Origin of the sequence: Nocardioides sp. YIM B13467 (genome assembly GCF_042788075.1) — a bacterium.
GTDB lineage: Bacteria > Actinomycetota > Actinomycetes > Propionibacteriales > Nocardioidaceae > Nocardioides.
In genome coordinates, this window is sequence record NZ_JBHZPJ010000046.1 from 453808 (window position 1) to 511478 (window position 57671).

Consider the following 57671-nt stretch of genomic DNA (forward strand, 5'->3'; position numbering starts at 1 on the left):
CGTCGAGAAGCGTGTCCCGGAACCGGGCGACCTCCTCCAGGTTGTGCCGCCAGCGGGAGCGCAGCGCCGGCGTGCTGCCCTCGGTCGAGATCTCGGGACCCCTCTCGGCGCCGGCATGGAAGGCAGCCATGACCCGTGCGATCCGGCGCACCTCGTCGGTGACGTCCTGCCCTTGCCCGGCCAGGGTGGCGAGGCGCCTGTCGTCGGGCATGCGCCGCATCACGACGGCGGGCTCGGTGGAGCCGTCGGCGAGCGGCAGATCGGTCACACCGACATACACGTCGGCCGCCAGCCGGCGGTTGAGCTCCAGCTCCCGACTGCAGACCTGGCGGCGAACCGCCGGCTCACGGAAGTCCAGGAATCCGAGGTCGACCGGCTTCTTCAGCTTGTACGCGGTCTCCCCCACGAGCACCACCAGGCCCGAATGCGTCTCGCGTAGGTCTCCATATGCCACGGCACAGCCCCGTCTCATCTGGTCATGTCGAGGACCGCGACGCCCCGTACCCGGTCCTCGGCGAGGTCGGCGAGCGCCCGGTCGGCCTCGCTCATGGCGTACGGCGTGACCTCGGCGTGGATGCCCAGCCGGCCGGCGAGCCTGAACAGCTCGACCCCGTCGGCACGGGTGTTGGAGGTGACACTGGTGAGCGTGCGCTCCCGGAAGAGATGGCGCTGGTAGTCGAGCGGTGGGATGTCGGAGACGTGGATGCCTGCGACCGCACAGGTTCCGGCTGCGCCGAGATCGGCGAGGGCGTCGCGTACGACCTCACCGGCGGGCGCGAACACGATCGCCGAGTCGAGTGGCGGAAGGGTTCTGCCCGGTTCGACCGCGGAGGCAGCCCCGAGGTCGAGCGCGAGCCGGCGCGCGGACTCCCCGCGCGTGACGACGTGCACCTCCGCGCCCTGGCGGATCGCGATCTGCGCGGTCAGGTGGGCGCTCGCGCCGAACCCGTAGAGGCCCAGGCGACCTCCCGGTGGGAGCGCGGCGCGCCGCAGTGCGCGGTATCCGATGATCCCCGCGCACAGCAGCGGTGCCGCCTGGAGCGGTTCCAGCGAGTCCGGGATCCGATAGGTGTACGCGGCGGGGGCAACGGCGTACTCGGCGTAGCCACCGTCGACGTCCCATCCTGTGTAACGAGACCTCTCGCAGAGGTTCTCGGCGCCGGTTCGACACCATCGGCAGCGCCCGCAGGTCGAGCGCAGCCACGGCACACCGACCCGCGTTCCGACACTGGGACCGTCGATGTCATGGTCGAAGCGAGCCAGCACTCGGCCCACGATCTCGTGACCCGGCACGACCGGACTCCGGCGGACGGGAAGGTCGCCGTCGACGACATGGAGGTCCGTCCGGCACACGCCGCACGCCTCCACCCCGATGAGGACCTCTCCCGAGGCCGGCTCAGGCACCGCGAGCTCGCCGATCGACAGTCGACCGTCCCCTGTCGTACGCCACCCCCGCATCGTCGCCATCAGCAGTCCTCCCCCGCATCGGCCGGCGGGCGCAGGTTCCTCAGGCCGGGGTCGGGTGCCTGCGGCAGCGGGCGCAAGCGAACCTTCGCGTCGACGACCGAGACTCCGCGCTCGTGCACGATCACCGGGTTGAGGTCGATCTCGGCGACCTCCGGAACATCGTCGGCGAGGCGACCGAGGCAGACCAGGAGGCGCTCGACGGCTGCCGCGTCCACCGCCGGCGCACCACGGTAGCCGGACAGCAGCGGCGCGGTGCGCAGCTCGCTGAGCGCCGCGGCGGCATCGGCGCGGCCGAGCGGCGTTAGCCGGAAGCTGCGGTCGCCGATCAGCTCGGTGTAGGTGCCGCCGTAGCCGACCATGACCAGCGGTCCGAAGACGTCGTCCTGGGTGACGCCGGCGATCAGCTCGACACCTGCGGCGACCTGGCGCTGGACGAGCAGACCCGGGCGCTCGGCCGGAAGGCGGAGCAGCTCGTGGGCAGCGAGGCGCACCTCGTCCGCGCTGCCGAGGCCGAGGCGTACTCCACCCACATCGGTGCGGTGGATGATCTCGGGGTCGGCGACCTTGATCGCTACCGGGTAACCCAGCCATTCGGCGGCATCGACGGCATCCTCGGCGCCGTCTGCCAGCACGCTCGGCAAGACCTCGATCCCGTACGCGGCAAGCAGCTGCCGCGCGTCGGACTCCGCGAGCCGGCCTCCCTCCGGCGCCACCGCAGACGTCCTGGTGATCACGTCGCGAGCCGCCGCCCGGCTGCCGGAGGCCGCCTCGGTGACGGCTCGGCGTGGCTCGGCCCGCCACTCCGCGTAGGTGGCGATCGGACCGAGCGCACGCGCTGCGTCCTCGGGGAACGCGAAGACGGGCACATGGTGTCTCCCGGCGCTGATCGGACGGCTCGGACCCCGCTGGTCGAGCACGACGGCCACGGTGGTGACCGGTTCGCCGACGTCCCCCGGTTCACGGCGCAACGCGGTGCGCAGCGCACGGGCGAAGGATGCGTACGAGAGCGCGGGCAACGCCGTGCGCAGCACGATCAGCATGTCGACCTCACCGCTGCGGGCGATCGTCGAGACCACCTCCGAGTAGGCCTCCCCAGCGACCCCTGACCCGAGGTCGACCGGCATCTGCACCGACGACGCATCGGGCACCGTCTCGCGGATCCTGGCCATCGTCTCGGCACTCAGCGTCGTCAGCCGCAGACCGGCGCGCTCGCATGCATCTGCGGCCAGGATGGCCGGACCGCCGGCGTTGCTGACGATACCGACCCGACGGCCGCCGGGCAGCGGCTGGTTGGCCAGCACGCTCGTGGTCTGCAGCAGCTGCTCGAGGCCGTCCACGCCGATCACACCGCACTGCCGGAAGAGTGCTTCCACCCCGGACGTGGAGGTCACCGACGCCGCGGTGTGGCCGACGGCCGCCTGGCGACCGTTCCGACTGCTACCGCCGACCAGGGCGACGACCGGCTTGCGTACAGCCAGCCGCCTCGCGACCCGAGAGAACTTGCGTGGGTTGCCGAACGACTCCAGGTAGAGCGCGACCACGTCGGTGGCGTCGTCCTCGGCGGCGTACATGAGCAGGTCGTTGGCGCTGACGTCGGCCTTGTTCCCCGAAGAGATGAACGCCGACAGTCCAACACCGAGCTCGTGGGCCCGCTGCAGCGCGGCGATGCCCACCGCACCGGACTGCGCCATCATCGCCACGCGTCCATGGGCAACGCTCGTCGGCGAGAAGGTCGCGTCCAGGCGCACGTCGGGGTCCGTGTTGGCGACGCCGAGACAGTTGGGGCCGACCAGCCGCATGCCCGCTCCGCGGGCCACCGAGAGGACCTCGTCCTGGAGCCGTTGCCCCTCCGGGCCGTCTTCGGCGAAGCCGCTGGCAAGGATCACCAGGTTCCGTACGCCGCTGCGGGCACAGTCCCGGACGGCCTCCAGCACCTCGGCGGCCGGCACCGCGACGATCGCCAGATCCACCGGTCCCACCTCGCGCATCGAGGGGTGACAGCTGAGCCCGAGCAGGTAGTCACTGTGCGGGTTGACCGGGTGGATGGTGCCGGTGAACCCGGCACGCAGCAGGTTGCGCACTACCTGGTGGCCGGCGTGGTCCACACGCCGGCTCGCCCCGATCACGGCCACGGAGCTTGGTCGCAGCAACGCGCGTAGAGAATCGGCGTCGGCCCGCTGCTCGCGGGAGATCATGGCCTCCAGCACCTGATCGGTGAGCCGCACCGGGAAGCGCAGCTCGACGGTCTCCTCATGGGGGATCGAGGTGATCTCGAAACCGGAGTGCCGGATGACGTCGAACGCGGCGGCATTGTCAGCCATCACGTACGCGACGAAGTCGGTCACGCCGGAGCCGGCCGCGGCGACGGCGAGATGCTCGAGCAGCAGGGTGGCCACGCCGTGTTGGGCGTATCCCTCGGCAACGACCAGGGCCAGCTCGGCCTCCCCGTCGCGTGCCGTCTTCATGGCGGTCGCCAGCCCGACGACGTGACCGTCCACGGTCGCCAGCTTCGCGACCGCATCACCGCTGGTGAGCAGTGGCAAGAGGTCATCCACGAAGTGCTCACCGACATGGTGGCCGACGTGGAAGAACCGCTCACGGCGATCGCGCTCGGAGAGCGCATCGTGCAGCCGGACCAACCGGTCCCGGTCCCCCGCCACCGCACCGCGGACACGGGCGATCGTGCCATCGCGCAACAGCACATCCTCCCAGGCCGGTCCCTGCACACCCTGCTCGATCCGAGCGGTCATCGTGCTACCTCCTGCTGTCGGTCTCCGCACCGCGCCATGTGACGCGTCGTGCCATCGACACCAGCGAACCGTCTGCGGCCCGCGCACCGTGAGAGAAGGGAGTCCGAAGACTTGGGCCGTACGTCCTTGAGCTTCGAGGACGTTCGGCGGGCCGGATGCGCCCGCTGTCCTCACCCGGCGAGGATCCGGCGGCGGAGCGCCCACGAGCCGAGGACGAAAAGAGCTGCCGCGAACGCGGCCAGCACCCCGAGCTGGGGCAGGACGTCGAGCACCGTCCCGTCATGCCGCACCAGGCTGGCGAAGCCGTCGGCGGCCCAGGCGTGTGGCGTCAGGTGGGCGACGGTGAGCATCGTGGGTGAGAAGAACTCCAGCGGCATCATCGAGCCGCCCAGGGCAGAGATGCCCAGCCCTGCCAGGAGGCCGACCGCGGTCGACTGCTGGACGTTCGTGGCAACGGCTCCGAGCACCATGCCGGCTCCGCCTGCGACCGTCGCGAAAGCCAGCATCAGCAGGGCCGCTGCGGCCGGGTCGCCCCAGGAGACACCGAACAGCACCGCGGCGCCGAGCATGATGACCAGGCCCTGGACGACCGCGATCGCCACGCGCCCGAGGGCCTCCCCAGCCACGATGGTTGCGGCCCTGGTGGGCGTGGCGAACATCCGGCGGGCCACACCGAGCCGCCGGGTCTCGATCAGCGACGCCGCCGACGTCATGGACGTGACGAAGATGAACAGCAGCAGCTGGCTGCTCGCGCCGAGGTCGAAGCGGCCCAGATCCTCGGGGAGCGGTGCGGACCCGACCGTGGAGGTCGCGACGGCGACGTCGGCGACCTGGTCCGCGACCTCGTCCCCACGGACGAGGTTCGCGCCGAACCCGCCACCGAGCTCGTCCTGCAGGGTTCTGACCACCCGGAATCGGCCGGCCTGGTCGTCGACGACGGCTCTGACGATCATCCCGATCTGCTGCGCGCTCCGGTCGGATCTGGAGAGGTACTGCAGCGTGGTGTCGCCTCCGTTCGCGAGCCGGGCGTCGTACGTCCCCGGGATGACGACCGCCGCTTCGAGAGCACCCTCCTCGACCGCCGCGACGGCCTCGGCGCGCGTGTCGACGAGGCGTACGTCGACGCCCTCGGCGTCCTCGAGGGCGGCCACCAGATCGCCGGAGAGCGCGCCGGCAGCCGGTTGCACCACACCGAGCCGAGGCTCGGAACCACCGCCGAACGCCAGGCCGAGCACCGCGATCATCAGCAAGGGGAAGAGCACGAAGAAGAAGGCGTTGGTGCGGTCCCGCAGGAAACGGCGCAGGTTGGTCCACGCGATGGTGATCGCGCTCATGGCGCCACCACCCGCCCGGTCCGCAGCAGCGCGATCCCGATCGTGACCGCGGCCATGGCCAGCAGCACCGCGACCGAGGGGAGCGCCTGGCCGGCGCCGCCACCGCCCGCGAGGTCGCCCAGACCGCCCAGGAACCACGCGTGCGGCGTCACCAGGCTGAGGTTCGCGATCATGCCGCCGGCCTGCCGCACCGGGAAGAACGCGCCGCCGAGCAGGCCCAGCGTCACCGCGACGACAGCCTGCCAGGCCCCCGCCTGCTCAGAGGTTCGCGCCAGCGAGGCGATCACCGAGGTGATGCCGGTCCCGGCCAACACCCCGGCGACGATCAGAAGCGCCACTCCGAGCGGATCGCCCCAGTCGGCGCCGAGCATCACCGAGCTGGCCACCATCAGGACCGTGAGGCTGACGATGCCGAGCACCAGGCTGGTGATCAGCTTCCCGACCAGGATCGCCCACCGTCGTACCGGTGCCGCGAGCAACCGCGCCAGGGTGCCCTCGTCGCGCTCGTCGACCAGCGAGGAGACGCCGAACTGGACGGTGAACAGCAGGAAGAAGACCGCCATCGCGGCCGCGAAGTAGGTTTTCGTGTCCAGCACCCGTGTGGTCGCCGAGACGTCCTCGAGCGCCACCGGCGTGACGCCATGGACGGTCTCCTGCGCGACCCGCTCGATCTCGGCGGGCGTCAGGCCGGGCCGGGACGCCTGGACCGCGGCAACGCTCACCCGAGCTGCGTCCAGGCCGCGGACGTAGGACCGGGCGACCGAGCGCGCCACCACGGTCCCTGTCGGGGAGTCGGCGCTGCCCACCACCCGCAGCTCGGCGGGACGCGGGCTGGCGACGTCCGCGGCGAACCCCGACGGCAGGACGAACGCCGCGTCCAGGTCGCCGTCCCGGACGCCGGCCCGCGCCTGTTCCTCATCGAGCGCGCGCACCTCGGCGACCCCCTGCTCCTGCAACGCGCCGAGGACCTCGTCGGTGAAGGTCCGCGACACTGCGGTGCGGTCCTGGTCGACGACGGCGTACTCGAAGGCGCGCGGCGTGGAAGCGGGCCCGAACAGCAGACTGAAGATGGCGGCCAGCGCGAAGGGCACCACGATCGCGAGCAGGAAGGCGGATCGGTCGCGGACGCGCTGTCGCAGATCCTTGGCCGCGATCAGCAGACTGGCGTGCATCATCAGTCCCGCAGCTTCTTGCCGGTGAGGCGGAGGAAGACGGTCTCCAGATCCGGCTCCTCCACGGTGACCGAGCGCACCGTGCCATGGACGGCGGCCACCTCGATCACCTGCGGCAACGCCGACTCGGCGTCCTGCACGAGCACGTCGACCGCGTCGCCGGTTCCCGACACCCGACTGGCGAGAGGGAGGTCACGCAGGGCTTCGGCCACACGGGTCAGGTCGCCCTCGACGGTGAGCCGGATGTGCTCGGAGTCGCCGAGCTGCGCGGTCAGCTCCCTGGGCGTTCCTTCGGCGACCAGCCGACCGAGATCCATGATGGCGACCCGGTCGCAGAGCCGCTCGGCCTCCTCCATGTAGTGGGTCGTGTAGAGCACCCCCATACCCTCCGTGCTGAGCCGCTCGACGCTGGCCAGGATCGCGTTGCGGCTCTGCGGGTCGACGCCCACCGTGGGTTCGTCGAGCACCAGGAGGCGGGGCCGGTGGATCAGGCCGACCGCGATGTTGAGCCGGCGCTTCATGCCGCCGGAGTACTTCTGGACCCGGTCGCCCGCGCGATCGGTCAGCCCGACGATGTCGAGGACCTCAGCGACGCGGCGGCGGGCTTCGCGACGGCCGATCCGATAGAGCGAGGCGAAGAAGAGCAGATTCTCCCGACCGGTCAGGTCGGGGTAGAGGGCGACGTCTTGAGGGACGTAGCCGATGGCCGCTTTCGCCGCGAGCGCACCCGGATGCATCTCGATGCCGTCGACCAGCATCGAGCCGGAGTCGGCCTCCAGCACGCCCGAGACCATGGAGATGATGGTCGTCTTGCCGGCCCCGTTGGGGCCGAGGAGGCCGTACGTCTCACCGCTGCCGATCCGGAACGAGAAGCCGTCCACCGCCTTGACCGGCCCGAAGGACCGGTGCAGATCGGTGCACCGCAGCACCTCAGGTGTCGTCGGCGGTGCGTTCTCGGCCGCGTGCAGTGGCGAGGTCTCTACGTTCATGGCGCCTCGGGAGCGGGCGGCACCACCTCGACGGGGCAGCTGGACTCCCGCAGCAGTGCGTGCCCGGTGCCGCCCAGGCGCCGCAACGGGAACGCATGCCCACGTCGGCCGATGACCAGCAGGTCGGCCCCCTTCGACTCGTCGGCGATGACCTGGGCGGGCTGCCCCTGGCGGATCTGGATCCAGGCCTCGGTCCCGACCGCGTGCGGCGCCAGGTACCGCGCCCGGTCGAGGGTCTGCATCAGGCGGTGACGGGCATCCGCCTCCCAGGCGACCTGGTCGTGTTCCAGGGTCGTGTCGTAGAAGACCGCCGGCAACTCCCACGCATGCACGAGAACCAGCTCGCCACCACGATCGGCGGCCTCGCCCAACGCGTGGGCGACGAGCTCCGCGGAGGCATCCCGTTCCGCGACGGCGACGACGACCCGGTCGGTTTCCTGGCCGGGAGACCACACCGTCGGAACCACCACGACGGGCACCGGCGCGCGGGAGGCGACCCGGCCGGTCACCGAGCCGGTCACCAGGCGGGACAGCCCGTGGCGACGCTCGTCGCCGAGCACCACCATGCGGGCCTCGGCGGCCGCGTGAACGAGCTCGGCGACAACACCGCCGTCCAGAAGCGTCGTGGTCACGTGATCGGCACCGACGAGGTCGGCGGCCAGCTTCTCCGCCCGGTCCAGAATGGCCTTGCCGGCCTCACGCACCTGATCCGCCAGCCCCTCATAGCCGTACGGGTAGAAGACACCGGTCGCGACCGCGAGGTCGACCACGTGGACGAGCCACAGGTCGGAGCCATCTCGTCGGGCCGCGGCGTAGCGGATCGCCGCTCGGCCACCCTCTCCCCCATCGATGGCGACCAGGATCCGGTTGTGATCGGACATGTGCCCTCCTTGCGAGCTCGGCACGCGCGTCCGGCTCCCGAGTCTCCAATCTCGTCGGGGACGCCGACGTGCGTCAGGGCCTTCGGGCCGCGCGCGGAGGACCTAGGTCCGCGACACCTTCCGTCCGGCACGGCTCGCCCAGGACAGATGGCTCTGTGCCGGAGGACCTATGGACCTGCTGCGGCCCACAGCCGTCGGCGAGAGTCGAGCGCGGAGGGGCCACGAACGTGAGCCCGCGAAGGAGGAGCCCGTTGACCTCGGAGCAGACCGAGCACGACCTCCCCACCGACACGCAGATCGGACTGACCTCCGACGCAGCCGCGGTGCTGCTGGCACGGGTCGGGCCCAACGAGCTCCCACGACCTCCGCGACGCCCGTGGTGGCGGCTGTTGATCTCCCAGGTCACGCACTTCTTCGCGGTACTGCTGTGGGTGGCCGCCGCACTCGCTCTGCTGGCCGGGATGCCGACCCTGGCTGTCGCGATAGTCGTCATCGTCGTGCTCAACGGCCTGTTCGCGTACGCCCAGGAGCACCGCGCCGACCAGGCGGCCCAGAAGCTGGGCACCCTGATGCCGGTCAAGACCCGAGTCGTCCGAGACGGCCGGCTGCAGGAGGTCCCGGCGCCCGAGGTGGTCCCGGGAGATGTCGTCCTGCTCGAGGCCGGCGACCGGGTGCCCGCCGACGGCACGCTCATCCTCAGCGAGGAGGTCACCGCCGACGAGTCGATGCTCACGGGCGAGAGCGTGCCCGTCCGCAAGCCGGCGGGCGCGGTCCTCCGTGCCGCCACGTTCCTGGTCCAGGGCAGCGGACGGGTGCTGGTCACGGCCACCGGTGCGCAGACCGAGGTCGCCTCGGTCGCCGGACTCATCTCCAACGCCCATCGGCCACCGAGCCCGCTGAGCCTCGAGCTGGACCGGCTGGTCAGGATCATCGCCGTCGTCGCGCTGACGGTGGGGGTCGTGCTCGGCGTGGTCTCGCTGCTGCTCGGCGGGACTACTACGGACGCCCTGCTGTTCGCGGTCGGCGTCAGCGTCGCGCTCGTCCCCGAGGGACTGTTGCCGACGGTGACTCTGTCACTCGCCCGCGGCGCGCAGCGGATGGCGGAGAGCAACGCCCTGGTCCGACACCTCGAGGCGGTCGAGACGCTCGGGTCCACCACGTTCATCTGCACCGACAAGACCGGCACGCTCACGCGCAACGAGATGACGGTGATGGAGATCTGGACGCCGCCCGGCCGGGTCGTCCCGCGGGGCGACGGCTACGAGCCCACCGGCACCGTCTCGGGCGATCCGGCGGCCGTCCGCACGGCCGCCGAGGCTGCGGTCGCGGCACGAGCCTGCGTCACCGGGCGCGCCGTCCTCGAGGACGGGGTCTGGCAGCCGTCGGGTGATCCGATGGAGGTCGCCCTCGACGTGCTGGCCGCCCGCTTCGACACCGACGTCACCGACCCGACGATCAGGGTCCCGTTCGTCACCGAGCGGCGATTCAGCGCCGCCGTGGTCGGCGAGCAGAGCTACTTCCTCGGCGCCCCGGAGAGGATCCTGCCCGCGTGCGCGGGGCCGGGAACGGAGGCCACCTCGATCCTTGATGCCTACGCCGACCAGGGACGCCGCGTGGTCGCCGTCGCTCGAGTCGGCGCTCACCTGCCACAGCCCACCACGGCCGAGGAGCTCGCCGCGCTGCTGGACGAGCCGATGGAGCTGCTCGCGCTGCTGGCCATCGAGGACCCGCCGCGTGAGGGCGTCCGCGAGGCGCTGGAGTCCTGCCGCACCGCAGGCATCCGGGTGGCCATGATGACCGGCGACAACGCACGTACCGCCGCAGCCATCGCCACCGAGGTCGGGCTCCTCCGGCCGGGCGGTGTCGTCGTCGAGGGGGAGCGCCTGCCGGCGGACGACGCCGCGCTGGCGAACCTGCTCGACGATCCCCGGGGCGCGGTGGTCGCCCGCGTCACCCCGGCCGACAAGCTCAGGATCGCGAACGCGCTGCGCCTGCACGGCCACGTGGTCGCGATGACCGGTGACGGGGTCAACGACGCCGCGGCGCTGCGCGGCGCGGACGTCGGCGTGGCGATGGGCCTCGGCGGCAGCGACGTGGCTCGTGACGCGGCCGACCTGGTGCTGCTCGACGACCACTTCGCCACCATCGTCAAGGCGATCGAGCTGGGCCGGGCGACCTACGCCAACATCCGCCGCTTCCTGACCTTCCACCTGACCGACAACGTGGCCGAGCTCGCGCCGTTCGCTGTCTGGGCGCTCTCGGGTGGCTCGGTGCCGGCTGCGCTCAGCGTGCTCCAGATCCTCGCGCTGGACATCGGCACCGACATGCTGCCGGCTCTCGCACTCGGGTCGGAGCCGCCCAGCAGACGCACCATGGAAGGGCCGCGGGCGCGGGAGCGGGTGGCCAGCGGCTCGGTGCTGCGGCGCGCGTTCCTGGTGCTCGGGCCCATCGAGGCGGTCGCCGCCGTGACGGCCTTCGTCTGGGTCCTGACGGGCGGAGGCTGGGAGCTGGGCGAGACGCCAGGGGCTGCCTTGCTCGCACGAGCCTCGGGCACGGCGTTCGCGGTGATCGCAGTCGCCCAGGTCGCCAACGCGTTCGCCTGCCGCAGCGAGTCCCGACCCGCATGGCGCGTCGACCCACGGCGCAACCCGCTGGTGCTGATCGCCGTCGCGGTGGAGCTGGTCCTGCTCGCGGCCTTCCTGGGCCTGCCGTGGCTCGCTGACCTGCTCGGCGGCAGCTGGCCGTCCGGCGCCGGATGGCTGTGGGCGCTCGGGGCGGGCATCGCTCTGCTGCTCGGCGACAGGCTGCACAAGGCCCGGCGTGCCGCCCGCCACCGCTCGAGGGCTACCTGACCCGGCGGTGCCGGCCGAGATGCCCGATCAGCCGTCCAGCCGCGATGGCCAGCCCCGGCAGACACGCCAGAGCCAGAAGCACCAGCTGAGTCTGCGGCTCGAGGACCGCGGTCCCCAGCAGTCCCCGGAGAGGGGCGAACCACAGCGCTGCCATCTGCAGCAGCAGCGCGATGGCCACGGCGAGCTCGATGCCCCGTCCTGCCAGACTCCAGCGGCGCCGGGGCGCACGGAGGGCCAGGGCCAGGCCCAGCTGGGCCGCGCCGAGAGTGAGGAACACGGCGGACTGCACATGCCATCCCTGGTTCTGAGCCAACAGGCCGGCCGCAAGGCTGACTGCGGCGATGAGAACCCCGGAGGCGGCGATCTGGCGGACCAGGCCGCCGCCCAACACCGACCGCTCCGGCGACGGTGAGGGATGCCGCATGTCCCGCTGATCGAGCGGCTCACCGCCGAACGCGACACCGGGTACGCCGTGGGTCAGCATGTTGATCCACAGGATCTGTCCGGCGCCCAGCGGGAAGGGGATGCCGAGGAACGGGCCGAGCAGGAGGACGAGGACCTCGGCCAGCCCGCCGGAGAGGCCGTAGCGCAGGAACGTGCGGATGTTGGCGTACACGCGCCGGCCCTCTCCGACTGCCGTCACGAGCGTGCGGAGGTTGTCATCGGCCAGCACGACGTCGGCGGCCTGCCGGGCCACTTCGGTGCCGCGCTTCCCCATCGCCACACCGATGTCAGCACGACGCAGCGCCGGGCCGTCGTTGACCCCGTCGCCGGTCATCGCCACGATGTGCCCCCTTGCCTTCAGCGCCTCGATGATGTCGACCTTCTGCTCCGGCCGAGTCCGGGCATAGACACGGATCCGGTCCACCGCCTCGACGTGCTCACCGCGATCCACTCCCGCACCGTCCATGACCTCGCCGTCGGTCCCCACGGCGAGGATGCCAACCTCTCGGGCGATGGCGCCCGCGGTCGCGGGATGGTCGCCGGTGATCAGGACGGTCCGGATGCCCGCGTCCCGGCAGTCGGCCACCACGGCGGCGGCGTCCGTACGGGGTGGGTCGGCGATGCCGACAAGGCCGACGAGCACTGGAGACTCCGGCCGCTCCTGCGGTGGTCGCCACGACCGTTGGGCCACGGCCAGCACTCGAAACCCCGCTCCTGCCAGGTCCTCGGCGACCGTTGCGTCCCGGCTCCGCCCGGCATCCTCCGGGAGCATGCTCAGCACCACCTCCGGAGCGCCCTTGACCACCTCCAGCATGGTGCCGTCCTCGGCCCGGTCCACCGTCACCATGTGGCGGCTCTGGCTCTCGAACGGCACCTCGTCGACGCGAGTCCACCGATCACGCAGCTCGACCGCCTCGATCCCACGGTCCGCGGCGGCCAGCAGCAGGGCGGCCTCCATCGGCTCGCCGATCAAGGTCCGGTCGGTCTCGGTTCCGGTCAGCCGGGCGTCGTTGCACAGCACCACATCCCTGAGCAGGGTCGACTCCTCGATGACGTCCGGGGTCCAGATCCGCTGCACGCTCATGCGGCCCTCGGTGAGGGTGCCGGTCTTGTCCGAGGCGAGCACCGTCACCGACCCGAGCGTCTCGACCGCAGGCAACCAGCGCACGATGGCTGACTGCTTCGCCATCCGGTGGGCACCCAGCGCCAGCGCGACGGAGACCACGGCGGGCAGCGACTCGGGGATGGCCGCGACCGCAAGGCTGACCGCGAGGATCAACGAGTCCCCGAACGGGACGCCACGAGCCACGGACAGCGCCAGGACGAGGAATGAGATCGCGGCTGTCGCCATCACCAGCTGCCGCGAGAGCCGCCGCAGCCGAGCCTGGAGCGGTGTCTGTTCGGTTCTCGTGGCGGCGATCAGTGCCGCTATCCGGCCGAGGCCGCTCTCGGCACCCGTCCGCACCACGACGCCCCAGCCTCGCCCCTTGGTGACCACGGTCCCGGAGAGCAGCTCTTCACCGACCGTACGTCCCACGGGCACGGACTCGCCGGTCATCGACGACTCATCGACCTCGAGCCCCACCGCCTCATCAGCCACCAGGTCGGCCGGGACGACGTCGCCTGCCTCGAGGCGGACGACGTCGCCGCGCACCAGGCCCATCGCCTCGATGTCGCTCACCCGGCCGTCCCGGAGAACGTGGGCCCGCGGGGCGGCCATCCGGCCCAGTGCCGCCATGGCCTGCTCGGCCCGCCGTTCCTGCACCACCCCGATGGAGGTGTTGACCAACACCACGATCGCGATGATGCTCGCGTCCGGCACGTCCCCGAGGGCGAGCACCACGACGAACGCGGCGCCGAGCAGCAGGATCATCGGGTCCCGCAGCTGCGCGAGCACCCGGGCGACCAGGGTGGTGGGCGCAGCCGCCGGCACCGCGTTGGGACCATCGTCCGTCAGCCGGCGCAATGCCTCCGCGTCGCTCAGCCCGCCTGACTCCAACCGTGAGCCCGTCGGCACCGGCCTCATCTCCTCACCTGGGTGCCCGATGTGCCCGCGAGCACACCGTTGACCTCTTCGAGAGAGCCGATCGCCGAGCGTCGGCCGGTCCGTCGGGTGAAGGCCGAGACGGCCTCCACCTTCGGGCCCATCGATCCAGCGGGGAACCACATCGAGGACAGCTCGGCGACGCTCACCTCCCGCAGCACCTTCTCGGCGGGACCGCCGAAGTCCCGGATCACGCCCTCCACGTCGGTGAGGACGAGGAGCAGGTCGGCGCCGAGCCGCTCCGCGGCGAGAGCAGCCGCCCGGTCCTTGTCGACCACCGCGTCGATGCTCTCGTACCTTCCGTCTCGGTCCACGACCGGCACTCCCCCACCGCCGGCGAGCACGACGGTCACGCCCGCATCGAGGAGCCGCTCGGCCACGGGGAGCTCGATGATGTCACCAGGAAGCGGGGACGCGACGACGCGTCGCCAGCCACCGCTGTCGGCCTGAACGGTCCAGCCGTATCTGTCCGCGAGGCGACGTGCCGACAGCTCGTCGTAGACCTGGCCGATGAACTTGGTCGGCACCTGGAACGCCCCGTCCTCCGGGTCCACGACGGTCTGGCTGACGAGCGTCACCACCTCGCCGGCCGCCTCGGCGACGAGCGCCTGCTGGAGCCAGAGCCCGATGAGGCCCTGGGACTCCGCGACCAGGTCGGCCAGCGGATAGGGCTCCGAGAGGCTGGGGTCCGAACCGCTCTCGAGTGCCAGCAGACCGACCTGAGGGCCGTTGCCATGGACCACGACGACCTGGTGCTCGCGGGCGATACCCGCCAGCGCGGCCGCAGCCGCTGCCACGTGTCGGCGCTGAGGTGCCGCGTCCGGCCGCTCACCACGCCGTAGCAGGGCATTGCCGCCGATGGCGACGACGATCCTCATCTGATTCTCCTCCTCGGTCGGCTGGACTCAGCCGGCCAGTGTTGCGACGAGCACGGCCTTGATGGTGTGCAGACGGTTCTCCGCCTGGTCGAAGACGATCGATCGCTCCGACTCGAACACCTCCGGGGTGACCTCGAACGACGTACGACCGGTCCGGCTCGCCAGCTGATGACCGAGCTCGGTGTCGGTGCCGTGCAGGGCGGGCAGACAGTGCATGAACCTCACCTCCGGGTTGCCGGTGAGCTCGAGCAGGGCGTCGTCGACGGCGTACGGCGCCAGGAGCGCGACCCGCCGATCCCACATCTCCGTCGGCTCACCCATGGACACCCACACGTCGGTGTAGACGAAGTCGGCACCGGTGAGCCCTCGATGAGGGTCGCCGGTCACCTCCAGACGCGCCCCCGTGGCCTCCGCGATCTGCTGGGCCCGGCGCACTGCGTCGTGGTCCGGGGTCAGCTCAGCCGGAGAGACCAGGCGTACGTCCATACCCATCATGGCACCGGCGACGAGGAGCGAACGGGCGACGTTGTTCCTCGCGTCGCCGACGTAGGCGATCGCGATCTGCTCGGCAGGTTTCGCCGAGTGCTCCAGCATGGTGAGCACGTCGCACAGCGACTGGGTCGGATGCCAGGCATCGGTCAGGCCGTTCCATACAGGCACGTCGGCGTACGCCGCGAGCGTCTCCACGATGGCCTGGTCCGAGCCGCGGTACTCGATGCCGTCGTAGAGCCGGCTGAGCACCCGCGCGGTGTCCGCGACCGACTCCTTGTGGCCGAGGTGCGAGCTCGCCGGGTCGAGGTAGGTCACGTGCGCCCCCTCGTCGTAAGCGGCGACCTCGAACGCGCACCGGGTGCGGGTGGAGGCCTTCTCGAAGAGCAGGGCGATCGAGCGTCCCGCGAGGCGCGGGGTCCGGTCGGACCGGCGACGCTCCGCCTTGAGATCGGCGGCGAGGTCGACCAGCGCCCGCCACTCCTCGACGCTCAGGTCGATCTCCTTGAGGAAGTCGCGGCCGGCCAGCGAACGGAGGGCACCGGGTGCGCGGCGGGTTCCGGATCCGAGCAGCGTCATGACGGCACCTCCTCTCGCTCGATCGGGCAGGTCATGCACCGAGGACCCCCGCGGCCACGGCCCAGCTCCTCGCCGACGATGGGCACCACTTCCACGCCCTGGTCGGCAAGATAGGCGTTCGTGGTCGTGTTCCGCTCGTAGCCCACGACGACCCCGGGAGCGAGGGCGAGGAAGTTGTTCCCGTCGTCCCACTGCTCACGCTCGGCGCCCAGCCGGTCGATCGGCGCCCGCAGCACCCGCACCCGATCGAGGCCGAGGACGTCGGCGAGGGTGGGGAACAGCGCGCCGTTCTCCTCGAGCTTGAACTCGCCTCCCGCACCCACGCGGTACAGCGAGTAGGAGCGCAGCTCGTCGGGCAGGTAGGGGTAGACCGAGAACGCGTCGGCGTCGACCATCGTCATGGCGGTGTCGAGGTGCATGAACGCCCGCTCCCGAGGGAGCTCCACCACGATCACGGTGTCGACGGTGCCGCGCCGGAACAGCGCGCGGGCGAGGTTCTCGACCCCCTGCGGTGTGGACCGCTCCCCCATCCCGACCATCACGGCCCGGTTGCCGATCACGGTGACATCGCCGCCCTCCAGGGTGGCGCCGCCGTGGTCGAGGCTGTCGTGGCCGTACAGGTAGGGCACGTGGCCCCGGAACATCGGGTGGAAGTCGTAGACGACCTTCGAGTTGATCGTCTCGCGCCGCCGGGCCGGCTTCGCCATCGGGTTGAGCGAGACGGCGTCGTAGACCCACGCCACGTTGTCCCGCTGGAAGAGGTGGTTCGGCAGCGGGTCCAGCAGGAAGTCGTCGTCGCGGAGGTACTCCATCAGCAGGCTGCTGGCGTGCACGCGGTTGACTACATCGGACTTGAGGACGCCGCCGATCAGGTGAGAGGCCAGCTCGGCCGCCGGGGTCGCGGCCACCAGGTCGTCGAGCGGCCCGTCCAGCGCCGGACCGAACCGGTGGGCGGTGGAGAGCTCCTCCTGTAGGAGCTCTCGGGCACCTGGCTGGTCGAGGGCCTCGGCCAGCAGGTCTGCGAAGTGGTGGACGACGACCCCGTGGCTCTCGAGCGCGGCGACGAAGGCGTCGTGCTCGACCCGCGCCCGCTCGGCCCACAGCACGTCGTCGAAGAGCAGCCGCTCGATGTTGCCCGGCGTCAGCCGGCCCAGCTCGAGGCCGGGGCGGTGCACGACCGCCTGGCGCAGGCGGCCGACCTCGGAGTCGACATGGAACGTCACGACGCGCTCCCGTCGACCGACGAGGAAGCCTCGAGCTTGCGTCGCTGGGCGAGGTAGACGGGCACGCCGAGGATCGCGGCGACACCGGTCATGAGGAACGGGCCCCACACCACGTACCAGGTGTTGCCGGTGTTGCGGGAGTAGTAGACGAACGCGACGGACATGGCCAGCGCGACCACCGCGACCGACAGGTCGAGGATCAGGTGGGGCGTCGGACCGCGCCGGTGGTCCTGCCAACGCCACTTGAGCTGAGCCAGGGCGGAGAAGGCGTACGGGATGGCTGCGGTGATGCCGGTCATCAGCACCAAGGTGGTGAACACGGTGGCCCCGTCGGAGCCCAGGTAGCTCACCACGACCGCGGCCGAGGCCAGCGCCGTGGAGGCGACGATGCCGACGGCGGGCACCCCGCGCCGTGAGACCCGTCCGAAGAACCGCGGGAACAGACCCTCCTTCGCTGCCGCGTGAGGCATCTCCGCGCAGATCATCGTCCACCCGTTGAGGGCACCGATTCCGGAGATGATCACCGCCACGGCGACGATGTTGCCCGCCGCGCTGCCGCCGAAGATGTCGTTCGCGGCCGCGGAGTAGGAGGCCTGGTTGGCGTCCTGGGCCAGCTGCGACGCCGGCAGGATGCCGAAGACCGCGACCATCGAGAGCACGTAGACCGCCGCGCTGCCGACCGTCCCCAGGACGGTCGCCCGCGGCACGTTCCGGCCTGGGTCGCGCACCTTCGCGGCAGCGACCGAGGCAGTCTCGAGACCGAGGTAGCTGAACAGGCAGATCGCCATCGCACCGCCGATCGCCGACATGCTTGACTCACCGCTGGTGTTCCACGGCGTGAAGTTGCCACCCTCGATGAAGAAGAGCCCAGCGGTCGCCATCAGTGCCAGCGGGACGAACTTCAGCACCGTCGTCCACAGCTGGAAGACGCCCATGAAGCGTACGCCGGTCAGGTTGATCGCCGCCGGGATCCACAGACCCGTCAGTGCGATCGCGATCGACCAACCGGTCGCACCACCCTTGTTGAGGAAGGTCTCCACGTAGAAGACCCAGCCGACCGCGATGGCGGCGTTGCCCGCCCAGGCGGTGATCCAGTAGAGCCAGGCCTGGCTGAAGCCCCAGCCGTTGCCGAACGCGGCCCGCGCATAGGCGTACGGGCCTCCGCCTGCCGGCATCCGTCGGGAGAGGACGGCGAACATGAGCGCCAGGGCGACGGCGCCGACGGTCGCAACGCCCATCGCGACGAGGCTGATCGGGCCGTAGGACGCGACGGCGTACGGCAGGCTGAAGATGCCGACGCCGATGATGGAGCCCATCACCAAGGCGGTCGCCTGCGGAAGCCGGAGCTGACCCACGGCCTCCCCATCGGCTTCCGGTCGTCTGGGGGATCTGGGCGGAGGCGACACTTTGCCGGCGCCGAGGCCCCGCGGTTCGCGCTGGAACCGGGATCGGTCGAGAAGGGACATGGTGCTCTCCTGGGTCGAGGATGTGGACGGGTCCAGCCCACTCCGATCGCGATCTCCGCAGGAGTGCCGCCCGGTCCGGACCGCGAAGTCGTTCGTCCGTCGGGAACGATGACGAAGGTCCTGCGGACGGCCGAAGGTCTCCCCGGCTCGGGACCTTGCGCTCATGACCGACCTTCCCGGCCGGACGAGGCTGGCCCCATGAAAAACCAGCACTCGCACCGGGAATGACCATGCTTGTTCGAGAGATCATGACCCAGTCACCGGTCACCGTACGGAGAGGCACCCCCGTCAAGGAGGCGCTCGCCCTGCTCCGTGACCACCACATCACCGCCCTCCCGGTGGTGACCTCCGCCGGCCGCGTCTGTGGCGTCGTCGCCGAGATCGACCTGATCCGCGACCGTGTCCTGCAGGACCCTCGCGCGCACGTGCTCCCGCCCAAACCGGTCATCGATCGGCCCGCGGCGCACGTCCAGGACGTGATGAATCCGGTGACGATCGCCGTGCGAGCCAGCGCAGAGGTCGCCGTGGCGGTCGACATCATGGCCGACCGGTCGTTGAAGAGCCTCCCGGTCCTCGATGACAACGACGTTCTGGTCGGGATGATCAGCCGCAGCGACGTGGCCAGCGCCCTGGCCCGCGACGACGACACGATGGTCCGGGACCTGACGGCGCTCGTCACCGAGCTCGGTCACCCCGACTGGGTCGTCGACGTCGCCGACGGAGGTGCCGTGATCTTCGGACCGGCGACACCCAAGGAGCGCGCCCTGGCCGAGTCCGCCGCAGCGACCGTCCCGGGAGTCACCCGGATACGTACCGACTCGCAGCAACCGCACACCGAGGAGTGATCCCATCATGAAACGCATCCTGATCCCAGCAGCAGCGGCAGCAATCGCCACCGTGGCTCTCGTCGTCCCCGCATCGGCAGCACCCGGTGACGGGCAGGAGTTCGGACACCACGTCGTCCACTGTGCTCAGGCCGTCGGCTTCGACGGCACCCATGACCCGGGCATGCACCAGGGTTTCCGCGGCTTCACCGCCGACCACATGTGCATGATGGCGGGCTGACCAGATGACCGCTGACACCACACCCGCTCCCATCGTCGTCGGCATCCTCGATCCCGAGGTCGAGACGGCACTCCTGGAGTACGCCGGACGGCTGGCCGCGACCAGCGGGCACCCGCTACGTCTGGTGCATGTCTTCCAGGCGAACGTCCTGTTCGGAGATCCCGTCCTCGGCCTCCCCGGCGCGATGCAGCCGCAGTCGATGATCATCGATGACTCAGCGGTCGGGCGGATGGCCGAAGAGCTGCTCAGGGAGGCCACCGCGATCGCCCGGGACGTCGTCGCCGGAGCCGTCGATGTCTCCGGTGAGCTGTTGCGCGGCCACGCGGCCCACGTCCTGATCGAGGAATCGGAGGAAGCACACCGAGTCGTGATCCAGCGCCGCGGGTTCTCTCGCATCCACCGGGTCTTCACCGGATCGATCTCCTCCCGGGTCGCGGCGCACGCCCACTGCCCGGTCACCGTGGTCCCCGAAGGCTGGTCCGCCGAGGGCCGAACCGGCGTCGTCGTCGGCGTCAGTGACGACAAGAGCGACGCTCAGGTGCTGGGTCACGCCCTCGAGGAGGCGACCCGGCTGGGAGAGCCGATCACCTTGCTCCACGGTCTCGACCTCATGGCCCTCCACGGGGACCTGGCCGACCACGCCACCACCCGCGACTGGACCGCGCGTGGCGAGCAATATCTGGCGGACCTCGTCGAGAAGGCCCGCGACCAGGCCCCGGAGCATCCTCAGACCCCACTCGCGACCCGGGTCTTCGCGGAACCACCGGCCGACGCCTTGGTCACCGCGAGCGAGGAAGCCCGCCTCGTCGTCGTGGGACGAGCCTCGCATCTCAACGCGTTCCCACACCTGGGCGGAGTGACCCGCGCACTGCTTCGCGAGGCGGGCTGCCCGGTCGAGGTCCTTCCGCTGCCGAACTGACCGGCCATCGCCGCCGCTAGCCCTTCACCGCCCCTTCCAGACCCTCGCTGCGCAGGAAGAGTCGTTGGAAGAGTAGGAAGAAGAGGATCGGCAGCGCGGCGGAGATCGCCATCGCGGCGAGCAGGACCGAGAGGTCAGTGGTCGGCGCGATGGAGGGCAGCCTGACCGCGATGGGCTGCTTGGCCGGGTCGGGCAGCACGATCAGCGGCCAGATGAAGTCCTTCCACGCGGCGAGCACGGCGAAGACCGACACCACGCCGAGCACCGGTCGTGACATCGGCAGGACCACCGACCAGAAGAGCCGGTACGCCCCGGCGCCGTCGATCCGCGCGGCATCCAGGATCTCGCGGGGCAGGCTGTCGAAGAACCGCTTCATGATCACCACGTTGAACGCCGAGGCGCCCGCGGGCAGGAACGCTCCGGCGTACGTCCCGACCAGCGACCAGTGCACGACCGGCAGGCTCAGCACGGTGAGGTAGAGCGGGACGAGCAGCAGCACGATCGGCACGAACATGGTGGCGAGCACGGCTCCGTAGATGACCCGCCCGAACCGCGGCCGCAGCACCGAGAGCGCATAGCCCGCGGTCGTGGCGACCACCACCTGCACGGCCCAGGATCCGGCTGCGATGACCACGGTGTTGACCAGGTAGGCCGACAGGCCCAGCTCGGTCCACGCCTGCGACAGGATCGAGAGGTCCGGCCCGTTCGGCCACAGCGAGATCGGCGAGCGCAGCGTGTCCTGGGTGGGCGTGACCGCCGACTTCGCCAGCCACAGCAACGGCCCCAGGCAGACCACCACCAGCGCCAGCAGCATCGCCGCCTGCACGCCGCGAAGACCCCAGCGCACCGACGTACGCCGCCGGTCGAGGGCAGACACGAAGCTCATCAGTCGCTCCATCCGCGAGTGAGCCGGAAGTAGGCCCACGACAGCAGCGCCAGCCCGACCGCCATCATCAGGCTCAGCGCGGTCGCCGGGCCGTAGTCGCCGCCGCCGGTGGTGCTGCCGAAGGCGTACTCGTAGATCAGGAGCAACAGCGTCAAGGACGCGTGCGAGGGCCCGCCGCCGGTGAACAGGTAGGGCTCCAGGAAGACCTGGGCGGTGCCGATGATCTGCAGGATCAAGGTGATCAGCAGCACCGGGCGCAGGTGCGGGAGGGTGACGTGCCAGACCTTGCCGAGCACGCCCGCTCCGTCGGCCGAGGCGGCGTCGTAGAGCTCCTGCGGAACCGTGGTCAGCGCCGCGAGATAGATGATCACCGTGCCGCCTGCCGCGGCCCAGGTCGCCTCCATCACCAGCGAGGGCAGCACCCAGTCGGCCGACTCCAGCCACGGCACCGGCCCCAGCCCGACCCAGCCCAGGATCGTGTTGAACACTCCCCCGGACCCGGCGTCGTAGAAGGTCTTCCACAGCAGCACCGCAACCGCGGGCGGCACCACCACCGGCAGATAGGCGAGGCAGGCGTACAGCCCTCGCAGTCTGCGCAACGAGCTGAACACCACCGCCATCACCAGCGGGATCGGATAGCCGAAGACGAACGCGATCGCCGCGAAGACGGCGGTGTTGCGCAGCGCCACCGGCAGCAGCGGGTCGGTGAGCACGGTGCGGAAGTTGTCCAGGCCCACCCACTCCGCTGACCCGACGAGGTTGGTCTCCTGCAGGCTCATCACCACGGTCCGGGCGATCGGCCACCACGAGAACAGCCCGAAGACGAGGAGCATCGGCAGCAGGAAGACCAGGGTCGCCGCGCCGCCGCGCCACCAGCTGGCGACCCCGGAGACGAGGGACGTACGCCGGCGAGCCGGCCCTCTCACGAGGGCCGGCCCACCCACCCGGGACATGTCAGCGACCACGCTCAGCCCTTGTCCAGGATCTGCTGCACCGAGGCGTCGGCATCCTTCAGCAGCTCGGGGATGTCGGCGTTCTCGTCGCTGAGCACCTTCTGCACGACCGGGTCGAGCGCGCCGTACACGGCCTGAGTCTGCGCGGGCGGCTCGGCGACCAGCGTGAGGTCGAACATCTTCGAGGTGTAGCCGGTCATCTGCTCCAGCGGCACGTTGACGTAGTCCTTCACCCAGCTCTGGTAGGTGGTGTACGACTCCTCGTCGAAGATCGGGAAGGTCGGCGTCCCCACGGGCTGCTCGGCCGCGGTCTGGGTCTTCGCGTCGGCGACCGCCGCGGACTCGTCGGTGTACTTGCGGACCCGGAAGAAGTCCGCCCAGGCCACGGCGGCCTCGGCCTCGGCGTCGCTCGCCTTGGCGCTGACGACGTTGACCGAGCCACCACCGAGCGCGCCGGCGTCGGCCGAGTCCCCCATCGGGACCGCGGTGAGCCCGTACGACTTCGGGTCGATCGCCGCGGTGGTGACGAGGGAGTTGTAGACGTCCGAGCCGCTGATGTACATGGCGACCTTCCCCGCCGCGAACGCCTGGTTGATGCTGTTCCAGTCGTAGGCGGTGCTGCCGGAGAAGGACTTGTCGGTCCAGCGCATGTCGTGCAGCAGCTGCAGCGCCTCCTCGGTCTGCGGGTTGTCGACGGTCGCGGTGAACGTGTCACCGTCCTGCGTCTCCATCCGGCCGCCGAGGGCGTAGGTCAGTGTCGTGAGGATCCAGCCACCGGTGTTGCCCGTGGTCATCTCGGCATACCCGGTGGCGCCGGTCCGGTCGTTGATCTGCTTGGCGGCCGCACGCAGCTCCTCCCACGTGGTCGGCGGCTTGTCGGGGTCGAGACCGGCCTTCGTGAACAGGTCGCGGTTGTAGTGGAGCGCGTTGGCGTAGACGTCGGAGGGCAGCCCGTAGACCTTCCCGTCGGTGCCCTGCGCCGCGGCCAGCACCGTCGGGTTGAGCTTGTCGAAGTAGGGCAGCTCGCGGACCTCGGCGTCGACGTCGGCGACCTGCTTGCGCTCGACGAGGCCCTTGGTGTCGGTGAACGGCACCCGGAACGAGATCGGCAGCGTCCCGCCGGCGAGCTGGGCGGGGAACGTCTGCGCGTTCCACTGCCACTCCACCGGCTTCACGGTGATGTCGGGATGCTCCTTGTTGAAGGCCGCCGCCTGCGCCTTGACGGCGTCGATCGTGGCCTGCTTGTCGCCGGGGCGCCAGCCCTCGACGGTGATGGTGACGCCGTCGCCGTCGTCCGACGTCTCGCCGCAAGCGGTGAGCGAGCCGAGCACGACAGCCGCGACCGCGGCGAGCGCGACGCTGCGCAACCGAGTGGTTCTCATGGTCTGTCTCCTGGATGTTGTGGTGGGTCTCAGGTCGTGGGCCGCAGCCAGACCGCGGCATCGGGAACGAGCCGGCCCGCATCGAGCGGCGAGCTGGCGAGCCAGACGTGGTCGCTGCTCGGCAGCTCCACAGGGGTGTCGGTCAGGTTGACCACGCAGGCGAAGTGGGTGCCGCGGCGGAAGGCGAGGATCCCGGGGGCGGTGTCGATCCAGCTGAAGTCGCCGGTGACGAGGTCGGGGTGCGTACGCCTGATCAGCAGCGCCATCCGGTGCAGCGAGAGCATCGAGCGCGGGTCGGCAGACTGCGCCTGCGCCGTCAGCCCCGCCCAGCCCTCGGGCTGGGGCAGCCAGGTCTTCACGCCCGGCGGGCTGAAACCGTACGGCGGCCGGTCGCCGCTCCACGGCAGCGGCACCCGGCAGCCGTCCCGGCCGGGGTCGATCCCTCCGCTGCGGAAATGCATCGGGTCCTGGATTCGGTCCGGCGGGATCTCGGCCTCGTCCAGGCCCAGCTCGTCACCCTGGTAGAGGTAGTACGCCCCGGGCAGCCCCATCGCCAGCATCGCCGCCGCCCGCGCCCGCCGCTCGCCGAGGGCCCGGTCGGTCGGGGTGCCGAAGCGCTTGGTCTCGAACGAGAACGCGGTGTCCGCGCGGCCGTAGCGGGTCACCGGCCTGGTGACGTCGTGGTTGGAGAGCACCCAGGTGGCAGGCGCATCCGCCTCGCCGTGCACGCGCAGCGTCGTCTCGATGGAGGTACGCAGCGCCTCGGCCTCCCACGGCGCGGTCATGAAGTCGAAGTTGAACGCCGCGTGCAGGACGTCGGGGCGCAGGTAGCGGATGAACCTGGCGGTGTCGGGGAGCCAGACCTCGCCGATCAGGGCCCGGTCGGTGCCGTACTCCTGCGCGATCCGCCGCCAGCCACGGTAGATCTCCTGGAGCTCCTCGCGGTCGACGTACGGGTGCTCGCCCGGTCGCGGGTCGGCGGGGACGTCGGGGAGGGCCGGGTCCTTGGCGAGCAGGGCGGCGGAGTCGATCCGGATCCCGGCGACCGCCCGGTCGAACCAGAACCGCAGGATCTCCTCGTGCTCACGGCGTACGTCCTCGTGCTGCCAGTTGAGGTCGGGCTGCTCGGCGGAGAAGAGGTGCAGGTACCACTGCTCGGGAACGCCGTCGGGCGTCGTCAGCCGCGTCCATGGCGTGCCACCGAACTCCGAGGTCCAGTCGTTGGGCGGCAGCTCGCCATCAGTGCCGCGGCCGTCTCGGAACCAGAACCGCTCCCGTTCAGGTGCGCCGGGCCCGGCAGCGACCGCGGCCCGGAACCATCGGTGCTGGTCGGAGACGTGGTTGGGGACGATGTCGATGATCGTGCGGATGCCGAGCTCGAGGGCATCCTGGATCAACGCCTCCGCCTCGGCGAGGTCGCCGAAGATCGGGTCGATCGCGCGGTAGTCGGCGACGTCGTAGCCCCCGTCGGCCATCGGCGAGGGGAACCACGGCGTGAACCAGATCGCGTCCACCCCGAGATCGCGCAGGTAGGTCAGACGCGCCCGAACGCCGGCCAGGTCACCGGTGCCGTCGCCGTTGGCGTCGGCGAAACTGCGCGGGTAGATCTGGTAGATCGCCGCGGAGCGCCACCAGTCGGCGGGGCGCTCGGTGAAGGCCGGCAGCGCCACCGGTGCCGGCTCGCTCCGTCGAGGTTCCGTGGCGGTCACGGGCACTCCGTTCTCAGCAACTCACACGGTCATGTGACAGCCGTCACCTTGACGGCGTGCAGCGACCGTAGAGGCAGCCACAGAAGGTGCGCAAGAACTTGACAGAGCGTAATTAATTTCAGGACTTTGCGCGCTGACTTGCGGGTCCGGTCGAGCGCCGGACCACCAGCTCGCCCTCGAAGAGCAGCTCGTCGACCGGCCCGAGCGTGCCGTCGATCTGGCTCACCAGGAAGTCGACCGCCGCCCGGCCCATCGCCTCGATCGGCTGCCGGATCGTGGTGAGCGGCGGGTCGGCGAAGGCCATGAACGCCGAGTCGTCGAAGCCGATCACCGACACGTCAGCAGGTGTCGAGAGCCGGGCTCGGCGAACCGCCCTGACCGCACCCAGCGCGAGCGGGTCGCTGGCGCACACGATGCCGGTCGCACCCTGCTCGACCAGCCGCGCCGCGGAGGCCTGTCCGCTCTGGAGGGAGTAGAGGCTGCGTACGACCATGTCCTCGTCGAACGACACGCCGGTCCGGTCGCAGACGGCACGGAAGGCGGCCAGCTTGCGCTCGGAGGGAACGTGGTCGCGCGGGCCCAGGACCAGCCCGATCCGCTCGTGCCCGAGCGAGATCAGGTGCTCGGCAGCCTGCTCCATCGCATCGGCGTCGTCGCAGACCACCCGAGGAAAAGGCAGGTCGTCGATGGCCGCGTTGATCAGCACGACAGGAAGGTTGCGGCCGGCCAGACGGTCATAGTGGGCATGGTCCGCGTCCCGCTGTGCGTAGGCGCCGCCGGCGAAGACGACGCCGGCCACCTGCTGCTCCAGGAGCAGGTCGACGTACTCGGACTCGGTCACCCCGCCTGCGGTCTGCGTGCACAGGACCGGGGTCAGACCCTGCTGGGCGAGATGGGCGCCGAGGACCTCGGCGAGTGCCGGGAAGATCGGGTTCTGCAGCTCGGGCAGGACCAGGCCCACCAGCCTGGCCCGCTCGCCGCGAAGCTTCACCGGGCGCTCGTAGCCGAGCACGTCGAGCGCGGTCAGCACCCGCTCGCGGGTCGCCGCCGAGACCCCCGGCTTGCCGTTGAGCACCCGGCTCACCGTCGCCTCGGAGACCTTGGCGCGGGCGGCTGCGTCGGCAAGACGTCTACTCATGAACGCAAGAATATAACTGCTTTACGCAAGCGGTCTGCAAGCACTGTCTTCCTTGACGAGCAATTCAATAAGTGATTTAGTCACTTTCTGTGACCAGCAACACATCATCGCTCTCTGAACGCATCGCCGACGGGATCGTCGCCATGATCGAGGCCGCGGGCCTGGAGCCGGGCGACGCCCTTGCCTCCTCACGCGAGCTCGCCAAGCGGTTCGAGGTGACCACACCGACGATCCGGGAGGCGCTGCGCCGTCTCGAGGCGACCGACGTGATCCGCTTCAGGCACGGATCGGGCACCTACGTGAGCGGCGGGGTGAACCGGCGGCTGCTGGTCAACCCGCATGTCTCGGAGTCGCGCAGCGAGTCGGTCCTCGAGCTCCTCGACGCCAGGATCGTGCTCGAGCCGCCGGTCGCGGCCGCAGCGGCCTCGGCGCGCACCGACGACGACCTCGCGGCGTTGTCGCTCTCAGCCGACAACGCGCTCCAGCCGCAGTACGCCGACGAGCGGCCCGAGCTGCACTTCCACGTCGCGCTCGCCGGCGCCTCGGGCAACCTGCTGCTGCGCGAGACGATCGAGGCGCTGCTCCAGGTGAGGGCCCGCGACCAGATCGAGATCCGGCACCGCTACACCGACCGCGACCGTGACCACGCCGACCACCTCCGGATCGTCGAGGCCGTACGCGACGGCGACGCCGACGCCGCGGCCGCCCTGACCCGCGAGCACCTGCTCGCCATCCGCGACGCGATCGCCTCCACCCTCGGCCCGGAGCAGGGCCGATGACCGCGAAGCTCGCCGAGATGACCACCCTCGAGGCCGCAGCGGCCGCGCGGGGCGGGACGGTCGTGGTGATCCCCGTCGGCGCGTTCGAGCAGCACGGCGCCGGACTGCCGCTCGCCACCGACCAGATCCGCGCCGAGGCCCTCGCCGACGCCGTGGCCGAGGCCCTGCCCGGCAAGGTCGTGATCGGTCCCTGCGTACCGGTCGGCGTCTCGCCCCACCACGAGGCCTTCGCCGGCACGGTGAGCCTGCGCCCGGCGCTGTTCGCCGCCGTCGTACGAGAGTACGTCGAGTCGCTGGCCGCCCATGGCTGGCACCGGTTCCTCGTGGTGACCGGGCACGGCGGCAACAACGCCACCCTCGGCACGCTGGCCCAGGACCTGATGCGCGACCGCCCCGACCTGGAGCTCGCCTGGACTCCGGTGACCGTGCTCGCCAAGGACAGCGTGGCCGGCATGGAGCTGAGCGAGGTCTCCGGTCACAGCGGCGAGGCCGAGACCGCCCAGATGCTGCACATCGCCCCCCACCTCGTACGCCACGACCTGCTCGCCCCGGGAACCACCTCGACCGACCAGCTCGACGCCTTCGCCCGGCTGGCCCGCTCGGTGAACCACCCCGCCGTGGCCCTCCCCTACGACCGCCTCTCCCCCAGCGGCGTGCTCGGTGACCCACGTCGCGCCACCGCCGAGGACGGCCGCGCCATCCTCGCCGAGGCCACCGACCGCATCGTCGCCTTCATCAAGGAGTGGCTCGACACCTAGGCCACCCGCCCCTCCAGCTCGGGACCCGACCGGGACGCACACCGCGTCGCCGGGCGATCCAGCACACCCAAACGCACCGAACTGCCCCGAAAGGAGCACGACATGTCCCCACGACACCTCCGCCTGCTGGCGCCGGCCGCCGCGGTCGCAGCGGTTGCCGCGCTGTCCCTGGTCCCGAGCGCCACCGCGCTGACGCAGGCCTCCCCGGACCGAACAGCCCCGACCGCGTCGACCACACCCTGTGCCAAGCCCACCGAGCAGGAGCCCGACAGCAGCCAGAAGTATGAGCTGACCAGCGGCGACATCGAGCGCAGCTACGTGCTCCGCCTGCCCGAGGGCTACGACCGCCGCGACAGCTGGCCGCTGATCGTCGCCTACCACGGCCGCGGCAGCACCGGCGTCGAGGTCGAGGGCTTCTCGGAGCTCTCCGACCTCCCGGCCGTGGTCGCCTATCCCGATGGCGCGATCGGCACCGGGTCGGGCTATCGCAAGGCCTGGCAAGGCGCACCGTACGAGGCACCCGGCGTCGACGACGTCGCCTTCACCACCGACCTGCTCGCCGCCATCGAGGCCGACCACTGCATCGACACCACCCGCGTCTATGCCACCGGGAAGTCCAACGGCGCCGGTCTGGCCGCGCTGCTCGCCTGCCAACTGCCGGACACGTTCGCGGCCGTCGCCCCGGTCGCGCCCGCCCTCTACCCGGGCACCCGGACGGGCTGCGCCGAGGCACCGCCGACGCCGATCCTGGAGATCCACGGCGTCGCCGACGCGACCATCCCCTACGCGGGCGACGCCGACCGGGACCTGCCCGCGATCCCCGAGTGGGTCCAGGGCTGGGCCGATCACAACGGCTGCGCCAAGTCCACGAAGCGCACCAACCGCGACGTCGCGACCACCCGGTGGACCGGGTGCGACCAGGGTGCCGAGGTCCAGCACGTCGCCGTCGACGGCGGCGGCCACGTCTGGCCGGGCGGCGACATCTACTCCGGTGGCGGCCACGTCACCCACACCATCGAGTCCGCGACGGTGATCTGGGACTTCTTCTCCCGCCACCGCCTCTCCAGCGAAGGGTGACCCCCGTGACCAGCACCGCAACCACCACCAGCGACAGGCTGCCGTGGATCATCCGCGCCATGGGCGTGATCGAGCGCGTCGGCAACGCCCTGCCGCACCCGTTCTGGCTCTTCTGGATCCTCGCCGCGATCCTCGCCGTGATCAGCGCGATCTGCGCCGCCGCCGGCGTCTCGGTCATCTCCCCCAGCGACGGGGAGGAGGTCGTCGTCCAGAGCCTGCTCAGCGGTGAGGGCCTGGCGATGGCGGTCTCCACGATGGTCTCCAACTTCGCCGAGTTCCCGCCGATGGCGACCATCGTCGTGGTCATCATGGGCGTCGCCGTCGCCGAGCGCACCGGGTTCCTCACCGCCGCGATGAAGACCGGCATCTCCCGGGTGCCTGTCGGCTGGGTGGTCTTCGCCGTCGCGTTCACCGGCACCGTCGCCCACGTGGCCTCGGCGGCTGCGTACATCATCCTGGTCCCGCTCGGCGGCCTCGCCTTCCGGGCGGTGGGGCGCTCCCCGATCCTCGGGATCGTGGTCGCCTACACCGCGATCGCCAGCGGGTACGACGCCAGCCCGATCCCCACGCCCAACGACGCGATCTTCGCCGGCATCACCACCGCCGCGGCCCAGATCGTCGACGAGAGCGCGTACGTCTCCCCCGTCAGCAACTGGTTCTTCAACATCGCCTCCTCGGTGCTGCTGGCCGCGGTGATCACCCTGATGACGAAGTTCGTCCTCTCCAAGCGGCCCGACCTCGACGCCGACGAGGACGCCGACGACGGTGACTTCGGCTCTCTCGAGCTCGACGGCCGTGAGCGGCGGGCGCTGCGCTGGTCCCTGCTGAGCCTGCTGGTCGCGATCGTGGTCGTCGCCGCCGTCGTGATCCCGCCGGCCTCTCCCCTGCGCGGCGAGGACGGGTCGCTGACCGAGTCGCCGTTCCTCACCGGCATCGCCGCGATCGTCGCGGTGCTCTTCGGTCTCGCCGGCACCGTGTACGGCACGCTGTCCGGTTCGATCACCAAGGCCGGCGACGTGCCCGCGCTGATGGGCCAGGGGATCAAGCAGATGGCGCCGGTGCTGGTGCTCTTCTTCGCGATCGCCCAGTTCCTGGCGTACTTCGAGTGGTCCCACCTCGGCGACGTGCTCGCGGTCAACTCTGCAGAGGCCCTGGAGACCAGCAACATCCCGGTCTGGGTGGTCTTCCTGCTCGTCCTGGCGCTGCTCAGCGTCGTCAACATCATGGTCACCAGCGGCTCGGCGATGTGGTCCATCGCCGCGCCGGTCCTGGTGCCGATGCTGATGCTGCTCTCGGTGCCGCCGGAGACCACCCAGGCGCTCTTCCGGATCGCCGACTCGGGCTCCACCGCGATCACCCCGATGAGCCCGTACTTCGTGATGGCCCTCGGCTTCCTGCAGCGCTATCGCAAGGACGCGGGCATCGGCACCCTCGCCTCCTACACCCTGCCGTTGGCCATCGCGATGAGCCTGGCCTGGACCGCCCTGTTCTTCCTCTGGTGGGCCCTCGGCATCCCGCTCGGCCCGGGTGCTCCGGTCCGCTGATCCCCTGCGACGAGGCCCGGCGACCTGTCGAGGTCGCCGGGCCCTGTCACGCCTCGGGCGTGGATCAGGCGAGCCGCTCCAGCAGGGCCTTCGCGGTCGAGACGCTGGACTGCGGGTTCTGTCCGGTGATCAGGGTGCCGTCGACGATCACGGTGTCGCTCCACGGCTCGCCGGCCTCGACGATCCCGCCGGCCGTACGCATCCGCTGCTCGACCGAGAAGGGGATGCTGTCGCCGTAGCCGCCCTGCTGCTCCTCGGTGTCGGTGAACCCGGTCATCCGGCGGCCGCCGAAGAGCCAGCGGCCCTCGCCGGTGGCGGCGAGGAGGCCGGCGACGCCGTGGCAGAGCGCGACGATCGGCCGGCCGGCGGAGTCGGTGGCGGCCAGGAGCGCGGCGAGCGTGGGGTTCTCGACCAGGTCCGCCATCGGGGCGTGGCCGCCGGGGATGTAGACGGCGTCGTACGCGGCGGGGTCGATGTCGGCGAGATCGAGCGGATGGGCGAGCTCCTTCTCGAGGGTCTCGAGGTAGGCGCGGAACCGCTCGGCGTCCTCGGGCTGGACGCCGCCCTGCTCGCTGAGCGAGAGCGCGTCGACGGTCGGCGCCCTGCCGCCCGGGGTGGCGATGTCGATCTCGACGCCGGCTCCGGCGAGCGTCTCGTGGGAGGCGGCGACCTCCTCGGCCCAGTAGCCGGTCGGGTGCTCGGTGCCGTCGGCCAGGACGAGGGTGTCGGCCGCCGAGACGACCATCAGTACGCGTGCCATGAGTTCTTCCTTCTTCTTGTTCGGTTCGGTGATGACGTAACGACGACCATCGCCCTCTTCACTCCCGAACCTCCTCGTGTGGTCATAATGATTTCTATGACCTCGCTCGACCTCTGGGAAGCGTTCGCGCACGCCTACCGGGAGCGCTCGATCAGCGCCGCGGCACGTCGCCTCGACCTCACTCAGCCAGCGGTGACCGCCCGGATCCGCAAGCTCGAGCACGAGCTCGGCGTGCCCCTGTTCGAGCGCTCCCGCACCGGCCTGGTGCCGACCGCACGGGCCGACGCCCTCGCCGCCCGGATCACGCCGCTGGTCGACCAGCTTCGCGGCGCCGTCGGCACCGAGCCCTCGATCGGGCCCGCGAGCATCCGGATCGGCGGCGCCGCCGACGTGATGACCACCCGGATCGTGCCGGCCCTCGCCCCGCTCGTACGTGACGGCCTCGACGTCTCGGTGACGACCGGCCTCGCGCAGGACCTTCTCGACGACCTGGCCGCCGAGCGCCTCGACCTCGTCGTCTCCTCCGTACGACCCGGCGACGAGCGGCTGCGGTCGGCCGCTCTGGTCGACGAGGAGTTCCTCCTGGTCGCGGCGCCGGCGGTCGCCGTACAGGTCGATCCCACCGAGCTGGAGCAGAACCCGGTGCGCGCGCTCGCGGCCGTGCCGCTGGCGGCCTACTCCCCCGACCTCCCGATCATCCGGCGCTACTGGCTCACCGAGTTCGACGCGCGTCCCACCAACCGCACCGCGCTCGTCCTGCCCGACCTGCGCGGCATCCTTCGCGCCGTCGTCGCCGGCATCGGCGCCTCGGTGCTGCCCCGCTACCTGGTCGACGGAGCCCTCGCCGACGGCGCCGTCGTACGCCTCCACGAACCCAGGCTCGGGCCGCTCAACACCCTCTGGCTCGTCACCGGCGCCAGCGCGCCACCGGCCGCCGGCCACGTCTGCCGACACCTGAGCGCCGAAGCCGCCGGATGGGCCAGCACCTGACCGCTTTCCTGAAAGACTTCACCCGTGAACGTACTCATCGACGCCGACGAGCTCGCGACCGTGCTCGCGTCCGACCAGCCCCCGGTCCTCCTCGACGTACGCTGGCAGCTCGGCGGCCCACCCGGACACCAGTCCTACCTCGAGGGCCACCTCCCCGGCGCCGTCTACGTCGACCTCGACACCGAGCTGGCCCGCCACGGCGAGCCCACCGACGGCCGCCACCCGCTCCCCGAGCTCGCAGACCTGCAGGCCGCCGCCCGACGGTGGGGCATCTCCGAAGGTGACACCGTGGTCGCCTACGACGCCGTCGGCAACACCTCCGCCGCTCGCGCCTGGTGGCTGCTGCGCTGGGCAGGGATCGCCGACGTACGCCTCCTCGACGGAGCCCTCGCCGCCTGGACCTCCGCCGGGCACCCGCTGGCCACCGACGACGTCGTGCCTGCGCCCGGCACGGTGACGCTCACCCCGGGCGCCACCTGCCCGTGCTGCCGTTCGAGCAGGTCGAGGCGTACCAGGGTCTTCTGCTCGACGCCCGCGCCGCCGAGCGCTACCGCGGCGAGGTCGAGCCCGTCGACCCGAAGGCCGGCCACATCCCCGGCGCGGTCTCCGCGCCGACCGTCGACAACCTCGGAGCTGACGGACGCTTTCTGCCCGCCGAGGAGCTCCAGACGCGGTTCGCCGCGCTCGGCGTCGAGGCCGGCGCCCCCGTGACCACCTACTGCGGCTCCGGCGTGACCGCAGCCCACCAGATCGCCGCCCTGGCGATCGCCGGCTACGATGCCGCGCTCTTCCCCGGCTCGTGGAGCCAGTGGAGCAACCACGACCTCCCGGTGGAGACCGACTAGCTCGACAGGGATGGCCTTGACCTCAAGTCAACTTCATCTTTGACGATGGTGACTCACCACGAGAGATGGAGCTGGACCATGACGGAACGCAAGGACCGACCCGCCGTGACCGTGATCGGGATGGGCAACATGGGATCGGCGGTCGCCCGGGCATACCTCGAACGCGGCTACCGGACCACGGTCTGGAACAGGACGGCCGACAAGGCCGAGGCGCTCGCCGACGCGGGAGCCGTCGTCGCCTCCACCGCGGCGAAGGCGGTGGCGGCCAGCCCGCTGACGATCCTCAGCCTGCTGGACAACACCGCGGTCGAGGACGTCCTGGTGTCGGTCGGACAGGCAGCGGCCGGCCACACCCTGGTCAGTCTGACCAGCGGCTCCCCCGCCCAGGCGCGAGCCAACCAGACCTGGGCGATCGAGCACGGCGCGGCGTACGTCGACGGGAAGATCATGGGCGACCCGCCCGATGTCGGCACGGCCAAGGTGTCGCTGGCCTTCAGCGGGGATCGCCACACGTTCGACGCCGTCGAGCCGTCGCTCCAGGAGCTCGGCTCCGTCACCTACCACGGGTCCGACGCCGGGTTCGCGGCCGTGGAGTTCAACGCCCAGGTCGCGATGGGCTACGAGTTCCTGATCGGCTTCCTGCACACCCTCAACCTGGTGGAGAGGGAGGGCATGGACCTGGAGGCGTTCACCGAGCGGCTCGCCGGGTCGCTGAACGGCTACGCCGGCCTGCTGACGATGATGGCCGGAGCGATCAAGGGCGGGACGTACGGCCCCGACCTCGGCTCGCTCGACGTCCAGGCGGCCCTCATGGACGACCTGATCGGGCACCGGGAGTCGACCGGTGCCGAGGCGGTTCGGATGCGCGAGGTGAAGTCGCTGATGGACCGCCGGATCGCCCAGGGCCACGGCGACCAGGGCTTCTCCAGCATGTATGAGTTGCTACGCCCCTGAGGCCTGCGCCTCCTGCGCGGCGACCTCCGCCTCGGATCGCAGCACGCAGAGCTGGTTGCCCTCGGGATCGGCGAAGATCACCCAGCCGGTCCCGGGGCCGTACTTCCCGCGATGGTCGGCGATCTGGGTCGCGCCGAGCTCGAGGAGCCGCTCGACCTCCTCGTCACGGGTGCTGGTGCGCGGGCGCAGATCGAGATGGATCCGCTTGGCGGGCAGCTCCCCGTCGGGCACCTCGATGAAAAGCAGCCGGTGGCCGGTCTCCGGGTCGAGGATCATGCACTCCTCGTGACCGGGGAGGTTCGGGTCACCCTCCACGTCGACGTAGCCGAGCAGAGCCTTCCACCACTCCGAGAGCGCGTACGCGTCGTGGCAGTCGATGGTGGTGTGCGAGACGAAGAGTGTCATGCGCACATCGAAACCTAAGCGCGCACCCGAGTCCACCGGGTTTTGGGCCTCAGGCGGGCTCGGCGACCTTCTCGTCGATGAACTGCGGGAGCAGCTCGATCGCGATGGGCGCCGCGGCGTCGATCTTCTCCTGCGGCACGTCGCAGATCCGCAGGCAGGTGGCGGCGATCGCCCAGGCCTCGCGGCACGGGATCCGACGGTTCGGGTCCTCGGTGCGCATGTTGATCACGCCCTCGACCTGCTGGATGAGCAGGTCACCCAGCTGCTTGCGGCTGACCGTCGAGCGGACCGTCTTCGAGGCGATCTCGCCGGCCAGGTGCGCGTAGTGGCCGGCCAGCTCCGCGTGCTCGTTGCGGAACTCGTCGTAGACCTCGCACTTGGCCACGTCGGGGAGCTGGTAGAGCATGCCGACGTTGTGCGGCACGTCGGCGAGGGTGCGTACGTCGACGAGGACCAGCAGGTAGAGCGCGGTCTCGTAGTCGAGCGGCGGCACCCGGTCGAGGATCTTCTCGACCTTGTCCGTGGTCGGTCGCACCGACCGGCGGAGCAGCTCGCCGAGGATTTCGTCCTTCCCCGCGAAGTGGTAGTAGAGGGACGCCTGGCGGATGCCGACCATGTCGGCGATCTCGCGGGTAGACGTCGCCGCGAAACCCTGGGAGACAAACAGCCGCGATGCGGCATCCAGGATCTGGTCGCGCGGTGAGGTCGTACCTGAATCGGGAACATGCCTAGGGCGGCCGGGCCGAGAACGCCTAGTTGTCATGTTGCCCATCTAACTCCCATCCAGACTTTCAAGGAAGACTTGAAAGGACTTTATCCTCTACAAAATATGAGTCGTAGGACCTATTGAACATAGTTCGATTGTGCTATGTCCACGATGTGCGTGTTTGCGCCTGTCAGTACCCGGACGCATACGCCGGAAGCCCCCATGTACGGCTGAGCACCGGGTCGCGCCACTTGGTTCGGCGCTGTCATCCGGCTGTTACCCGCCGTCAGATGGGCTAACGACGATGTGGGTGACAGGTCACGCATCTGTTGGACATTCGTGTAACGCCTGTGGCGACCGCCACATGATCTTCGACCGACCCGCTCGTCTGGTTCGCGACCACCCAGGGCCGCACCGGGTACGTCACGCCCGACGGCGACGGCGTGCGGACCGTCTCGCGGCAGCCCTCTCCCCGACGGCACCCTGCCCCAGGGCACGCTCGCCGGCCTGGTCGCCGTGCGGCGCTGAGGCGACTCTCACGCGGACAACGACAGATCGCGGCTCAGACCCGGCCTAGGATCATTCCGTGGGGAAACAGCAGACGCAGTGCCGGCGTGACGAGGACCTGACCGGGCAGCTCGGCACCAGGCTGCGGCACTTCATGCATCTGGAGTCGACGAGTGCCACGTTGCTGGTGATCGCCTCGCTGCTGGCGCTGGCCTGGGCCAACTCGCCGTGGTCGCACGGCTATGAGCACCTGTGGGAGACGGTGTTCTCGGTCCGGTTCGGGGACGTCGGCCTCTCGATGAACCTGCACCACTGGGTCAACGACGGCCTGATGGTGGTCTTCTTCTTCGTCGTCGGTCTGGAGGTACGCCGCGAGCTCGCCGTCGGTGAGCTCACCGACCGCCGCCGCATGGTGGTCCCGCTGATCGCCGGTGCCGGCGGCCTGCTGCTGCCGGCCCTGATCTACCTGCTGCTGAACCCCTCCGGTGAGGCGGCGCGCGGGTGGGGCATCGTGATCGGCACCGACACCGCGTTCCTGCTCGGCATGCTGGCGCTGGTCGGGCCGGCGGTCTCGACCCAGCTGCGCATCTTCCTGCTGACCCTGACCGTCATCGACGACATCGTCGCGGTGAGCGTGATCGGAGTCGCCTACACCGAGAACCTCCAGGTGGGCCCGCTGGTCGTGGCCGGGCTGGCCCTGGTCGGGATCTTCGTGCTCGACCGGGTCAAGGTGTGGCGGGCCGGGCCCTACGTACTGCTCGTCCTGATCGCCTGGGTGGCCACGCTCGGCGCCGGGCTGCATGCCTCGATCGCCGGGATGCTGGCCGGCCTCTTGGTGCCGGCCGCTGAGCCGACCCGGGCCCAGATGGAGGTCGCGACCTCGCGGTTCCGGGCCTTCCGGCAGTCGCCGCTGCCCACGCTGCAGCGCGAGACCCGCGACGAGCTGACCCGCACGATCTCGGTCAACGAGCGGCTCCAGGAGACGCTGCACGTGCCGACGAGCTATCTCATCGTGCCGGTCTTCGCGCTCGCCAACGCGGGCGTCGACCTGCGCAACGGGGTGCTCGGCGAGGCACTGAGCTCGCCGGTGACCTGGGGCGTCGTGGCCGGCCTCGTCCTGGGCAAGACGCTCGGCATCGGCGGGGGTGCGCTCGTGGCCACGCGGCTGCGGCTCGGAAGGCTGCCTCAGGGCGTCGGTGGCGGCCATGTTCTCGGCGGCGCGGCGCTGTCCGGGATCGGCTTCACCGTCGCGCTGCTGATCACGACCCTCGCCTTCGACTCCGAGACGCTGCAGCGCGACGCGATCGTCGGCGTACTCCTCTCCGTGGTGCTCGCCTCCGCGCTCGGCTGGGTGATCTTCCAGCTCTCCGCGCGCTTCCTCGGACAGCGTGACGCTGCCCTGCCGAAGCTGCTCTCTCCCCCGGTCGACCCGGAGCGCGACCACATCTACGGCGCCGAGGACGCCGAGGTCACCCTGGTCGAGTACCTCGACTACGAGTGCCCCTTCTGCGCCCGTGCCACCGGCACCGCCAACGAGGTCCGCGACTACTTCGGCCCCCGGATCCGCTACGTCGTACGCCACCTCCCCCTCGCCCAGCACCCGCATGCCGAGCTGGCCGCCGTCGCCGCCGAGGCCGCCGCCCGGCAGGGCAAGTTCTGGGAGATGCACAAGCACCTCTTCGAGCACCAGAACGAGCTCGAGCACCACGACCTGGCCGGCTACGCCGGAGTCCTCGGGCTCGACGTCGAGCAGTTCCTCCGCGACCTCGAGGACCCGGCGCTGGCCGAGCACGTCCGCGAGGACATGGCCTCGGCCAACGACAGCGGCGCCCGCGGCACCCCGACCTTCTTCGTCGGGTCACACCGCCACGAGGGCCGCTACGACGCCCGCACCCTCATCGCCGAGCTCGAGCGCTCTGCCACCGGGGAGACCGCTCGGCTCGGGATCCGATCGCGCCGTTAGCCGAGACCCGGCCGCGCAGCGCCAGCCAAGTCGCGAGCAGCACGATGACGAGCATGCCCACGTTGTGCGCGTACTTCGGGACCGGCGCGACGTCGCCGATGAGGGGGAAGTAGGTGAACGCCAGCAACCCCCGCTCGAGCAGGAAGGCCGCACCGACCGCCGCCGTGTGCCGCACGGTCCATGCTCGTGTCCTGGCGGCAAGCAGGATCAGGACCCCGGCTGTCGCCGTCGCGGGGGCCGCGGCGACNCGGGTCCCGGTGGTGAGGGAGGTGCTCTCATGGAACCTCCTGCTCGTGCTGCGCAAGACGTGACCCCGGGCCCAGTCAGCCCCACCCCCGCTGCCTCGAGCTCCGCTTCGGCCACCTCGAAGCTGAGGATCACGGCGTACGTCGCGATCCTGACCGCGATCACCTTCACCCAGGCCCCGGGCCGGATCGTCGCGGACACCAAGTTCGACCTCAGCGCCGACCCGTGGACCTTCCTGGCCCGGGCGCTGAACATGTGGGACGCCCAGGGCGCCTTCGGCCAGGTGCAGAACCAGGCGATCGGCTACCTGTGGCCGATGGGCCCGTTCTACGGGCTCGGCCAGCTGGCGCAGCTGCCGGAGTGGGCGATCCAGCGGCTGTGGTGGGCGCTGCTGCTCAACCTGGCATTCCTCGGTGTGCTGGCGGTGGCCCGCGAGCTGCAGCTGGGACGGCCGTGGGCGCAGGTCGCGGGTGCCGCCGCGTACGTCCTGACGCCACGCGTGATGACCATCCTCGGTGCCAACTCTGCCGAGCTGTGGCCGACCGCGATCGCGCCGTGGGTGCTGCTCGCGGTCATCCGGGCCAGCGGCACCACCACGACGAAGGACCTGGTGCGCTGGTGCGCCGTGGCCGCCCTCGCGGTCGCCTGCGCGGGCGGGGTCAACGCGACCGCGGTCTCGGCGGTGATCGTCCCGGGCGTGGTCTTCCTGCTGACCAGGACCGGTGCCCGGCGGTTCGCCGCATTGGTGCTGTGGGGCGTGTTCACCATCCTCGCCACCCTGTGGTGGACGATCCCGCTGGTGCTCCAGGGCCGCTACATCCCGCCCTTCCTCGACTACATCGAGACCGCCGCGGTGACCTCCTCGACCACCGGCCTGCTGCCGACGCTGCTCGGCACCTCCGACTGGGTGGCGTACGCGGATCCGCTCTACTACCCGGCCGGGCAGAGCCTGCACGCCACGCCGTTCCTGGTTCTCGACGCCGCCGCCGTCGTCGCCATCGGGCTCGCCGGGCTGGCCGGGATCGGCCGCGCGCGTCGCCACCCCGAGACCCGGTTCCTGATCGGCTGCGTGCTGGCCGGCGCCGTCCTGGTCGGGATCGGCTACACCGGCGCACTGGCCGGCTGGGGAGCCGAGGCCCGTCAGGACCTCGTCGACGGCGCCCTGGCCGCGGTGCGCAACAGCCACAAGTACGACGCGGTGCTCCGTCTCGGGCTCGCCGCCGGGGTCGTGCTCGCCGTCGAGACCATCCTCTTCCGCGCAGAGCTGGCACGAGCCTCCGGGACGGCCACGAAGGCCGCGCAGTGGCTGAGGACCGTGTTCGTCATCGCCGTGGTGGCCGCGCTGGCCGGCCTGGCGGTGCCCTGGGTGCGCGGCCAGGTGCCGCCGCCCGGGTCGATCGAGAACGTCCCGGCCTTCTGGACCGACGCCGCCGACTATCTCTCCGAGAACGACGACGGCGGCGTGACGCTCGTGGTCCCGGCCGCCCGGTTCGGCGACTACCTGTGGGGCAGCACCCACGACGAGGTCCTGCAGCCCTACGCCGACTCGCGCTGGGCCGTACGCGGCGTGGTGCCGCTGGCCGAGCCCGGCAACGTCGTCTGGCTCGACCGGGTCACCGAGGAGATCGAGCGCGGCACCCCCAGCGCGGACCTCGCGCCGATGCTGGCCAAGGCCGGCGTGACCCGGCTGCTGGTACGCAACGACCTGCACTGGGGCACCACCGGTGCCCCGCCGCCCTCCCTGGTGCACGCCACCCTCGCCCAGTCGCCCGGGCTGACCCGGGAGGCGAGCTTCGGCACCGAGTTCGGCAACACCACCTACCACCGCGAGAAGGGCACCCGCGTACTCGTCGACGGGGGACTGGCCGGGGAGTATCCCCCGATCGAGATCTACGAGGTCGACGGCGCCACCTCCGACGGGACCCTGATCCCGGCGAAGACGACCGTGATGGGTGACCCCGGTGAGCCCGCCAGCGGCGCGCCGGCGGTGCTGACCGCCGACGACACCCGGTCGGCCGCCGACGGCTCCGACGAGAGGGCCGACGTCATCCTGACCGACGGCCAGCGGCGGCGTACGACCCTCTTCTCGGGGGTCCGCGCCAACTCCTCCGCGACCCGCACCGCCGAGGAGGGCGTCGACTCCGACCAGCCCGAGAGCTTCCACCGCTACCTGGAGGACCAGGAGCGGTGGCAGAGCACCATGGTCTGGCGCGGTGTCGAGGCCGTGGAGGCCTCCAGCTCGGCAGCGACGCCGGAGGAGGTCCCGGTCGACCGCGGCCGGGCGCCCTCGGCGGCCCTGGACGGCGACCCCGACACCGCGTGGCGCACCGAGACCGGATGGGACCGCACTCCCGAGGGCGCCTGGTTCCGGGTGCGGTTCGAGGACGAGACCGACCTCGGCAAGGTCACCATCACGCTCCCCGACAACGTGGTCGGGGTCGAACGGCTCGAGCTCGTTGCCGGCGCCCAGATGCGCAAGGTCTACGCCCCGCAGCCGGGGGAGGAGGCGACGTACGACCTGACCGGGTTCAGCGCGCGCAACCTCACCATCACCGCCCGCGGAGCCACCGCCTACGGCCCCTGGGGGATCAGCGAGCTCGACATTGAGGGCGTCGACGCCCAGCGCCTGGTCGCGCTCCCCGAGCCGCCGGAGGACACCACGATCCGCAAGATCCGGCTCGGTCGCGACACCGATCGCAGCGGCTGCATCGATCAGGGTGGCGTGCTCTACTGCGAGCCGTTCCTGGCCGCCACCGGCGACGACGGCGACGATCTGGACCGGCTCATCACCCTCACCCGCGGGCAGTCGTTCGACGTCACCGGGACCGTGTCGCTGCGCCGCGACCACGCCTACGCCGCGGCGGCCGCCGCCCTCGCCGGTGTCGACATCGCCGCGCCGAGCAGCGGAGACATCGCCCAGTCGGCGCTCGCGATGGCCGACGGTGACGACGGCACCTCCTGGCGCGCGCCCTCGACCGGCCCGGCCACGGTGACCCTTGGGTTGTCCGAGCGGCAGCGGATCCGGTCGCTGCGGCTCGTGGTCGACGAGGCCGCCCCGGTCAGCATCCCCACCGAGGTCGAGATCACCGACCTGCGCCGTCCCAAGCGCACGGTCACCCGCGAGGTCGACTCCGACGGCGACGTCGCGGTGCCCAGCGGCTGGCGCACCGACCGGCTCCGGATCCGGATCACCGAGACCGACGCCGCCTACGACCAGCCCTCCAGCATGGCCGACGCGACCGAGCTGCCCGCCGGCGTCTCCGAGGTGCAGGTCAACGGCCGTCCGCTCGGCGACGGGCGGCTCCGGGCCGGCTGCGCCGACGGTCCCCGCATCCGCGTGGGCGAGCGGGTGCTGCGTACGGCGGTCAACGGGTCGCTCTCCGATCTGCTGCGCGGTGGCGAGGTGCCGCTGAGGGTCTGCGGTACGGCCCCGATCAACCTGGCCGCCGGCGAGAACACGCTGCTCGCCGATCCGGTCAGCGCGATGCGTGTCGACAGCCTCGAGCTCAGCGCCGAGGTGATCGCGGACGCGGAGTCTCCGGAGGCGGTCGAGGTGGAGCGCGACGAGCGCGACGCGGCGGTCTCGGCGACGGTCTCCGCCGAGGCCTACGACCGGGTCCTCGTGCTCCCGCAGAACATCAACACCGGCGCCACCGCCACCCTGGACGGCAAGGTCCTGCGCGCCCAGCGGGTCGACGGCTGGCAGCAGGGCTGGATCGTGCCCGCCGGCGCCGGGGGAGAGGTACGTTTCGGCTTCGCGCCCGAGGGCACCTACCGTGCCGGGCTGATCGCCGGTGCGGGCGGCGCCGCACTGGTCCTCGTGCTCGCGCTGGCGACCTCATGGCGCCGCCGCGGCACCCCGCCGAGCCTGGAGCTGTTCCCGGTGGCCGCGCCGTGGCGGTGGTACGACGGCGGACTGCTTGTCCTCGTGGCCGGTCTGCTCGCCGGCTGGTGGGGTGCGCTGGCCGCCGTGGTCGCCTGGCTGCTGCCGCGCCTGACCGGCCGCCGGCCGGCTCTCGTACGCCTCCTGGCCGCCGGGTCCGGGGCCGCGCTGCTCGCCGGCGCCCTGGCCGTCGAGATCCTCCCGACCGCCTGGGACCTGCCCTGGGACCCGCCCGCCTGGACGGCTCAGGCGCTCTCGCTGGTCGCGATCGTACTCGTCGCCGCGGCCGCTTCGGTCTCACCGGACTCTGACGCAGTCTCAGACGCGGGCTCGGTGTCAGGCTCCGGCTCGGGCCGCCGCTTCGGCCGGCGCCAGGAGGGACGCCAGCCGCGCAGCCGCATCATCCGGCGCTCGAAGAAGATGTAGGACAGCGCCGCGATCGGAATGGTGACGGCGAGCGTCATCCCCAGGACGGTCCAGAAGCGGTCGTTGAAGGTGCCGAACCCGAGCAGCTCCATACCCATCAGCAGCACGAACATGTGGATCGAGAAGACGCCGTAGGAGATCTCGCCCAGCGCGCTGGGCACCGGACCGGCCAGCCAGCGGCGTACGGGGCCGTCGAGCTCGGGCCCGAAGACCAGCGGGAAGATGACGCAGACCGCGACCGCGCCGTAGAGCACGCACTTGAGCGCGGACTCGGCCGGTGTCGGGGCATCGACCAGTCCGACCGGGCCGGTGATGGGCGTGCAGGCCGCGACGAAGAGCCCCAGCGCCAGCAGCCACCAGCCGGCCAGGTCGCGCGCGGCAGCGTCCAGCCGCGCGCGCATGCCCGGGTCGACCGAGCAGGCCGCGAGCGCGGTGCCGGCCAGGAACCACGGCAGGTAGGCCGGCAGCCACTCGGCAGCGAACGGTTGGTCGAACCAGGTCCGAGCGCCGGCCGCGAAGGCCACCCCTCCGATCGAGAGCAGCAGGCAGACGACCAGCACACGGCGTACGTCCAGGCGGTCCCGCGGTGTCAGCAGCCGCACCACCAGTGGCAGCGCGAGGTAGAAGGCGACCTCGGTGCACAGGCTCCACATGTGCGCCAGGCCGTAGGCATGCGTGTCCTGGGTGTAGATCTGGGTCAGAGTCAGGTTGGCGATCCAGCCGCCGACGCCGACGTCGGAGTTCGCGGGTGCGGCGATCAGGCAGACGGCCACGACGACCCAGTAGAGCGGCAGGATCCGTAGAGCCCGCTTCCACAGGTAGCGTCCGGTGCTCGGCGGCGGCGCTCCGGCGGCGCTGGCGGCGAACCACGGCCTGGCCAGCAGGAACCCGGAGACCACGAAGAAGAGCGCCACGCCGAGGTCGAAGTGGGCGAGCATCGCCCCGGTCCACCCCTGCGGGTAGCGGCCGGTGTGGAAGCCGACGTGGGTCAGCACGACCATCAGCGCCCCGACGGCGCGCAGCGCGTCGAGCGTGAGGAATCGGCGATCCACATCGCCCCGGGCTCCGCTTCGGCCAGCCATCATCAGCCTTCGTCCTCAGGCCCTGAGATCGGGTCGCCGAACGGCACCACGCTGCCGACCTCGATGCCACCCAGGCAGGGCTTCGAACCCGGAGTCAGGCTCTGGAGGCCGATGGTGTCGAAGCGACCCTCGCCAGTACGCAGGTAGAGGCTGCGGAACCCGGGCTCGACCTCGACGTCGTAGGAGTGGTCGCCGGCGGTCACGCGCATCCGGCCCGCGTCCTTGGCGGCAGCCACGTAGGCGACCCGGATCCACCACCCGGCTCCGTCGACGCCGCCGTCCAGGCCCACCTGGAGCGGCGTCTGCCGCACGCGCAGCTTGCACTTGTCCAAGCTCGGTGTCGGGTCGACGGCGCCGACCGAGCGTCGCTCGGGCTCGACCAGGGCCGGCCGGATGTGGCCGTCCTTGTCGACCAGGTAGAGATTGTCGGTGCTGGCCCGGGGGAACGCCATCTTGTCCGACAGCGGCCGGAGCACCCGGCTCACCTGGTTGTAGGGGTACGACGCGCCCCAGACCATCCACTCGGGCACCGGCCCGTCCGCCATCGGCAGCGGCTCCTCGACCTCGGCCAGGTCGGCGCGGACGGTGTCGATGTAGCGCCGGGTGTTGTCGTCGTCGTGCCAGCCCTGGACGTAGGAGTAGGACGAGAAGAGCCCCAGCGCGGCGACGACCGCGGTCGCCACGGCGACCCGCCGGGGGACGTCGAGGAAGAGCGACGTACGCGTCGGGGTGAGAGTCTCCACCGCCCCGCGCAACGGCAGCGTGGCCAGCGCGAGCGCCATCGCGGTGACCGCGATCGTGTCGGTGAGGTAGCGGTAGGCGAGCGCGATGTCGGCACCGACCCCGCCGGCCCGGATGGCGGTGATCAGGGCGATGTCGATGACGAGGATGCCGCCGACCAGCCACCAGGCCCGCAGCGCGATCGAACGGGTGCGGGCGAGTTCGTAGGTCAGCAGCGCCAGCACGCCGACGGCGAGCACGGAGATCACCGCCCCGGGCTCGGCCCAGCCGGCCGAGTTGCCCTCGATCCACTTCCACCGCAGCGGCCCGCCGACCACGCCGGGCGCCCACGACTCGAACAGGAACCGCTGGGCGACCAGCGCGAACCCGTTGGCGTCGGAGCTGCCGGACGCCTTCGACGATCCCGCGCCCAGGGTGAGGTAGGCGACCACGGAGCCGATCGAGACGACCCCGTAGAGGAGCACGCCGGGCAGGTAGCGAGTCAGGATCGTCCGCAGCCGGGTCAGGATGTCACCGGTGGCGAACCAGCCCAGCGCCAGCACGGCGTAGGGCCAGAACAGCAGCATCGCCTTCTCGCCGAAGGCGATGGCGGCCAGCGTGATGAGGATCGTCAGCAGGGCCCAGCGGAACCGCCGCGTACGCAGGTAGTTGAGGTGTGCCCACGACCCCCAGAAGATCCCGGCGAGGAACGGCAGCTGGGTGATCCCGGGACCCCAGGACAGGAACGCCGGCAGGCTGATCGAGCTGAACAGGAACAGCGCCAGCGGCGGCAGGATCCCGCGCCGCTTCCCGAACGCGGAGCAGAGGAAGACCAGCGCGCCCAGGTTCGCGATCGCCTGCAGCACGAGGAGCTCGACGGCCGGATAGGCCCAGGCGTAGGGGTCGAGGCCGAAGTTGTAGGCCGTCAGCGCGAACGCTCCCGGCATCAGGTGTCCGGCGAACCCGTGGAAGAGCAGGTCGGCCGAGAGCCCGTCCGACATCAGCTTCGACATGAAGTTGGCGTCGTCGAAGCGGTACCACGAGCCGCTCAGCGCCCAGGCGCGGAAGGCGAGCTGGGCCACGATGAGGGCGAGCGCGGTCGCCACGACGTTTCGGGGAGTCGCGAGCAGGCCGTCGGCAGCGGGCGCGTCAGCAGGCCCGCCGGTGTGCCCGGCAGCAGTGGTTGTGGGATGGGGGGAGGACACGAAGAGGAAGTGTCGCACAGCGGTTTGTGACCCGTTGCACACCGGACCGGGTATTGCTGCTACGGTTCGCGGATCGAGGGGGGAACTGAGGCCTTGGGAGGGGCAAAAACATGCGAAGAGTGATTGGTTACGTCTTCTTGCTGGTCGGCGCGTTTGCGCTGGTCGCTGCCGCGGTAGCGGGCTTCTGGGGCCGGGACGCCGCGGCGACCGTGCCGCTCAACGTCAACACCACGACGGTCCTGGACGGCACCGCCAGCGGCGCGCTGGCCAAGTCGGATACCCCAGTTCCGGTGAAGTACACCCGGACCACCGAGGCGGCGCCGAAGGAGTCGACCGACGACGTCGTCGTCTTCGTCGAGGCCGGCTGCATCATGATCCAGGAGGGTGACACGCCTCCGTGCGCCCGCGCCGAGGACGACGACCGCGTGGTGACCACGACCGAGCGCGCCTACGCCATGGACCGCAAGAGCTCCGAGGTCGTCGAGGACCAGGCCAAGTACGTCGGTGAGGACCGGGCCGTCGACGGCATGACCGGCCTGGCTGGCAAGTTCCCGTTCGAGACCGAGCGGCACGACTACGAGTACTGGGACGACACGCTCGGCACGACGGTCATCGCCACCTACGTCGACGACGTCGACGTCGAGGGCGTGAAGACCTACCAGTTCGAGGTCTCTGCCTCCGAGGACGACGCGTCGCTCTCGGCGGGAGACGACGGGGTGAAGGACACCGAGGACGACATCCGGGGCACCTACGAGGCGACCCAGACGATCTTCGTCGAGCCGACCACCGGTTCCTACATCGACCAGAGCGCGACCCAGAAGATGGTCACCAGCACCGGCACGGTGCTGATCGACGCCGACATGAGCTACTCCGACGAGACCGTCTCCAACAACGCCGAGGACGCCAAGGACAACATCGCCCAGCTCAACCTGATCGGCACCTGGATCCCCGTCGGCGGCGTCGTCGCCGGCCTGATCTTCCTGCTGATCGGCCTGTGGCTGGCGCTGCGCGGTCGCAAGCCCAACGGTGGCGCCCACGCCGCCGCGGACGACCGCACCCTGGTTGACGCCTGAGGCTCAGCACATACCAGCGTCAACGTCTGCGGGCCCGGAGGACAGTCTCCGGGCCCGCAGACGATTTCCATGCCTGGTTGAGCTGGAGCCTGTCTAGCTGCTCGCCAGGTCCGCACCGAAGATCGCGGTCCCGGGGGTCAACAGCCCCCGGGTGCGCGACCAGCCGCCCCAGATCCGCTCGTGGTCCTCGGGCCACTCGGGCTCGACCAGGTCGGTGATCCGGAACCCGGCGCCGGCCAGCAGCGAGACCCAGTCGCCGAGGGTGCGGTGGTGCTCGACGTACGACACCTTGCCGGTCTCGTCGTCGACCTCGACGTAGGGGGTGCGGTCCCAGTAGGACTGCGCGGCGATCAGACCCTCGGGGCCGGGATCGTCGGGGAACATCCATCGCGTCGGGTGTGTGATCGAGAACGCGAAGCGGCCGCCGGGCCGCAGGACGCGGGAGGTCTCGGCGAGCGCGTGGGCGATGTCGCTGACGAACTGCAGGGCGCCGAAGGAGCAGAAGACCACGTCGAAGGAGTCGTCGGCGAAGGGCAGGTCGGTGGCGGTGGCCTGCACGGCGGGCACCACCACGCCGGTCTGCTCGTCGAGGCGGCGGGAGTGCTGGAGCTGGCGGCCCGACAGGTCCAGGCCGATCGCGCGCCCGCCCTGGGTGTTCACCCACCGGGAGCACTGACAGGCGCCGGAGCCGAGCTCGAGCACGTCCTTGCGGCTGATGTCGCCGAGGATGCCGAGGTCGGCCTCGGTCAGGCCCTCCGGGCCCCAGACGAACCCGGCCTCACCGAGGAACGGTCCGTGCGTGGCCTGGTACTCGTCGGCGTAGCGGTCCCAGTCGGGGCCGTTCGCGCGGCGCGACTCGGCTTCACCGACCGTACGCCGCTCGGCTCTGACCACAGGGCCGGTCGTTCCGATGGTTTCGATCGCGCCGAAGGGATCGATGGGCGCCTCCGGTCGAACGACCGGGCTGATGGCTTGGTCCACCCCTACAGCGTAGGCCCAGCGCGGTGACGTCGACAGTTGGACGGAGCCTGTGACGGGAGCGTAGGCTAAGAAACTGCGTCTGAAGTCTGCCCGGGTCCCAGACCTAGTGGACCTTGGCTTGCTACCTCGACCGCCGGTTCACGCCGGGCGACGAAGCCTGTTTGTGCCGGTGAGGGGTGGCCGACCCGAGACTTGAGCCGTGTGTGACCCGACGATATCTGTCCACCCAAGGAAACCACCTCCCTTATGACGAGCACGCTCAACATTCCTCTTCCCGACTACGACGCGCCTCAGGTCGCGATCAACGACATCGGGTCGGAAGAGGACTTCCTCGCCGCGATCGACGAGACCATCAAGTACTTCAACGACGGCGACATCGTGGACGGTGTCATCGTCAAGGTCGACCGGGACGAGGTCCTGCTCGACATCGGTTACAAGACCGAAGGTGTCATCCCGTCGCGCGAGCTCTCGATCAAGCACGACGTCGACCCGTCCGAGGTTGTCGAGGTCGGCGACAAGGTCGAGGCCCTGGTGCTCCAGAAGGAGGACAAGGAAGGCCGCCTGATCCTGTCCAAGAAGCGCGCGCAGTACGAGCGCGCCTGGGGCACGATCGAGCAGGTCAAGGAGGAGGACGGCGTCGTCGAGGGCGCGGTCATCGAGGTCGTCAAGGGTGGTCTCATCCTGGACATCGGCCTGCGTGGCTTCCTCCCGGCCTCCCTCGTCGAGATGCGTCGCGTCCGCGACCTGCAGCCGTACGTGGGTCAGACCCTCGAGGCCAAGATCATCGAGCTCGACAAGAACCGCAACAACGTGGTCCTGTCGCGCCGTGCCTGGCTCGAGCAGACCCAGTCCGAGGTTCGCCACGGCTTCCTGACCCAGCTCCAGAAGGGTCAGATCCGCAAGGGTGTCGTCTCCTCGATCGTCAACTTCGGTGCGTTCGTGGACCTCGGCGGCGTCGACGGTCTCGTCCACGTCTCGGAGCTGTCCTGGAAGCACATCGACCACCCGTCCGAGGTCGTCACCGTCGGTGACGAGGTCACCGTCGAGGTTCTCGACGTGGACATGGACCGCGAGCGTGTCTCCCTGTCGCTGAAGGCGACCCAGGAGGACCCGTGGCAGCACTTCGCCCGCACCCACCAGATCGGCCAGATCGTCCCGGGTAAGGTCACCAAGCTGGTGCCGTTCGGTTCGTTCGTCCGTGTCGAGGAGGGCATCGAGGGCCTGGTGCACATCTCCGAGCTGGCCGAGCGCCACGTGGAGATCCCCGAGCAGGTCGTCCAGGTCAACGACGACGTCATGGTCAAGATCATCGACATCGACCTCGAGCGTCGTCGCATCTCGCTCTCGCTGAAGCAGGCCAACGAGACGGTCACCTCGACCGACGTCGAGGAGTTCGACCCGACGCTCTACGGCATGCCGGCGACCTACGACGACCAGGGCAACTACATCTACCCCGAGGGCTTCGACCCGGAGACGGGCGAGTGGCTCGAGGGTTACGACGAGCAGCGCGCGAAGTGGGAGGAGCAGTACGCTCAGGCCCACGCCCGCTGGGAGGCCCACATCAAGCAGCAGCAGGAGGCTGCCGAGAAGGCTGCCGAGGCCGGCGAGGCCACCTCCTACTCCTCGGGTGGCTCGGTCGACGAGACCGTCTCCGAGGACGAGGGCGGCTCGCTCGCCTCCGACGAGGCGCTGCAGGCTCTGCGCGAGAAGCTGACCGGCGGTCAGTGAACGCCTGATGCGGAGCTGATGCTCTGAAAACGCACGAATGCCCGGCCCCTTCGAGGGGCCGGGCATTCGGGCTTTTAGGGCCACCTGACGGCTGGCAGGCTGCTCAGCGGCTCGAAGGCCGGGTCGGTGGCGTGCGACCGGGGCGCGGTCTTGGGGCGGTCGCTGCGGACGGAGGCGAAGGTGGCGTACGCGGCGACGGCGAGCAGGGCGATGAGGACGATGAGTGCTGTGTTCATGGCAGTAATTCTTCGCTACCAGGTATTCCTGCCACATTGGCAGAAATGCCTAAGTTGCGCGATTTCCTGCCAACTGGCACCCTTCTAAGGTGCTTAGGAACGTAGCTGCGTTGATCTGGGACGGTGTCGCCCCCTTCGAGTTCGGAGTCGTGTGCGAGGCGTTCGGGCTCGACCGGACCGACGACGGGGTGCCGTTGCTGGAGTTCGGCGTCTGCTCGCTCGAGCCCGGCTTGGTGCGTTCGAACCTGGGCTTCGGGATCGAGGCCACCTACGGGCTGGAGCGGGCCGACGAAGCCGACCTGGTGTGTGTGCCGGCCATGCGCAGGGGCGACCCGGTGCCGCCGCGGGTGGCCGAGACGCTGCTGCGCGCCTATCACCGTGGCGCCCGAATCCTGACCGTCTGCGGCGGGGCCTTCGCACTGGGTGCGGCGGGTCTGCTCGACGGGCGTGAGTGCACCACCCACTGGAAGTACACCGACGAGCTCGCGGAGAGGTTCCCCGAGGCGAAGGTGGTGCCCGAGGTGCTCTACGTGGACACCGGGCAGATCATCACCAGCGCCGGCACCGCCGCCGGACTGGACGCGTGCCTGCACATCTGGCGCCAGGAGTACGGTGCAGCGGTCGCCTCGGCCGTGGCCCGGCGCATGGTCGTGCCGCCTCAGCGCGACGGTGGGCAGGCGCAGTTCATCTCCCACCCCGTACCGGAGGTCGACGCCGAGACGCTCGGTCCGCTGCTGGCCTGGATCGTGGAGAACCTCCACGAAGACCTCGACGTGGACTCGCTGGCCCGGCAGGTGCTGATGTCGCCGCGTACGTTCGCCCGCAGGTTCCGCGCCGAGACCGGGGCGACGCCGTATGCCTGGATCACCGCCCAGCGGGTCCGCCGGGCGGAGGAGCTGCTCGAGCGCACCGACCGATCGGTGGAGTGGATCGCGGGCGAGGTCGGCTTCGGCAACGCCGCGGCCCTGCGCCACCACTTCACCCGGGTGCGAGGGCTCTCCCCGCAGGCCTACCGGCGCCGGTTCGCCTGCAGCGACAGCCTCGACTCGGCCATGCCCGCCTAGGCGCCGTCAGGCGCCGACAGCGGTCGCACTAGGTTGGGCCCATGCGCGTAGGACTCACCGGCGGGATCGCCTCGGGGAAGAGCACGGTGTCGGAGCTGCTGGCCGGGTTCGGGGCGGTGATCGTGGACTCGGACAAGATCGCCCGGGAGGTCGTCGAGCCGGGCACCCCGGGGCTCGCCCAGGTCGTGGCGGAGTTCGGGCCCTCGGTGCTGACCGAGTCCGGTGCGCTCGACCGGGCCAAGGTGGGGGAGATCGTCTTCGCCGACCAGGGCGCCCGCGAGCGGCTCAACGCGATCGTGCACCCACTGGTCGGGGCGCGCTCCGCGGAGCTCGAGGAGGCCGGGCGGACGGCCGGGAAGCTGGTCGTCAACGACATCCCGCTGCTGGTCGAGGTCGGCTACGCGCCCTTCTTCGACGAGGTGATCGTCGTCGACGTACCGGTCGAGACCCAGGTCGAACGGGCGATCGCGCGTGGGATGACGGAGATCGACGCCCGTGCCCGCATCGCCGCGCAGGCCAGTCGCGAGGATCGGCTCGCCGCGGCGACGTACGTCATCGACAACACCGGCACCCTCGATGACCTGCGGAAGCGGGTGCGGGAGATCTACGACGCCCTCGCCGGTTCGTGAGATGAGTGGGGGTTGCTGACATACTCGGCCGCGTGACTGGGGGCAAGCACACCGATTCAGAGGATCAGCGGCGTCGGCCGAGGCGTTGGATGCGACCGGTGATCGCTGGGGCCGTGCTGGCCCTGGCGGCCGGGGCGGGCGCGGCAGCGGTGACCGTCGGCATGCCGACGAGGGTCGAGGACGAGCCGAACAGGCCGGCCAATGCCACCACGAAGATCGACCCGAAGAAGGACACCACGCCGCTCGCCTGGGGTCCCACGCGCGGAGAGCTGGCGACCGCCCGCGAGCTGGTGTCGGGCTGGGACGAGGAGCAGCTCGCCGGACAGGTGATCGTCGGCCGCTACCACGGCACCGATCCGGCCAAGGCCGCGAAGATGGTGCGCAAGCTCCACCTCGCCGGTGTCAGCGTGACCGGCGAGAACGTCGTCGACGAGGCCCAGGTGCGCGAGACGACCGCCGCGGTCTCTCGTGCGGTGGCGGCTGACGGGCGTTCGTTCCCGGCGGTGATCGGCGTCGACCAGGAGGGTGGCGTCGTCTCCCACCTGCGCGGCGTGGCCACCGAGTTCCCTGAGTTCGCGCGCACGGGGGACGCCATCGAGGCGAAGCCGCGCAAGGGAGTCACGGCGACGACCGAGGCGGCGCGGACGACGGCGCTCGAGCTGCGCGACCTGGGCTTCACTTGGGCGTTCGCGCCGGTCGCCGACGTGACCGTCGGCGCGGCCGATCCGACGATCGGCTCGCGCTCCCCGAGCGAGGACCCGAGGATCGCCGCGACGGCGGTCTCCGCGGCCGTGCAGGGCTACAACGCCGCCGGTCTGGTCTCCACCACCAAGCACTTCCCGGGCCACGGCGCGGTCACCGGTGACACCCACCTCGGGCTCCAGGAGCTCGACTTCGGGAAGAAGAAGCTCAAGCGCCGCGACCTGGTGCCGTTCGACGCCGCGGTGGACGCCGGGGCTCCGGCCGTCATGATCAGCCACGTCGACGTCAAGGCTGTGGCTCCCGGGAAGCCGGCCAGCATGGCGGCCCCCATCTACGACCTGCTCCGCGACGACCTCGGCTTCGACGGCATCGCCGTCACCGACTCGTTGGGCATGGGCGCGGTCACGACGACCACCAAGAAGCCCTCGGTGGCCGCCCTCGAGGCCGGCGCCGACCTCCTGCTGATGCCGGCCAACTCCAAGGCCGCCCACCGCAGCGTGGTCAAGGCGCTGCGCTCCGGTCGCCTCGAGCGCTCTCGTGTCGAGGACGCCGCCGCGAAGGTCGTCGCCATGCAGCTGTGGCAGCAGCGCACCGCCGACGCGGTGCCGGTTCCCAGTGACGTACGCGAGCAGGCGGAGCGGGCCTCCGCGGCTCTCTCCGAGGCTGCCTCGCAAGGCTGACGCTTCGCTGCGGCCGTTCGTGGCACCATCGACGCATGACGGTGGTGCTGCACGTCGACCTGGACCAGTTCATCGCGGCGGTGGAGGTGCTACGCCGGCCCGAGCTGGCCGGTCAACCGGTGATCGTGGGTGGGCGCGGGGACCCGACCGAGCGGGCGGTGGTCTCGACGGCCTCCTATGAGGCTCGGGCGCACGGGGTGGGTTCGGGGATGCCGCTGCGGCTGGCGGTGCGGAAGTGTCCCGACGCGGTGCTGCTGCCGGTCGACCACGTTGCCTACGACGAGGCCTCCGCGGGCGTCATGGACACGCTGCGATCGCTGGAGTGGGGCGGCGTACCCGTCCTGGTCGAGGTCCTCGGCTGGGACGAGGCGTTTCTCGGGCCCGGCCCCGGCCACGGCGACCTCGGTGATCCGACGGCCTTCGCCCAGGACGTACGCGACCTCGTGCTCGAACGCACCCGGCTGCGCAGCGGCGTCGGTGTCGGCGACAACAAGCTGCAGGCGAAGCTCGCCACGGGGTTCGCCAAGCAGCGGGTCGACGGTGCACTCGCGCGTGAGGCCGGTGCGGGTGGCCACGAGCCCGGGCCGGGCGGGCAGCTGCGGGGGACCGGCGTCTACCGGATCAGCCACGAGACCTGGGACGCCGAGATGGGCCACCGTCCGACCGACGCGCTGTGGGGGATCGGGGCGAAGACCGCGAAGCGGCTCGCCGGGCTCGGGATCGAGACCGTCGCCGACCTGGGAGCGGCCTCGGCGGAGCGTCTGGCCGCCGAGATCGGCCCCACGACCGGCCCCTGGCTGCGCCGTCTGGGCCGCGGCGCCGACACCAGCCCCGTGGACCCGTCGCCGTGGGTCGCGCGCGGCCACGGCCACGAGGAGACCTTCCAGCAGGACCTCGTCGAGTGGCCCGACATCGTCGCCGCGACCCGCCGCCTGTGCGCCGAGTGCCTCACGGACGTGCTGAAGGAGGGCCGCCCGGTGACCAGGGTCGAGATCAAGGTGCGGCTCAAGCCGTTCTTCACCGTCACCCGCGGCCACAAGCTCCCCGAGCCCACCCTCGACCCCGACCGCCTGGCGGACGAGGCCGAGGCGCTCCTGGAGCGGGTCGAGAAGGACCGCCCGGTCCGCCTCATCGGCGTACGCCTGGAGATGGCTCCGCCGCCCGGCGGCTACTGACCGCCGAGACGTCGCTCGCGTCGGCCGAAGCGTCAGATACGCAGATCGAGTTGGCACCGTAGTGCCAACTCGATCTGTTTAAGTGACGCCTCGGCTTGCCGGACTGACGCCTCGGCCGGGGTGGTTACGCCGCGAGGTCGGGGTCTGCGAAGCGGCGCAGCTTCTGCAGGGCCTCGCGCTCGAGCTGGCGTACGCGCTCGGCGGAGATGCCGTGCTTGACGCCGATGTCGGCGAGCTTGTGCTGACGGCCGTCCGTGAGCCCGTAGCGGGAGCGGACGATGTCGGCTGAACGCTCGTCGAGCTGACCGACGAGCGAGTTGAGCCGCTCGCGCGACTCGACGTCGATGACGTCCATGTCGGGCGACGGCGAGGACTCCTGAGCCATCAGGTCACCCAGCGAGGTGTCGCCGTCCTCGTCGATCGGCGTGTCGAGCGAGACGTGGTCACGACCCCAGGAGAGCAGGTCGAGGACGCGGTCGATGTCCATTCCGAGCTCGGCGGCGATCTCCTCCGGCTCCGGGTCGCGGCCGAGCTGACGCTCCAGGGTGCGGCGGGCGCCGCCGACCTGGTTGAGCTCCTCGACGACGTGGACCGGGAGCCGGACCACACGCGCCTGCTGCGCGATGCCGCGGGTGATCGCCTGGCGCACCCACCACGTCGCGTACGTCGAGAACTTGTAGCCCTTGGTGTAGTCGAACTTCTCAACGGCCCGGATCAGGCCGGTGTTGCCTTCCTGGATCAGGTCGAGCATCGGCATCTGCGCACGGCCGTACTTGCGCGCGATGGACACCACCAGTCGCAGGTTGGCGTTGATGAACTGACGGGTGGCGCGGTGGCCTTCCTCGGCCAGCCACTCCAGCTCGGCTCGGGTGGCTCCACCGGGTGCCTTCTTGCGGCCGACGCGGCCCTCGGCCAGCAGATGCTCGGCCATCAGGCCGGCCTCGATCGCCTTGGACAGCTCAACCTCTTTGGCAGCATCCAGGAGCTCGTTGCGGGCGATCTCGTCGAGATACAGCCCGACGCTGTCACGGCCCTCGATCTCTCGGGTGGCAGTGGCGGTGCGTGTCGCCATGGGAACCTCCTCACGGTGAGGTTTGTGGCCTCACGGTGGTTTCAACGCTTCGCCCCTCCCAGGTGTTCCCTGGTAGAGCGCCTTGTCATCGAATCCGTCTTCGATCTCTTGTCCGGTTCGACGTACGCCGCGGGCGATAAGTTGCATCGCGAGGTGAATCTCAGGGGTTTCTCATGGAGTACCCCGAGATCCCGGCAGATATGCCCTACGAAGAGGTCACCTGATCGATCATCCAGGCCAGGCTGAACGCCCGGTCCTCCCACGCCTTGTAGCGCCCCGAGACTCCTCCGTGGCCGGCCGCCATCTCCGTCTTCAGGAGTACGTCACCAGGATTCTCTGCCGTCGCGCGCAGCTTGGCGACCCATTTCGCGGGCTCGACGTAGAGCACGCGGGTGTCGTTGATGCTGGTCTCGGCCAGGATCGGCGGGTAGTGCTGCCGGGTGACGTTCGTGTAAGGGTCGTAGGAGGACATGTAGTCGTACGTCTCCTTGTCGGCCTCCGGGTTGCCCCACTCGTCGTACTCCGTGACGGTCAACGGCAGCGTCGCGTCGAGCATCGTGGTCAGGGCGTCCACGAACGGCACCGCGGCCACGATCGCGCCCACGGCGTCGGGCGCCTGGTTGGCGACCGCACCCATCAGCAGGCCGCCGGCGCTGCCGCCCTCGGCGATGATCTGGCTGGGCGTCGACCAGCCCGACTCGGCGAGGTGGCGCGCGCAGGCGATGTAGTCGGAGAAGGTGTTCTGCTTCTTGAGCATCTTCCCGTCGTCGTACCAGGCCCGGCCCATCTCGCCGCCGCCGCGGATGTGGGCGATCGCGAACCCGATCCCGCGGTCCAGCAGGCTCAGCCGGGCGATGGAGAAGTAGGGGTCCATGCTGGCCTCGTAGGAGCCGTAGGCGTAGAGAAGCACCGGGATCGGCCCGGTCTCGTGGAGCCCCTTCTTCGCCACGATCGAGATCGGCACCCGTACGCCGTCCTCGGCCGTCGCCCAGAGCCGGTGCTCCTCGTAGTCGTCGCGGTCGTAGCCACCGAGCACCGGGGCCTGCTTGAGCAGGGTCAGCTCGCGGTTGCGCACGTCGTAGTCGTAGACCGAGGCCGGGGTGCGCATCGTGGTGTAGCCGAGCCGCACGATCGGGCTCTCGAAGGTGGGGTTGGAGCCGGAGCCGATCGTGTAGAGCTCGTCGTCGAACTTCACCAGATAATCATCGGAGACACCGGCTGTGCTTCCCTCGGGGCCGAGCTCCAGGATGCGGAGCTGGGTCAGGCCCTCGCTGCGCTGGTGCACGACCAGGTGGCCCGCGAAGGCGTCGACGTCCTCCAGGCGTACGCCCTGGGTGTGGGGGACGAGCGGCTGCCACTCGGTCCGCGGTGTCGGGGCGATCGGCGCGGTGGCGATCTCGAAGTCGGGGCCGGAGGCGTTGTGGGTGACCAGGAAGACGTCCTCGCCGGCGATGGTGGCGTGCTCGATGGAGTATTCGACGCCCTCCTCGCGGGCGGCGAAGACCTGCCAGCCGGCGTCGGGGTCGTCGAGGTCGAGGAAGCGGTATTCGGCGGTGATCTTCGCGGCGGTGCCGATGAACATGAACCGGTCGGACTTGGTCCGTCCCACGCCGACCCAGAACCGGTCGTCGGTCTCGTGGAAGACCAGCTCGTCCTCGTCCTGGCTGGTGCCGAGGCGGTGGCACCAGATCTTGTCGGCACGCCAGGACTCGTCGGCGGTCGTGTAGTAGAGCGCCGAGGACTCGCGGTCCCAGGTGGCACCACCATGGACGTTGGTGAGCTCGTCGTCGAGCAGCTCGCCGGTGGTGAGGTCCTTGACGCGTACGGTGTAGCGCTCGTCGCCGGCGACGTCGGTCGCGTAGGCGAGCAGGGTGGTCGACGGGCTCACGCTGGAGCCGCCGAGGCTGAAGAAGTCGTGGCCCTCCGCGAGCGCGTCGAGGTCGAGCAGCACCTCCTCGCCGGGGAGCGCGGGCTGGTCGTGGGTGACGTCGGCTGGGGTCGGCGGGGTCCAGTCATCGGGGTCGTCGGCCTTCACCCGGCAGCTCGCGCCGTACTGCTTCCCCTCGAAGCTGCGGCCGTAGTACCAGTAGCCGCGCGAGCGCGTAGGGACGCTCAGATCGGTCTCGAGAGTGCGCGCCTTGATCTCCTCGAAGATCTGCGTGCGCAGGTCGGCGAGGTGGTCGGTCTGCTCCTTGGTGTAGGCGTTCTCGGCCTCGATGTAGGCGATGACCTCGGGGTTCTCCTTCTCCCGAAGCCACTCGTAGTCATCGGTCCGGCTCAGGCCGTGGAACTGCTTGGACGAGGGCTTCTTGGGGGCGATCGGCCAGGGCGTCGAGGAGAGGGCGGCAGACATGAACGAGACCCTATCCCCGCCACCCTCGCTGCCTCGACCACGGGACCGGCGCGCCCGGGCCATCGCAACGCGCTATCGCACACTTTGGTCGTCTGGCGCGATACTGCACCCGATCGCCGCGACGGCGAGATCGAGCCGGGGGAGAGGGTGTCAGGACTCGCTGAACGGCTGCAGGTCGGGGTCGTCGACGGCGTACGACCTCACCGGGCCGGCGGGAGTCTCGGCCGTCTCGAAGCGCACGGTCACGACGCCCCGTCCCGAGCCCCAGACCCAGCCGCGACCCATCTCGGCATGGACGACGTCCATCCCGGCCGCCCAGGTCGGCCGCCGTACCGGCTCGGGCAGAGGGAGGTCGGGCTCGGCGTCCTCGTCGCTGTCGTCGCCGAAGAGGTCCTCCTGGATCCAGTCGGCGAGTCCGGAGACGCCGACCCCGAGAAGGCGTACGCCCCCGGCCGTCTCGCCCGCGGTGAAGAGCTCGCCGAGCAGAGTCCTGGCCAGGCGGGCGATG

The 57671-nt window shown here is 70.7% G+C and carries 45 protein-coding genes and 1 pseudogene (2 of these 46 only partly in view); 19 read left to right on the forward strand and 27 right to left on the reverse strand.

All coding sequences use genetic code 11. The features are described 5' to 3' along the window. From ACFX43_RS09475 to ACFX43_RS09505, 7 genes are all read right to left on the reverse strand, one after another. On the reverse strand, positions 1 to 454 hold the beginning of the coding sequence (locus tag ACFX43_RS09475; protein WP_378819886.1) for an AAA family ATPase. It extends 1022 nt beyond the left edge of the window; the window shows 454 of its 1476 coding nt (coding positions 1-454); its start codon is at positions 452 to 454; its stop codon lies beyond the left edge, outside the window. Positions 455 to 468: 14 nt separating this feature from the next. Then, positions 469 to 1467, reverse strand: coding sequence for a zinc-dependent alcohol dehydrogenase family protein (locus tag ACFX43_RS09480; RefSeq protein WP_378819888.1), 999 nt, complete (start codon positions 1465 to 1467; stop codon positions 469 to 471). Continuing rightward, positions 1467 to 4217 (reverse strand): GNAT family N-acetyltransferase, encoded by a 2751-nt coding sequence (locus ACFX43_RS09485; protein WP_378819890.1) that lies wholly within the window; start codon positions 4215 to 4217, stop codon positions 1467 to 1469. Before ACFX43_RS09485 ends, ACFX43_RS09480 begins: the two co-directional genes overlap by 1 nt. Positions 4218 to 4387: 170 nt before the next feature. After that, positions 4388 to 5551, reverse strand: a complete 1164-nt coding sequence (locus tag ACFX43_RS09490) for an ABC transporter permease (protein WP_378819892.1) — start codon at positions 5549 to 5551, stop codon at positions 4388 to 4390. After that, complete coding sequence (locus tag ACFX43_RS09495; protein ID WP_378819894.1) at positions 5548 to 6726, reverse strand: ABC transporter permease; 1179 nt, start codon at positions 6724 to 6726, stop codon at positions 5548 to 5550. Before ACFX43_RS09495 ends, ACFX43_RS09490 begins: the two co-directional genes overlap by 4 nt. Next, complete coding sequence (locus ACFX43_RS09500) at positions 6726 to 7712, reverse strand: ATP-binding cassette domain-containing protein (RefSeq protein ID WP_378819896.1); 987 nt, start codon at positions 7710 to 7712, stop codon at positions 6726 to 6728. The genes ACFX43_RS09495 and ACFX43_RS09500 overlap by 1 nt, the downstream gene beginning before the upstream one ends. After that, a complete protein-coding gene (locus tag ACFX43_RS09505) occupies positions 7709 to 8593 on the reverse strand; it encodes a universal stress protein (protein ID WP_378819898.1) in 885 nt (294 codons plus the stop codon). The genes ACFX43_RS09500 and ACFX43_RS09505 overlap by 4 nt, the downstream gene beginning before the upstream one ends. Positions 8594 to 8844: 251 nt before the next feature. Between ACFX43_RS09505 and ACFX43_RS09510 the strand changes: the two genes are divergently transcribed. Next, positions 8845 to 11445, forward strand: a complete 2601-nt coding sequence (locus ACFX43_RS09510) for a cation-translocating P-type ATPase (RefSeq protein WP_378819900.1) — start codon at positions 8845 to 8847, stop codon at positions 11443 to 11445. On the opposite strand, the gene ACFX43_RS09515 is transcribed toward ACFX43_RS09510, so the two are convergent. Genes ACFX43_RS09515 through ACFX43_RS09535 form a run of 5 tightly spaced genes read right to left on the reverse strand, consistent with a single transcriptional unit; the run spans position 11438 to position 18457 of the window. Further along, positions 11438 to 13906, reverse strand: coding sequence for a cation-translocating P-type ATPase (locus ACFX43_RS09515; RefSeq protein WP_378819902.1), 2469 nt, complete (start codon positions 13904 to 13906; stop codon positions 11438 to 11440). The genes ACFX43_RS09510 and ACFX43_RS09515 overlap by 8 nt on opposite strands. Before the next feature lie 5 nt (positions 13907 to 13911). Continuing rightward, positions 13912 to 14811 carry a carbamate kinase gene (locus tag ACFX43_RS09520; RefSeq protein WP_378819904.1) on the reverse strand — a complete coding sequence of 300 codons (900 nt, stop codon included), beginning with the start codon at positions 14809 to 14811 and terminating at the stop codon, positions 13912 to 13914. 27 nt (positions 14812 to 14838) lie between these two features. Further along, on the reverse strand, positions 14839 to 15879 hold the full coding sequence (gene argF, locus ACFX43_RS09525; protein WP_378819906.1) for an ornithine carbamoyltransferase: 1041 nt from the start codon (positions 15877 to 15879) through the stop codon (positions 14839 to 14841). Then, positions 15876 to 17102 (reverse strand): arginine deiminase, encoded by a 1227-nt coding sequence (locus tag ACFX43_RS09530; RefSeq protein ID WP_378819908.1) that lies wholly within the window; start codon positions 17100 to 17102, stop codon positions 15876 to 15878. Before ACFX43_RS09530 ends, argF begins: the two co-directional genes overlap by 4 nt. Beyond that, the gene (locus ACFX43_RS09535; RefSeq protein ID WP_378819910.1) at positions 17099 to 18457 is read right to left on the reverse strand and encodes an amino acid permease; all 1359 of its coding nucleotides are present in this window, start codon (positions 18455 to 18457) and stop codon (positions 17099 to 17101) included. The genes ACFX43_RS09530 and ACFX43_RS09535 overlap by 4 nt, the downstream gene beginning before the upstream one ends. 359 nt (positions 18458 to 18816) lie before the next feature. Here ACFX43_RS09535 and ACFX43_RS09540 point away from each other — a divergent pair, with 359 nt between their 5' ends. From ACFX43_RS09540 to ACFX43_RS09550, 3 genes are read left to right on the forward strand one after another with little or no spacing between them, the layout of a single operon-like run. After that, the gene (locus ACFX43_RS09540) at positions 18817 to 19413 is read left to right on the forward strand and encodes an HPP family protein (RefSeq protein ID WP_378819912.1); all 597 of its coding nucleotides are present in this window, start codon (positions 18817 to 18819) and stop codon (positions 19411 to 19413) included. 7 nt (positions 19414 to 19420) lie between these two features. After that, positions 19421 to 19633 (forward strand): hypothetical protein, encoded by a 213-nt coding sequence (locus ACFX43_RS09545; RefSeq protein WP_378819914.1) that lies wholly within the window; start codon positions 19421 to 19423, stop codon positions 19631 to 19633. A 4-nt stretch (positions 19634 to 19637) separates the two neighbouring features. Next, complete coding sequence (locus ACFX43_RS09550; protein ID WP_378819916.1) at positions 19638 to 20552, forward strand: universal stress protein; 915 nt, start codon at positions 19638 to 19640, stop codon at positions 20550 to 20552. Between the two features lie 16 nt (positions 20553 to 20568). Here ACFX43_RS09550 and ACFX43_RS09555 read toward each other — a convergent pair whose 3' ends face one another. The 5 genes from ACFX43_RS09555 to ACFX43_RS09575 all read right to left on the reverse strand — a co-directional run bounded on the left by ACFX43_RS09555 (position 20569) and on the right by ACFX43_RS09575 (position 26620). Then, entirely contained in the window at positions 20569 to 21438 is an 870-nt protein-coding gene (locus ACFX43_RS09555; RefSeq protein ID WP_378819919.1) for a carbohydrate ABC transporter permease, read from the reverse strand. Further along, entirely contained in the window at positions 21438 to 22403 is a 966-nt protein-coding gene (locus tag ACFX43_RS09560) for a carbohydrate ABC transporter permease (protein ID WP_378819922.1), read from the reverse strand. The genes ACFX43_RS09555 and ACFX43_RS09560 overlap by 1 nt, the downstream gene beginning before the upstream one ends. Positions 22404 to 22405: 2 nt before the next feature. After that, entirely contained in the window at positions 22406 to 23773 is a 1368-nt protein-coding gene (locus tag ACFX43_RS09565; RefSeq protein WP_378819924.1) for an ABC transporter substrate-binding protein, read from the reverse strand. A gap of 29 nt (positions 23774 to 23802) precedes the next feature. Further along, a complete protein-coding gene (locus tag ACFX43_RS09570; protein WP_378819926.1) occupies positions 23803 to 25482 on the reverse strand; it encodes an alpha-amylase family glycosyl hydrolase in 1680 nt (559 codons plus the stop codon). A 118-nt stretch (positions 25483 to 25600) separates the two neighbouring features. After that, positions 25601 to 26620 (reverse strand): LacI family DNA-binding transcriptional regulator, encoded by a 1020-nt coding sequence (locus ACFX43_RS09575; RefSeq protein WP_378819929.1) that lies wholly within the window; start codon positions 26618 to 26620, stop codon positions 25601 to 25603. An 89-nt stretch (positions 26621 to 26709) separates the two neighbouring features. On the opposite strand from ACFX43_RS09575, the gene ACFX43_RS09580 reads away from it, so the two are divergent. The 4 genes from ACFX43_RS09580 to ACFX43_RS09595 all read left to right on the forward strand — a co-directional run bounded on the left by ACFX43_RS09580 (position 26710) and on the right by ACFX43_RS09595 (position 30778). Then, positions 26710 to 27399: a FadR/GntR family transcriptional regulator gene (locus tag ACFX43_RS09580; protein WP_378819932.1), complete on the forward strand. Its 690-nt coding sequence runs from the start codon at positions 26710 to 26712 to the stop codon at positions 27397 to 27399. Then, positions 27396 to 28157, forward strand: coding sequence for a creatininase family protein (locus ACFX43_RS09585; protein ID WP_378819935.1), 762 nt, complete (start codon positions 27396 to 27398; stop codon positions 28155 to 28157). The genes ACFX43_RS09580 and ACFX43_RS09585 overlap by 4 nt, the downstream gene beginning before the upstream one ends. 102 nt (positions 28158 to 28259) lie before the next feature. After that, positions 28260 to 29234, forward strand: a complete 975-nt coding sequence (locus ACFX43_RS09590) for an alpha/beta hydrolase family esterase (protein ID WP_378819938.1) — start codon at positions 28260 to 28262, stop codon at positions 29232 to 29234. Between the two features lie 5 nt (positions 29235 to 29239). Further along, positions 29240 to 30778 (forward strand): AbgT family transporter, encoded by a 1539-nt coding sequence (locus ACFX43_RS09595; RefSeq protein WP_378819941.1) that lies wholly within the window; start codon positions 29240 to 29242, stop codon positions 30776 to 30778. Between the two features lie 64 nt (positions 30779 to 30842). Here the strand turns inward: ACFX43_RS09595 and ACFX43_RS09600 are convergent, their stop codons facing one another. Continuing rightward, on the reverse strand, positions 30843 to 31538 hold the full coding sequence (locus ACFX43_RS09600; protein ID WP_378819944.1) for a type 1 glutamine amidotransferase domain-containing protein: 696 nt from the start codon (positions 31536 to 31538) through the stop codon (positions 30843 to 30845). A 96-nt stretch (positions 31539 to 31634) separates the two neighbouring features. Between ACFX43_RS09600 and ACFX43_RS09605 the strand changes: the two genes are divergently transcribed. From ACFX43_RS09605 to ACFX43_RS09615, 3 genes are all read left to right on the forward strand, one after another. Then, a complete protein-coding gene (locus ACFX43_RS09605; protein ID WP_378819946.1) occupies positions 31635 to 32528 on the forward strand; it encodes a LysR family transcriptional regulator in 894 nt (297 codons plus the stop codon). A gap of 482 nt (positions 32529 to 33010) precedes the next feature. Further along, positions 33011 to 33373: a sulfurtransferase gene (locus ACFX43_RS09610; RefSeq protein ID WP_378819949.1), complete on the forward strand. Its 363-nt coding sequence runs from the start codon at positions 33011 to 33013 to the stop codon at positions 33371 to 33373. A gap of 78 nt (positions 33374 to 33451) precedes the next feature. Then, positions 33452 to 34327: an NAD(P)-dependent oxidoreductase gene (locus ACFX43_RS09615; protein WP_378819952.1), complete on the forward strand. Its 876-nt coding sequence runs from the start codon at positions 33452 to 33454 to the stop codon at positions 34325 to 34327. Here ACFX43_RS09615 and ACFX43_RS09620 read toward each other — a convergent pair. Further along, on the reverse strand, positions 34316 to 34732 hold the full coding sequence (locus ACFX43_RS09620) for a VOC family protein (RefSeq protein WP_378819955.1): 417 nt from the start codon (positions 34730 to 34732) through the stop codon (positions 34316 to 34318). The genes ACFX43_RS09615 and ACFX43_RS09620 overlap by 12 nt on opposite strands. Positions 34733 to 34781: 49 nt before the next feature. Then, a complete protein-coding gene (locus tag ACFX43_RS09625; protein WP_378819956.1) occupies positions 34782 to 35504 on the reverse strand; it encodes a TetR/AcrR family transcriptional regulator in 723 nt (240 codons plus the stop codon). 520 nt (positions 35505 to 36024) lie between these two features. On the opposite strand from ACFX43_RS09625, the gene nhaA reads away from it, so the two are divergent. Together nhaA and ACFX43_RS09635 are read left to right on the forward strand one after the other, a co-directional pair. Further along, positions 36025 to 37908: a Na+/H+ antiporter NhaA gene (gene nhaA, locus ACFX43_RS09630; protein ID WP_378819959.1), complete on the forward strand. Its 1884-nt coding sequence runs from the start codon at positions 36025 to 36027 to the stop codon at positions 37906 to 37908. Positions 37909 to 38185: 277 nt separating this feature from the next. Then, positions 38186 to 42463 carry an alpha-(1->3)-arabinofuranosyltransferase family protein gene (locus ACFX43_RS09635; RefSeq protein ID WP_378819961.1) on the forward strand — a complete coding sequence of 1426 codons (4278 nt, stop codon included), beginning with the start codon at positions 38186 to 38188 and terminating at the stop codon, positions 42461 to 42463. 17 nt (positions 42464 to 42480) lie between these two features. Here the strand turns inward: ACFX43_RS09635 and ACFX43_RS09640 are convergent. Continuing rightward, positions 42481 to 43548 (reverse strand): annotated as a pseudogene (locus tag ACFX43_RS09640) (acyltransferase family protein); the annotation flags it as partial. Beyond that, entirely contained in the window at positions 43548 to 45470 is a 1923-nt protein-coding gene (locus tag ACFX43_RS09645) for a hypothetical protein (RefSeq protein ID WP_378819964.1), read from the reverse strand. The pseudogene ACFX43_RS09640 and the gene ACFX43_RS09645, both read right to left, overlap by 1 nt. A gap of 110 nt (positions 45471 to 45580) precedes the next feature. On the opposite strand from ACFX43_RS09645, the gene ACFX43_RS09650 reads away from it, so the two are divergent. Then, positions 45581 to 46543 carry a DUF3068 domain-containing protein gene (locus ACFX43_RS09650; RefSeq protein ID WP_378819967.1) on the forward strand — a complete coding sequence of 321 codons (963 nt, stop codon included), beginning with the start codon at positions 45581 to 45583 and terminating at the stop codon, positions 46541 to 46543. 93 nt (positions 46544 to 46636) lie between these two features. On the opposite strand, the gene ACFX43_RS09655 is transcribed toward ACFX43_RS09650, so the two are convergent. After that, positions 46637 to 47524, reverse strand: coding sequence for a class I SAM-dependent methyltransferase (locus tag ACFX43_RS09655; RefSeq protein ID WP_378819969.1), 888 nt, complete (start codon positions 47522 to 47524; stop codon positions 46637 to 46639). 246 nt (positions 47525 to 47770) lie between these two features. On the opposite strand from ACFX43_RS09655, the gene rpsA reads away from it, so the two are divergent. Continuing rightward, positions 47771 to 49252 carry a 30S ribosomal protein S1 gene (rpsA, locus tag ACFX43_RS09660; protein WP_008361841.1) on the forward strand — a complete coding sequence of 494 codons (1482 nt, stop codon included), beginning with the start codon at positions 47771 to 47773 and terminating at the stop codon, positions 49250 to 49252. A 74-nt stretch (positions 49253 to 49326) separates the two neighbouring features. On the opposite strand, the gene ACFX43_RS09665 is transcribed toward rpsA, so the two are convergent. Beyond that, complete coding sequence (locus tag ACFX43_RS09665; RefSeq protein WP_378819971.1) at positions 49327 to 49488, reverse strand: hypothetical protein; 162 nt, start codon at positions 49486 to 49488, stop codon at positions 49327 to 49329. Positions 49489 to 49577: 89 nt separating this feature from the next. Here ACFX43_RS09665 and ACFX43_RS09670 point away from each other — a divergent pair, with 89 nt between their 5' ends. The 4 genes from ACFX43_RS09670 (at position 49578) to ACFX43_RS09685 (ending at position 53738) form a co-directional block, all read left to right on the forward strand. Beyond that, positions 49578 to 50552 carry a helix-turn-helix domain-containing protein gene (locus ACFX43_RS09670; protein ID WP_378819974.1) on the forward strand — a complete coding sequence of 325 codons (975 nt, stop codon included), beginning with the start codon at positions 49578 to 49580 and terminating at the stop codon, positions 50550 to 50552. A 41-nt stretch (positions 50553 to 50593) separates the two neighbouring features. After that, entirely contained in the window at positions 50594 to 51181 is a 588-nt protein-coding gene (coaE, locus tag ACFX43_RS09675; protein WP_378819977.1) for a dephospho-CoA kinase, read from the forward strand. A gap of 89 nt (positions 51182 to 51270) precedes the next feature. Continuing rightward, the gene (locus ACFX43_RS09680; RefSeq protein ID WP_378819979.1) at positions 51271 to 52563 is read left to right on the forward strand and encodes a glycoside hydrolase family 3 N-terminal domain-containing protein; all 1293 of its coding nucleotides are present in this window, start codon (positions 51271 to 51273) and stop codon (positions 52561 to 52563) included. A gap of 35 nt (positions 52564 to 52598) precedes the next feature. Then, positions 52599 to 53738 carry a DNA polymerase IV gene (locus ACFX43_RS09685; protein WP_378819982.1) on the forward strand — a complete coding sequence of 380 codons (1140 nt, stop codon included), beginning with the start codon at positions 52599 to 52601 and terminating at the stop codon, positions 53736 to 53738. Positions 53739 to 53862: 124 nt separating this feature from the next. Here ACFX43_RS09685 and ACFX43_RS09690 read toward each other — a convergent pair whose 3' ends face one another. From ACFX43_RS09690 to ACFX43_RS09700, 3 genes are all read right to left on the reverse strand, one after another. Then, positions 53863 to 54810 carry a sigma-70 family RNA polymerase sigma factor gene (locus ACFX43_RS09690; RefSeq protein WP_160024257.1) on the reverse strand — a complete coding sequence of 316 codons (948 nt, stop codon included), beginning with the start codon at positions 54808 to 54810 and terminating at the stop codon, positions 53863 to 53865. Positions 54811 to 55015: 205 nt separating this feature from the next. After that, the gene (locus ACFX43_RS09695; RefSeq protein WP_378819984.1) at positions 55016 to 57163 is read right to left on the reverse strand and encodes a S9 family peptidase; all 2148 of its coding nucleotides are present in this window, start codon (positions 57161 to 57163) and stop codon (positions 55016 to 55018) included. A 150-nt stretch (positions 57164 to 57313) separates the two neighbouring features. Further along, a protein-coding gene (locus ACFX43_RS09700) for a DNA polymerase IV (RefSeq protein WP_378819987.1) crosses the window boundary here: on the reverse strand, positions 57314 to 57671 show its 3' end. The gene runs 953 nt beyond the window's last position; only the last 358 of its 1311 coding nucleotides appear in the window; its start codon lies beyond the right edge, outside the window; it ends in the stop codon at positions 57314 to 57316.

Coding starts and splice junctions, on each gene's coding strand:
- ACFX43_RS09480 (WP_378819888.1), bottom strand. CDS start 1,467: ATGGCGACGATGCGGGGGTGGCGTACGACAGGGGACGGTCGACTGTCG.
- ACFX43_RS09485 (WP_378819890.1), bottom strand. CDS start 4,217: ATGACCGCTCGGATCGAGCAGGGTGTGCAGGGACCGGCCTGGGAGGAT.
- ACFX43_RS09490 (WP_378819892.1), bottom strand. CDS start 5,551: ATGAGCGCGATCACCATCGCGTGGACCAACCTGCGCCGTTTCCTGCGG.
- ACFX43_RS09495 (WP_378819894.1), bottom strand. CDS start 6,726: ATGATGCACGCCAGTCTGCTGATCGCGGCCAAGGATCTGCGACAGCGC.
- ACFX43_RS09500 (WP_378819896.1), bottom strand. CDS start 7,712: ATGAACGTAGAGACCTCGCCACTGCACGCGGCCGAGAACGCACCGCCG.
- ACFX43_RS09505 (WP_378819898.1), bottom strand. CDS start 8,593: ATGTCCGATCACAACCGGATCCTGGTCGCCATCGATGGGGGAGAGGGT.
- ACFX43_RS09520 (WP_378819904.1), bottom strand. CDS start 14,811: ATGAGGATCGTCGTCGCCATCGGCGGCAATGCCCTGCTACGGCGTGGT.
- argF (WP_378819906.1), bottom strand. CDS start 15,879: ATGACGCTGCTCGGATCCGGAACCCGCCGCGCACCCGGTGCCCTCCGT.
- ACFX43_RS09540 (WP_378819912.1), top strand. CDS start 18,817: ATGACCCAGTCACCGGTCACCGTACGGAGAGGCACCCCCGTCAAGGAG.
- ACFX43_RS09545 (WP_378819914.1), top strand. CDS start 19,421: ATGAAACGCATCCTGATCCCAGCAGCAGCGGCAGCAATCGCCACCGTG.
- ACFX43_RS09550 (WP_378819916.1), top strand. CDS start 19,638: ATGACCGCTGACACCACACCCGCTCCCATCGTCGTCGGCATCCTCGAT.
- ACFX43_RS09555 (WP_378819919.1), bottom strand. CDS start 21,438: ATGAGCTTCGTGTCTGCCCTCGACCGGCGGCGTACGTCGGTGCGCTGG.
- ACFX43_RS09565 (WP_378819924.1), bottom strand. CDS start 23,773: ATGAGAACCACTCGGTTGCGCAGCGTCGCGCTCGCCGCGGTCGCGGCT.
- ACFX43_RS09575 (WP_378819929.1), bottom strand. CDS start 26,620: ATGAGTAGACGTCTTGCCGACGCAGCCGCCCGCGCCAAGGTCTCCGAG.
- ACFX43_RS09585 (WP_378819935.1), top strand. CDS start 27,396: ATGACCGCGAAGCTCGCCGAGATGACCACCCTCGAGGCCGCAGCGGCC.
- ACFX43_RS09590 (WP_378819938.1), top strand. CDS start 28,260: ATGTCCCCACGACACCTCCGCCTGCTGGCGCCGGCCGCCGCGGTCGCA.
- ACFX43_RS09600 (WP_378819944.1), bottom strand. CDS start 31,538: ATGGCACGCGTACTGATGGTCGTCTCGGCGGCCGACACCCTCGTCCTG.
- ACFX43_RS09605 (WP_378819946.1), top strand. CDS start 31,635: ATGACCTCGCTCGACCTCTGGGAAGCGTTCGCGCACGCCTACCGGGAG.
- ACFX43_RS09615 (WP_378819952.1), top strand. CDS start 33,452: ATGACGGAACGCAAGGACCGACCCGCCGTGACCGTGATCGGGATGGGC.
- ACFX43_RS09620 (WP_378819955.1), bottom strand. CDS start 34,732: ATGACACTCTTCGTCTCGCACACCACCATCGACTGCCACGACGCGTAC.
- ACFX43_RS09625 (WP_378819956.1), bottom strand. CDS start 35,504: ATGGGCAACATGACAACTAGGCGTTCTCGGCCCGGCCGCCCTAGGCAT.
- ACFX43_RS09635 (WP_378819961.1), top strand. CDS start 38,186: ATGGAACCTCCTGCTCGTGCTGCGCAAGACGTGACCCCGGGCCCAGTC.
- ACFX43_RS09650 (WP_378819967.1), top strand. CDS start 45,581: ATGCGAAGAGTGATTGGTTACGTCTTCTTGCTGGTCGGCGCGTTTGCG.
- rpsA (WP_008361841.1), top strand. CDS start 47,771: ATGACGAGCACGCTCAACATTCCTCTTCCCGACTACGACGCGCCTCAG.
- ACFX43_RS09665 (WP_378819971.1), bottom strand. CDS start 49,488: ATGAACACAGCACTCATCGTCCTCATCGCCCTGCTCGCCGTCGCCGCG.
- coaE (WP_378819977.1), top strand. CDS start 50,594: ATGCGCGTAGGACTCACCGGCGGGATCGCCTCGGGGAAGAGCACGGTG.
- ACFX43_RS09680 (WP_378819979.1), top strand. CDS start 51,271: ATGCGACCGGTGATCGCTGGGGCCGTGCTGGCCCTGGCGGCCGGGGCG.
- ACFX43_RS09685 (WP_378819982.1), top strand. CDS start 52,599: ATGACGGTGGTGCTGCACGTCGACCTGGACCAGTTCATCGCGGCGGTG.
- ACFX43_RS09690 (WP_160024257.1), bottom strand. CDS start 54,810: ATGGCGACACGCACCGCCACTGCCACCCGAGAGATCGAGGGCCGTGAC.
- ACFX43_RS09695 (WP_378819984.1), bottom strand. CDS start 57,163: ATGTCTGCCGCCCTCTCCTCGACGCCCTGGCCGATCGCCCCCAAGAAG.